The following is a 57,671-nucleotide window of genomic DNA, read 5'->3' on the forward strand; positions in this document are numbered from 1 at the left end:
CAAATCCTCTCATAACAGTGGATTATACACATGATGCTGTATTATTGAACCTAGAAATGATTCGCGACTGGTATATAAGAGCTATGTTTGGTTATGGCAAAATTAATTTAGCCATGATCTCCTTTTGAGAGGAGATCACATGTACCGTGTTATTGCCAATATTGGTAGTGGCTCAAACCAATATTTTATCAAATGTTACGCCCAAATTCATTGCGATTAATAAAAATCCCTATAACAATGCCATGCATTTTATTTGACTTAGAAAAACAAATTGTTCTTCTCCTAGGCGGTTAATTTGAGTCCTTAAGGCTAAGTGTTTTCTTTCAATCTTTTGAGTATTTCCTTTTTCTACTAAGTGATTTTCAACTGGAATATGTTGGCTGTAAGCTCTATTGCTATAATTCAATATAAATGATTTTTTACAGAGTAGACTCTTACACAGATAGCGTTGCTTTCCTTCTGACAACCTATTTTTTTCACTTGATCGCTATTGCACTGAGTGCACAATACATTAACTGTAGCTAAAACTTACTTTTCGAAAACCATCATTATAAGTATCAACTATCATACAACAAAAGCAGTCATTATTTTACTTACTATGTCTGTGCAATATTTAGTCAAAAACAGGTTTGAGTCACAATCTATTGTTTTTTTACGCCTAGCTTTTTTGTTTGATTTATTTATGGATCTCAAGTATGTTATTTACTCTTCGTCGAAGAAGGGGCGGAAATAATTGCTACAATGACAATTGTACCTTCCTTTAATAACCCTTGCTTTTTAATTTGACTTTTTAAGTCTGATATAATGCTTGAATTATCTATCACTGTGCTTTTTTTTAACTGTTATGAGTTCAGCTTACAATCATGAATAGGCTCAGCTTTGAATCACTACCGAATATTATTTCCTGTCTGAAAATATAAAAAGGATTTAACCAAGTGAAAGCATTACCCCTTATTTTCATGTTTTCTGGACAAGGCAGTCAGTATTATCATATGGGGAAAGAACTATTTGAAGGGAACTCGTTTTTTAGAAACTCTTTACAAGAGTTAGATGAAATAGCACAAGTTCACTTGGGGTATTCTGTTATTCAAGAAATGTATAATACAAATCGAAGTGCAGCAGACGCTTTTAATCAGACCCGTTTTACTCATCCTGCTATTTATATGTTTGAAGTGGCCCAGGCAAAAATGCTTATAAACTTAGGAATATGCCCCGATTATGTCATGGGTACAAGTATGGGAACTTTTGCAGCTGCGTCTTTAGCTGGCTGTCTTGATGAAGAGAAAATGCTTTTAGCTGTGATAAAGCAAAGTGAGTTAATTGCTGCTCAATGTGAACCAGGCTTTATGGTAGCGATCCTTGAAAACCCTATACTATTTCAGCGTGAAGCTCAACTTTATAGTCAAAGCGTATTAGCTTCTACTAACTTTGATGGTCATTTTGTTGTTTCTACAAATGTAGCAGGGCTTTCAACTATAGAACATTTTTTAAAACAGCAACAAATTAGTTATCAAGTGCTTGCTGTATCCCATGCCTTTCATTCACAGTGGATAGACTCTGCTCAGGAAAGCTATTTAGACTTTCTAAAAAGCCAAGAATTTCAAATAATGAATATACCTCTGATTTGTTGTATGAAGGCGGAAATGGTTTCCTATATTTCAGAAGTATATTTTTGGAAAGTTATTCGTGAACCAATTGAGTTTCGAAGGACAGCTGAGCTTTTTGAATCAACAGGTTCATATCACTATCTAGACCTGGGGCCTTCAGGTACCTTAGCGACTCTTTTAAAATATATCTTACCAGAAAACTCTCAGTCAAAAGTTACTGCAATGATGACACCTTATGGTTTTAATAGCAATGGGTTAGAACAGCTAATAAAAGAACATCAGCCTATTGAGTCAATAGTATGAGCTATAATTATAAATTGGAGTATTAAGGACACTTTAAACAAATTTAGCGATAGCAGGGAAATCCCAATGAGTAAAATACAGCTATCGCTGGAAATGATGTTTTGGTGATATCTTTGGTTAAGATGTTACTACATTATTATTCTCTTCTTTTTGACGTTGTATGTCTGCTTGCAAAGCCTCAAGAATTTTTTGGAAGGGTGCTGAATCTTTCCTAGATTTAACTTCGTCAAATAACGCTTCAGCTAAATCAGTTGCTTGACGTTTTAGTCGAGACATAATGATATGAAGCATTTGTTGACACTTGAAACCAGGAGGAGCCTCTTGATAGGGAATCTCATGTAGAATTTTTTCTTCAAAAGAGAGTGCTTGTTCCATATTTCCTAACTGACTGCAACACTCAACCAATGACTTTAAGGAGGTTATTGCTGGAAGCCAGGCTTGGTATTGATAATAAGCTTTGTAAGCTTGGTTGCTTACGGCAATGCATTGTTCCCAACACTGGTATTTTTGATAGTAAGCTTCAAGAAAATAAATTACTTGCTGAAACAAAGCTAATTGCTGTTGGTCAGCTGTTTTATTGTGTTTTTCAAACCATTGTCGCCAGTATTTTTCACTTGTATTAATGGGACTATCATCATGACGAGAAGCTTGATAACTAGGATGACGCAGTGCTTTAGTTGCTATGTAAAGCCAGCATAGCTTTGCTTCATCACTTATACTGGGGTCGTCACTTACTAATGGTGAAGAACGACTAAGTAGATCAATTAACCAGTCAACGATCTCCTGCTCTAATTGAACAGGCTGCAAAAGCTGTTCAAAGGGTTTTATTACTGACATAAACCCTTGGTAATCTTTAGAAAACCATAAACGCTCAAAATGTTTTACCCAAAGACGCCGGTTTATTAACAAGTGGTTAAGCAATAGTTCATTGGTTTGTTGGCTTAGGTGAGTTGAAATAATACGAATACCTTCGCAGATGACTTGGCTGATGATTTTTTGTAGCACCTGCGAGTCGGTGTTTAAATTGCTTAAAGATGGTTGTTTACTTAATAAGAAAGTGAGTGAATATTTATCTATCACTCGCCCATAGGCAACCGGTGTAATAAAACCTGCTTTTTCCCAGTTATTTAATAATTCCTTGAACTCAAGCCCTGTTGTGCCAACCGTTTCCATTAATTCGGCTGCGGGTGAAAAAGCCGCTTTTTGGTCGCAAGCGACCATTATCATCTCAAGCAAAATACCCTCTATATTGGCACATAAAACCAGCATTTTTTGCGAAGGTTCCGATAGTGTTTCCCATTGCCATTGAAAAAAAGCATCTACTAGATTGGGGGAGGAGACCTTAGTATTTTTTATACTGGGGATTTTATTCTGGAGTAAATTTTTCAGTTTTACTATAGAGGTATTGGCCAGTAAAGGGATCATTTTTTTAATTAAGAATGGATTATTTTGGCAAGTTGCTAAAAGAGCTGGCCATTGATCGTTTATCTCTTTGCCTACAAGTTTATTTTCTTTTAAGTTAAAAGCGGCCAGTATCATTTGATCAAGCTGGGTTATGGGAGATATAGTTGTATTAACAAACGTTGGGAGGTAAGACGGTTCAAGGAGGGTGCCAGAAATAATAACAAGGTGACTATCTGCTAATAAGGTATTGATAAACGTTGTCAGTGCTAAGTTATTTTCTATAGCCAAACCATCAAATACAAAACAGCAACATAGTGATTTTAATTTCTCTAATACAGCTGTGTCACAACCAACAATAGGACCAACCATTGTTAATATCGTTGCAGGTGTATACGTTTGTTCAGTGAAGTCAAAATAAAAGGCATAATCAATTTTTTGGGTATAAGTTAAATATAAACAAAACCGATGAACAAGATAGGTTTTACCTGAACCCGCTGGCCCGGTTATGCTTAGCGCTCGTTGTTGCAGATGCCAGGCTCGAATTAAAGATAACAGCTGGCCATCACTGGTATAGGGTTGTTTTGATGAGATCCATTCAGACTTAAAACCTAGTAGTTTCTGGCTGGCTAGCGGTAAAATTGTGGCACTGTCAGGCTGGGATAGGGTTTGGCCAGACTTAAAAAAAGTAACATTTTGTCCGCCAAAGTGAATAATCAATGACCAGTATTGAAAAGGGCGAGGTTCAGAGATGAGTACCGAAGTATCCACTATCTTTTGCAGTGATTTGCGGGTTTCTACGACAGCTTGGTTAATATTTAAGCCGGTAGTTAACATCTGGTAAAAGGTGCTAAAGCACTGGGCACTTAACCAAGAGGGAACACTATCTCGCAAGCCGATCACATTACCTAAACCTTGTTGATGGGCAGTTTTGCTTATATAAGTTAATGCAGTTTGTGTACAGGTTATGTCGCCTCGTATATCAACACCTAGAACAGCAATGTTATTTGCCACTAACTGGCTGACTAATTTTTCAACCTTTATCCCACTCTCTTTGCTGCTAGATCCTGTGCCAAAGCAATAATTTCCTTGTTCAATAAACATGGGACTATCAATATGTACGATGTGGAAACCAGTGTCGGGTGTTGGGCTGGTTAGGCTCAGCTGGTCCCATTGTTGAATAGGAAAAATTTCATAGTGAATAGCCCCTTGTGTGTCAGACAACGTTAAGCTAGTGTTAAAAGCATGATGAGCATAGCTATCATCATCATACACAAGATGAAGTATACGCAGTGGTTTATTTTCAGCTGTTGGTTTTGTTGCTGCTTCAGTTGGTTTATCAGAGACAAGGCTTGACAATGTATTTGTTGTGGAGGGGGTATATTCCAATTGATAGTGCAAGTCTGGGAGATCTTTGACACTGCTAGTGTCAGTAAACTGTCTGATAAAACTCTTTGTTACAGCAGCTAAAAAATAGGGTATTTCTGGAAAAATAATAGCTTCCCAGAGTTCATTAAAGAATTGGCGACGAGATGACTCAATGCGAACATGTAAGTTCTCACATTTATAAGCGTCTATTTTTGCAATGAAGCGGTAGATCTCATCTTGCTCTCCCAGGCATTGATCACCTATGTACTGCCCGTAATTTATCAACTTTTCCACAACACCTCTGTCATGAGGAGATTTTGTCATTAACTGAGGATAGTCTTTAAAATACCAATTTAAGGTATCGTGAAAAGCTTGGGGGATAGGGGAGCTGTAGTCTTCTATTATATAGCTGTCGCTCCAGCCTTCGGTTTCCAATATTAATTGAATTGAGCAGGTGTCTGCATCTTTTAAAGAACGGTCAATAATTCTCAACTGCATTATGCTGGGTCCTTTATTTTTATAGATTTCAATAAAGAGGATGTTAGTGAATATTGGAAGCATACAAGCCTACCACAAAAGCCGTATAAAAAGGCACTATTGAATAATGATGGTTTTGCTGCTTACACTGGTCGGGTGTAATTATACCCTTTATAGATTGAATGTTTTATAATTGATAAGAGCTATGCCGACATTATTAATTAAAACTAGAAAATCCAAAGAGAGTTTATTGCTAATATGACGAGCATTTTTAAAGGTGGCTGCCATTGCGGTCAGTTACGTTACACTTGTCAAAATGAGCCGCTATCGCAATTCTTCTGTCATTGTTTAGACTGCCAAAAAAGCACAGGCAGCCCCGTTGCGGCAGGTTTTTTAGTCACTAAAGCTGCCACTGTGGTTGAAGGTGAGAGGCGAAATTATACTGTGCTTGCTGATTCAGGTAAAAAAATGACTAGATTGTTTTGCCCTGAGTGTGGTACACATGTGCTCGAAGAGTCTGAAGGCCTTATGGGGCTCTGGATTATTAAGGCCGGTAGCTTGGATGACGCTAGTATTTTCCAGCCAGTACGCCATTACTGGACTGACAGTCAGCAGAAATGGCTAAAAATAAATGATGACTTAGAGCGTGTCGGCACCCAGCCTGCGTTTACCGATTTGGGTCTTGACTTGCCTAACAGTTAAACCTAAAAAAATGTACTGACACGCTCTTTAACTGCTTGCTGATAAAATGTTTTTTCATGCATGGCCAACTCTTGTTTTATTATCTCCGGCAGCTTTTGCCGGATGGGTGTCACCAAGTGTTCTTTTAATGTTACTAGAGCAACCCGGGGCTTTTCGGCCAGTTGCTTTGCAGTTTCCAAAGCGTGGGTTAATACGTCATTTCTTGGGTAAACAGGAAACGGAATGCCCCGTTGTTTTAACGTTTCACCTCGATAAGTTTGAGCATTGAGGAGCATTTCGTGACCTAAACTGACACCGAGTTTTTTAGGGACGATATAGGTGGCTCCCATACCTGGCGTAAATCCATATTTCATAAAATTGGTGGTATAAATACTTTCACGACTTAAAATAATAAAATCACTAAATAAACCCATCACAAAGCCTCCTCCTATCCCGTGCCCCTGCATGGCAGATATCACTGGAATCGGACAATCGAGGGTTAAGCTGTAAATATTAGTATCAGTGAACTGTCCCTGGCCATTGGCTAAAGCCAATAGGCCATCTTTAGTTGCTCCCGCTGAAAAATAAGATCCATAACCAGTTAAAATCACAACTTTATAGCTGTTGCTGGCTTTGATGTGGTCAAAAGCACGGATTAAACCAGTGACTAATGCATCAGAAAATGTATTTTTATGTGCTGTATCCTGCATCGTTAGCTGGACGATACCAGGCTCCAGTGTTTGAAACTTAATAACATCTTGCATGATTCAGGCTTCCCATGGAAATTGGCCCGTATTCACATAGCGGTTAATTTTGCTCAGATTGTTGGGATCAGAGAAAACTACCTGGTTAGCTGCTAACGCATTAGGTTTGGCTGCCGCTAGTGAAACATCAAGTTTATTGAGGTAATTTTTATAACGACCGATGGCGGTTTTACTCAGTCGCCGCAATCGCAGTAAATGTTGATTTAATAATGCCTGGCTATCTTCGGCATAGGCATCAACCAAGCCCCATCGATAGGCTTCTTCACTGCTTATCGGTTTTGTCATTAATGTCATTGCATGGGCTTTTTGATATCCAATGCGACGGATTAAAAAGGGCAATACACAAGCAGGCATTAAGCCAAATAATAATTCCGGTAGGCTAAATTCTGCTTTGCTATCAGCCAGAACTAGATCGCAGGCTGCCACAAAACCAACCCCACCGGCATTGGCTTTGCCTCGTACATGAGCCACTGTAACAAAAGGCCCCGTGGTTAATTGGTACCATAGATCATAAAGTGGCTCTGGCCCAGATTGTATTTCTGAGGGGGTATTTGCTAATGCTTGCAAGTCGGCACCAAAGCAAAAAATATCCGATAGTCCTTCAATAATCAGAATTTTCGCTGTGCTGTGACAACTGAGTAGTGCTTGTCTGAACTCTTCTATCAGCAGGTCATTTAAGGTGTTTTTCGCTTCAGGTCGATATAGCTGTATAAAACACAAGTCGTCTTTAGTGCTTATGTTTAACGTTTGATAGCCTGTGGATTGGTTGCTTGATTTTTCACCCATACCGCTATACCCACTCATATTCTCGGTGATATTCGTTGATGGCTTTGAGATAGAGTTGATTGGGTTGACGTGCGCCTGCAACCAGCTGGGTATCTAACGTAATATTACGTGTGCCAAATTTAACAGCGCGTCCACCCTCGACAATCGCTTCATACTCATCCATTGTTAGCTGGTAGCGGTGATTGAGTTGATCTGTCAGGCCCATATCAGCAAGTCGTGCTCGACCCTCCTGAGTGACAACCCCACTATAAAATTCTGAGCAGCAGCCAGAGCCATACGAAAAACAGCCAATTCGCTGAGGACTGTTAAATTCACCGTTGAGAATCACACCTACCAGTGAGAGCTGAGCAGTGGCCCCCATAATATTACCCACTCGTTGGCAAAGGGTTAAACCTGGCATTACACGTCGCTCGAAGTCTTCTCGAATCACCTCGGGGCTAGCGTTTGTAAATTTACGCATCATACTTCGATGGGCTCCCTGAATCATTCCACCAAATGGGGTGTGAAAAGCCAGATAGCCAAATGTGCTGTCGTAATGGGTCTCTGGAACTCTTTTTTGATATTCCAAAAAACTGTTTTCACAGCAATCTAAATAAGAGAGTAAAGACAGATCCGCATCACCGGCTTCACTGTCTGGTACTGGGCGGCAGGTATCCATGACTTCATAGCCGTAATAACCATTAGCACCGATATCGATTTGAAAAACGTAAGGCGTTTCGCTAACTAGCATAGCCACAGCACCTGCTCCACTGCTTGGCTCTGCAAACGACCAGTCTTCGGTTAACGCTTCGCCCCCTTCGGCGACTAAAAAGCGGGCGATATCTGTGGCAATCACTAGGACTTTGGCTCCGGGTGATGCTTGGGAGAGAATAAAATTAACGGCCACTTGCAGCCCGGCAGTGCCTGAGTAACAAGCATTTTTTAATTCAAATAAACGACAGTTACGATTGAGTCCCAGGTATTGATGAAAATAAGTACTCATGGATTTGCCAAAGTCAAAAGCGGATTCGGTACAGGTGATCACCATCTCTATGCGTGCTTTTTCTTCAGGACTTAACTGATCAATAATGGGCTTAGCTGCATTAATACCGAAACTAACTGGGTCTTCGTAGGGCAAAGCAACGGTCTTTTCTTTCATTAACAAGTTGTCAAAGCGCTGGGTATCCAGTTGTCGATGTTCGGCTAACTGTCGTACATCTAAAAAAGCACTACCACAAAATGCATTGATGGCCTCGATACCGACGTTCATTAGCGTGTTTCTCCCTCTATTACTGTAGTATTTGTTGTGATGGGGGTGATCTCATCCAAGGAGAAATAACCGTTATATCCTTCCATATACGTCACTGCACGATGACCAAATAAAACAATGGCTGGGGTGCGAGTTGTTAGCGTTTGTTCATAGCCAACGGCATGCACTTGGCTACCGACCGGGTGGCTGCTGTTCCAGTCGGCAACGCGTTGTTGTACTGCTTTAAGGGTTTTCTCCCAGTCTGGCTGCTCAATTTGCTTTGTTGTAGATGGTGCCTGACGAGGCACTTTATTAAACTCAGTCTGAATTTTTTGGGTGAGCTTCGTTAATACATTGCCCACACCTAATTCTTCGAACACCGTTTCCCCTTGCCTTAATAAATAGTTAATGTTCTCTACCCAGTTAACAGAGTGGGTCAGTTGTTCGATTAAGTTATTGGCTATGTCATCTAGTTGATAGGGTTCGGCATATACATTGGAAATGACTGGAATCTGTAACTGGGAAAACTGAATAGTGTTAATAAAATCTGCAAAGGCAGTTTTTATCGGTGCCATATAACGGGAATGAAAAGCGCCACTGGTTTTGAGGGGAACAAACAATCCACCTGCTTGTTCAAATACGGCTTTAGCTTTAACAAGGTCATCCTGTAAACCCGCAATGACGGTTTGTGTAGGCGCGTTATAATTGGCAATATCCACACCACTTAAATTATTTATTTGCAACTGTTGCTGAACTGCTTCTGCATCCATTCCAAGCACGGCGGCCATTGCGCCTTTCGGCGCTTGGCTCATTAATTTGCCCCGTTCTGTTACTAGTCGGAGACCTTCTTCAAAACTAAATGCCCCTGCCGCTTGCAGCGCATTGTATTCTCCCAAACTATGGCCTACCAGATAATCAGGCTGTCGGCCTGTTTGCTTTAGTTTATGCTGGTAAGCAAGCGCATTAACCACATAGAGCGCTGGTTGGGTATATTGGGTTTGCTGCAACTGATTGTCGTGATTTTCTAGACACAGTGTCTTGATGGAGTAGCCTAGAATTGACGAGGCTTGAGCATCTGCTTCTGGAAACTCATCAAACAGGCTGGCGCCCATACCTTTCACTTGCGAACCCTGCCCAGGAAAGAGATACGTTGTCATTGTCGTATATTCCTTATTGAGCCGTCACCTCAGTGGTGCTTTGGCTATTAGTCGTGTGCAAAAACAAGAGCACTATTAATGCCTCCAAAGCCGAATGCATTGCTCAGGGCGTGAGAGATAGTGGCCGTTTCAGCAACCGCTGAAGCAAAATGTGCATGGCTATCAATTGGGTTGTTCAGGTGCTTGTTGGGATGAACAAAACCATGCTGCATCTGCAAAATCGTCGCAATTGCTTCAATGACGCCAGCTGCGTACAGACAATGGCCGGTCAGCCCTTTAGTAGCATTAAGCCAGATGCGGTTGACATGATCTGCAAAAACGGTGTTTATCGCGGCGATTTCAGTGTCATCGCCTAAAGCAGAAGAGGTGCCGTGGGTGTTGATGTAATCGATATCTGCAGCGGTTATGCTAGCGTTTTCAAGGGCTAATGCCATGGTTCGAGCCTCACCCGTTACGCTAGGGTTTGCACTGCGATTACCATCCAGGGTTAATGCGGTACCGATTACACTAGCCAGAGGAGTTGCTTGACGTTTCTGCAAGGTGTCAGCGCATTCAAGGATAATACAGCCTGCGCCTTGGCCATAGATAAAACCTTCATGGTCCTTGTCAAAAGGACGGCAACTTTCACCAGGTGGTAGCCGTTTACCGCCTATGGCGCCCATGTTGTTCCATGCATGTAATTCCAAAGGGGATAGATCGGCCATTGCCCCTACCACAATGCAGCGCTCCACCACACCACTTTCAATCATTTGTTTCGCTTGGATTAGGCCAACATTGCCTGAAGCGGAAGCACCTCCCACGGTAAAGCCGCAGCCTTGAATCTGGAGGATTTCACTTAGTGTGCCGAGCAAATTTGTATCCAGGCAATGTAAACCGAAGCTGGCGGGTAAATACTCCAAATCAGCTCCATAGCGTTGGCTTTGCTCATAGCAATAGCCGCTGGTGAGATTTTGCCCGGCGATAATCAAGCCAGTGCGTTGATTATCAAATTCTATATCTTCCAGCCCTGCTTGTTGCCAAGCAGACAAGGCGCTGTAAACTGCTGTTTGTAGCACTTGGGGAGCCCTATGGACTGCCTTGCAGGCGCGTGCGATCAACGTATCGGGTAAGGCTAATGCTTGGAGCCGGTCTTCGATAGGAAAGTTGGTGATGAGAGCAGCTTCCTGTAATGGTAAATCCTCGGTACTGGTTAAAGCGCGAATACCGCTGCGGCCGGACTTTAAGGCATCGGTAAAAGCGTCAAGGGTATCACCCAGCGCACAGACAATTCCCATACCGCTAACACATATTTTATTGAGCTGTCCTCCTTTTTTTATACTGGACAACATTACTCAACCACTTCCTTAGTCTGATGTTCGGCATATAGTAAATCCACCAGTTCACCGATGGTTTTAAGGCCGGCAAACTTCACTAGTGGTATTTTTAAGGATAAATCTGCCAGACACATGACCACAACATCTGCTCGGTCAATGGAGTTGGCACCAATATCTCGCATACTGATTTCTGGTCTGATATCTGCTTCTGTGACGTTGACTAATATCTCTAAAATATTGTTTTGCACTAGGTTAAAGACGTCAGTTTTTTTCATAATATTTTCTCGTTATTTTTGTGTATACCTTGTACGAACCACTTTTAGGAATATTTTTTCAGTGACGGGCTACCATTTGCCTAAATCGATTTGATAATACTTCAGCAGTGCCATGCATTATTTTTTCGGCTATTTCAGCTACATGTCGTTTTTGCCAGTGCTCAAGTTCAGTGCCTTTTACCCACTGGTTAAAAGCCCCCAGTGCAGGCCCTGTATGAACTTGATAATCCACTTTTTGTTCGTCGCTGCCTTGCATCGCCAAACGATTACTGTGAATAAAGTACCATTTAAAAACTAAAGCCATTTTATGTTTGGGAAAACGTTCTGCCTGTTCAATTTCTTGAGGATTCGCTTTGAGGTAATAGGCTTTGGTTTCTGCCCAAACATCAGCAAAACTTCTTTTGAAGAATTTTTCTTGTAACAAATGCTGGGTTTTGCCATCTAGTGATTCTAAAGCGTCATATTGTTGATAGAGTGAATAAAGCTTGTTGGCGCGAGCAGGAAAAAAAACGCCTTTTTTTAAGACTTGTACTTTGGCACCTAGCTCAAACATATCGCCGGCTGGTGCATAATCGGTGTCTTGCACATTGATAGCTTGCAATAAGTTTTTGACGGCGTCGCTGGTATCTGCTTCTACAGTACATTGGTTGATCGAGCCAGTCAGAATAAAATCTGCTCCCAAAATAAAAGCGGCAGCTGCCGCTTGTGGTGTGCCGATACCTCCTGCTGCGCCAATGCGAATAGGAGTTCGATAGCGGTATTTTGCCATCATCTGGTCACGAAGGAATTGCATGGCTGGCATAAGGGTATAGGCAATACCTTGATCTGTATGGCCGCCAGAGTCTGCCTCCACACAAATATCATCTGAGATAGGCACATATTGACTTAATTCGGCCTGTGTGTGGGTAATCTGTTGTGAGGCAACCAATTGTTGCACAATCGCCTGGGGAGCAGGCTGCATAAATGCTTCTGCTACTTCTGGACGTGATACCTTCGCTAAAATGCGATGTTGTGTTTCGACTTGTCCTGCTTTATTACGGTGGAGTCCATTTAAACGAAAACGTACTAGCCCTGGTGATATTCGCATATACGCGGCGGCTTCAATATGGCGGATCTTATGCTGTAAATAAAGGTTCACCAGCAACATTTCATAATCGGGAAGGGTAGGGTTGTAAAGTAAATTTAAGCCATAAGCTTGATTATCGGTTAACGAAGACTGAATCTTGTTTATTGATGATTCGATTTGGGCGAGCTTCATTCCTCCAGTACCCAAATAACCTAGTAACCCAGCCTTTCCCATCGCGATTACAAGGTCGGCTGAGCCAATTCCTTTGTACATTGACCCGGCTAAGTAGGCATAACGAATGCCATAATCTGATTTAAACTGGCTGCTACCCAAAGTACCTGCAGTGATAGCAAGTGGCTTTGATGTAGAAAAATCACCTAATACTGAGTTTGAATCGAACACACGCTAGCCTTATATGGCGTATTTTCTATGACACGGCTTCAGGTTTTACAGATTCTAATACCTGAGCTGCCCGATCTAGGGAATCTTCTTTTCGCAGGATTTTAGCCATTGATTGACACCTACTGAGTATGTGTTGATCTTTGCTGATCTTATCTACTGCATGCAGAATTCTTTTGCCAGTCAAAGTGTGCCGTTCCATCATTAGGCCAAAGCCTTTTTTTTGCACAGATTCAGCAAAGTAATACTGATCCCCAAGAAAAGGTATGGATAACATTGGAATACCAAAATACAGGGACTCATGAAAAGAGTTTGGTCCACCATGGGAAATAAAAAGTTTTATATTGGCATGTTGTAGCACTTGCTGTTGAGGTACATATTTGAGGACAAGAATATTTTCTGAAACATGAGTGACTGTGGAAAAATCCATAGAGAAATTAACAATCAAAGCTCGCCAAGGGCAATGACGAAATGCTTCAATACAGATTTTAATTTCTGCTTCGGAATAAACCAAGGTGCCAAAGTTGATATAAATAAAAGGCCCTTTTTGCATCCAGGCTTCCAAATTATCATCTTTTTCCATGCCGATTTCGGGAGAAATCATTGAGCCGATACAGTGTGAGCTTGAGGGTATCCGTACCCCCTTAATTACCTCGGGTACTGTCGGAATAAGATAAATAGGTTCTATCGCTTGATCTGTATTGTCGTGAGTAATTCCCAATCGCTTCTTGATTTGTTTTTGGCTTGTTTTCTTTAGTTTGAATACGCGCGCTAAAGACAATGATGAGGTAAGATATAAGCGCAAAGCCAGCAAAGGTCGGATAACTAAATCCACTTTTGTGCCAAGACAAAATGAAGCGACAAATGCTGTTGGAATGCCTTGTTCATCGGCTAATGCTTTACCCAAATTACACCAGTGATCATCCAGTACAATTAGATCCCAAGAATGCTCCTGGCTTCTGATACGTTTCGCCGCTGCAACCAATAGATTTGTAATATAGTGCTGCCAGTTTTCCCCAACGAAGTCAGAAGGATTTTTAAACGATTGCTGAATGTATTCGTAATTGCTTCGCCAGGTGAAGTCTTTATACATAGTGAAATAAAGAGACTCATGTTCCTCAGGCGTTGGCCCTGCACTGACAAAACGAATGGAGTCAGGTATCCATTGCCTGGCTTCTTCATAACTCACAAATTCGATGTAATGGCCACGCGACGATAATTCAGCAGCGATTGCGATATTGCGTGTTGCATGTCCTCTGCGAGGAGGGCAACAGAACAAAACGTTCATTATTATTTTCACTCCTGAAAACTGTCGAAAGAAAAAGTCAACTCGATTGACTTCAAAAGATATGCCATTAATTGAGTGGCAATAGAGCACTAAATCACATAGATTTAATTCTATCTAATGTGAATACGACGATACAGGTTTATTCGCATTCTATCGATACTAAATTATTAAGTTAAAAAATACAAATCTATCTGCAACCTTAGTACTCAGGGAGACAGCTTTAATACGGGAAGAATGTATTTGCTAACTAACGCTGTATATATGATATTGAAAGGATAAGTTGTTATAAAAACTTTAGGTTATAGTGGCTTGTTTTATGTATAAAAACAGGTTCACCATTGATAATAATTGATGAGATTTGATTTTTAATACTGATTTTAAGATAAAAATTACATTATGCTCTGTCGTTTTTGGATAAGTGTTCTTGAGATGATTGAGTTAAGTTCAAATCAGTTATTTCTTGTTTTAGTTAATATTTGTAGTGTTTTTTACGAAAAAATTAGTCAGTGCTGATAAAAGCTAATGACTAATTAAGTTATTAGCCCCATAGCCTTAAGAACACACTCTAAGTAAGTGTAAAGAACACAATATAGCTACTTTTTAGAAATAAGTGAATGCTTAATTGCGGTAGACTAAAAGGTGTTCACATAACATTAGTAATATAGAGACGGTAAAAGTAAAAACGTTACTTTATAGAAGTCCGCATTCGATGGAGTTAAGCAGCCCCTTGTCTGGAGTGACTGCTCACCATTTATAATGGCCTGATAATCTCTAAAAGCTCAATTGAACGGTTTCTTGTCGTTTTTTCTTATTGGTATAGTTTGGTTTTTCTGTATTTTCCAAAAATAGTTTATTCGGCAGATGTAGTATGTTATTAGCTCTTGTTTGCGCTCGGTTTTCCCTAGACCAGGCTACACTCATCAACTGCCTTTTTATCTTCAAACCACGTACTAAATCCGCCTTTTTTAAGCACCCCTGGATTGTCGATTTATTAGATAAAACGGCCAAAGCAATGAACAGAGCCCACAACATTATTGACGCACAGATAGAAAGTCAGTTGCTTACAAGGTGGAATGATACCGATGCTAAGTATCCAAAGGATAAATGTTTCCATGAACTGTTTGAAGAACAAGCGCAAAAAACACCTGATGCTATCGCGGTCGTTTATGAAGGGGGTAGTTTAACTTATAAAGCACTTAGCCGAAAAAGCACGCTATTGGCCAAATATTTACAACAGCAGGGAGTAAAGCCGGATAGTCTGGTTGCTATTTATCTAGAACGCTCACTAAATATGATGGTCGGGTTATTAGCTATTTTGAAAGCTGGTGGTGCTTATGTGCCCCTGGACCCAGAATACCCTACAGAACGTTTATCTTACATTGTTAAAAATAGTCAGGCATTACGCATATTGACTCAAGCTAAGCTGATGAATAAAGCTAGCCAATGGATAGGGAAAACTGAAAAAGTCATCTTGATTGATCAAGATTGGAAAGTCATTAAAAAAGCGGCAAAAGCGCAAACACTACTGAAAAAAAAGGTTAAACCTCATCATCTAGCTTATGTGATCTACACCTCTGGGAGCACGGGTAACCCCAAGGGGGTGATGGTTGAGCATCGAGCATTGGTTAACTTTCTTGTGGCCATGGGGCAGCGGCCTGGTCTTCACTCGGGTGATCGGTTGCTGGCGGTCACCACCACTTCGTTTGATATTGCTGGACTGGAGCTGTATCTGCCTTTACTTAACGGCGCTCAATGTTACATCTGTCCCTCAGAAACAGCAAAAAATGCTAAGGCACTGAAAAAAACGATTCAATGTATCAAGCCAACCATTATGCAGGCGACGCCCACTACTTGGAGTATGCTGTTTCATGCTGGCTGGAAAAATAAAGAAAAAGTGAAAATTCTCTGTGGCGGTGAAGCACTGCCTCAATCGTTGCGAGCATATTTTGTTAAGTCACGCAGTGAAGCTTGGAATATGTATGGGCCAACAGAAACCACTATTTGGTCCACCACTCAGCTGATTGCCAAAACCGGTGCTATCTCGATTGGGCGTCCAATTGCCAATACCCGCATTTATATTTTGGATGAGCAGGGCAAACAAGTAGCAATAGGCAGTGCTGGTGAACTTTGTATTGCGGGTGACGGGTTGGCGAGAGGTTATTTACAGCAACCAGAGCTAACTGCTGAAAAATTTATCGACCACCCATTTAAAAAGGGAAAAAAGCTTTATAAAACGGGAGATTTTGCCCGCTGGCAGGCTGAAGGTACTTTGGAATTTTTGGAGCGGATTGATCAGCAGATCAAAATGCGTGGTTTTCGCATCGAAATAGGAGAAATAGAAGACAGGTTGAATCGTCATCCCGATATTCAGCAGAGCGTTGTGATCGCGAAGGGGGAAGGAGATAAAAAACAGCTTATAGCTTATGTTGTGCAAAGAGTCGAAAAGGATAAAACAGCGAAACCCCAAGTAATTAATAAAAAAATTATTCGTTATTTACGCCGCTATTTGCCAGACTATATGATCCCGGCCTTTTTTATCCCTCTGGATAATATACCACTGACTCTCAATGGAAAAATTGATCGTAAGGCTTTAATTGAACGGCAGGTGGTCATTACCAGGGGCCATTATATCCGTTCTCCCCAGTCTCTTTTAGAAAAGCGCGTGCTGTTGATTTGGCAAAATGTGTTGGGTATTCAACAAATCAGCACGGAAGATGTATTTTTTGATGTTGGTGGTAATTCCGCATTAGCGGTTGTGGTCGCTCAGAAAATGAAAACTGAGGTTGATCAGCGCTTTAATGTAGCGCAGCTTCTCAAGCATAAAACCATCAAGGCGATTTGCCAGCAGCTCAGACAAGACAGTGCTCAAGCACAAATAAAAGAGCTGCCACCTAATGATGCCCCGATCAAGGCCCTGAACACTCAAAATAAAGCGAGTGAAACGGGCGATAATGTTGCTGCTACCGCTGGCAATGAGCCGATGGCTATTGTCGGTATGTCCGGTCAGTTTCCACAGGCCAAAGCGCTTGACGAGTTTTGGCAGAACATAGTGCAAGGCAGAAATACCATTACGGAAATTCCTCCCGACCGATGGGACTGGCAGGCGGTATACGGAGATCCAGTCACAGAAGCCAATAAAACACGAATTAAATGGGGAGGGTTTCTCGACGGCATTGGCCTATTTGACCCGCTTTTTTTTGATATTTCCCCTCGTGAGGCCGTCTTGATGGACCCTCAACAGCGGCTACTACTCACTCATACCTGGCTGGCACTGGAAGACGCTAATATTGTTCCCAGCAAATTTGCTGAAACACCAACAGGTGTTTTTATGGCGGCGGGTAGATGTGAGTATCAAAGGGAGACTACCCCAGAAGATACGCCTTATATGATCACCTGTGCAATGCCTTCCATTATTCCCAATCGCATTTCCTACACCCTGAATTTGCAAGGGCCGAGTGAAGTCATTGAAACCACTTGTTCTTCATCGCTCGTGGCCCTTCATCGTGCGGTCCAGTCGATCCAACGAGGTGAATGCCTCCAGGCGGTTATCGGTGGGGTGAACCTGCTGCTTTCTCCTCAAGGGTTTATTGGCTATGAAGCCATGGGACTGTTAAGTGATGAGCGTAAGGTACGCCCCTTTCAAGATGGTGCACAGGGCTATGTTCGCTCTGAAGGCGTCGCTGTGATCGTTATAAAACCGCTTAAGCAAGCTAAAGCTGATAGTGATCGTATTTATGCACTCGTCAGGGGGACTGGTGTTGCCCATGGTGGGAAAGGGGCGTCATTGACCGCTCCCCATGATGTTGGCATTAAAGCAGCTATGCTACAAGCCTACCGGACGGCAGGTATCGACCCACGTACGGTTTCTTATATAGAAGCCCATGGTACAGCCTCGGTGTTGGGTGACAGCGTTGAAATTGAAGCGCTCAAATCTGGATACCGAGCCCTAGCGGAACTGCAAACATATAAGGGCCAGTCTAACGCGCCTTGCTATTTGAGCAGCTTGAAGTCGACCATGGGTCATAGCGAAGTGGTTTCCGGTATGGCGGCGATTATAAAAGCTGTGTCTGCGATACGTCATCAGACTATCCCTGGTATTCCTGGTTTTAGAGCTCTCCACGAGCAATTATCACTTGCCGAGAGTCCTTTTAAGATTATACGTGACAGCATCCGTTGGGAGCCTTTACTGGGCTCGAAAGGCCAGTCGCTACCGCGGCGAGCTGGGATCAATAGCTATGGGTTTGGTGTTAATGCCCATGTGCTTTTAGAAGAGTATCAGGAAGCCCCTGAGGCTGAACCTGTGGTGTTGCATAAAGGCCCTGTCTTAATTGTGCTCTCAGCAAAAAATGAACAACGACTCAGGGCCTATGCAGAAAAAGTTCAACACTACCTAGCGTTAACCTCAACAGAAAAAGCGTTCGATATAGCTAATTTTGCATATACGCTCCAAGTGGGCCGTGAAGCCATGCAAGAGCGTTGGGCGATGGTGGCTTCTTCACCTCAAGCGTTGTCTCAAGGCTTAACTGACTTTATCCAGAATCGACAAAATGAATGCTGTTTTAGAGGGGCGAGTATAACGAGGGTCCCTACTGGAGGTACTCAGGTTCAACAGGCATTGATTGAAAAAAATCTGTACCAGCTTGCGGAGTTATGGGTGAGTGGTGCAGTGGTGCCTTGGGAGGCACTGCATAAAGGACTTCCTGTGAAAAAAATCCCATTACCTACTTATCCTTTCTTAGAAAAAAACTATTGGCAGCAAGATATCGTGAATGTAATTGATAATGGATCAGACCAGCCTCAAAAAATAAAAAAGAAACCCAAAAAAACTAAAAAACAGAAAAAAGTAAAAGACTGCAAACAACCTAAGCAAATTAAGCGAGTGTGTATTGTCGGTGCAGGGCCGGCTGGCCTTGTGATGGCTAAGTCTTTACTAGAAGAAGGCCATGAACCGGTGATCTATGAGCGCCAGGGTAATTTAGGTGGTGTCTGGAATTTACAGAAAAATAAAACAGCTGGTGTATATAAAAATACACGCTTTCAAAACTCAAGCTACACCAGTTTTTTTTCTGATTTTTATCCACAATTTTCGAACAGTATTTTCCTCAAAGCTGATGAGGTTAGCGATTATCTGCATCAATACGCTAAGCGATTTCAATTAAACCGGTTAATCCACTACTACACCAAGGTTAATCGGGTGAAACCACAAGGCAAGCAATGGGTGGTTGACAGTGAGTATCAAGGGAAGTCACGTCAAGAAGTCTTTGATGGTGTTGCTTTGTGTCACGGTCGCTTCCAAATACCGTTACGTCCTAGTATTGAGGGGCTGGATCAGTTTCAAGGCGAGGTGATCCATGCAGGGGAGTATTTTGATAACCGTTTATTTGCAGGCAAACGGGTACTGGTGATTGGTAACGGTGTTAGCGGTATGGATATCGCTGGAGAGGCTAGTGAAAATGCGGCTGAAGTTTATTGGAGCCTGCGTTCCCTGCGATTTGTACTGCCTAGAATGGTAGGTTTTATTCCCAACGACTTTGTTTCACCGGCCAATATGTTAATTTCGGGTAGCACGCGCAATCTCAGAAATATTCAACGGCTTAAAGAAGCTGACCCCGATTATTATGCCTTGTATAAAAAAAGTGGCTTGTTTCCCAGCGCTGATGACTTCAAGCGGCGGCCCTTTATTCACGTAAACGACGATACCATTGCCCGCGTAGCTCAAGGGAAAATACAGACCATTTTTAATGGGATAAAGCGCTTTGATGGGAGTGACTGTGTTTTGAGTGGCACAGAAAAGCGCATCAAAAATCTGGATGTGATTGTACTTTGTACCGGTTATCGAGTGAAGTCTGCCTTGGACTATGTGGAAGGCTTGTCCCCGCAACAAGATTTAGCAATGGGTCTGTTTCACCGTGAAAATCCGAGTCTGGTGAATTCGGGTGGTTTGCAGGAAATCGGTACTACAGGCACGTTGCCTTTTCTGGAGATGAGCGCGCGCTGGTATGCCCAAATTATGTCTGGCAATTATCAGCTTAGTGCGGAAGAGCGAGCTTATCAGGTCAATACTAACGATATTGTAATAGCCCCCTTGGCCAGTGTGCTGTTTGGCTTAAAGCTAGGACTACTGCCAAGACCAGATAAAGAATTCAAAGCCTTTTGGCACTTTATAAATATGCCTAGCTTTCCGATGATTTATCGCTTGCGCGGTCCGCATGCCGATCCCAATGCGGAATATATGCTTAATCAGTGTAAACAGCGCGCATTTATTCACACTGACCAGCAGGACCCTGAAATTGAAAAAATCAAGCATCGGTTATTAGCTGGTTTGGGTAATGCTGTGCTGCGGGATTTATTATCTCGTGAAGAAATTACCGAAGTAGAATACCAGCAGGCTCAGCAGTTTCAGCATGATCCGCTACTGCTGAACTGGGATGTTCAATATATAAAAGCTGAGAAAGACACTTCAGGTGAAAAGGCTAAAACTACAGTTGAAACTGAAACCAAGCTTTCAAGCACTAAAGCACTAAAACAGCAAAAATCAAAATCAGAAAAAAATGTCGCGGCTTTGTCCAGAAATACATCCAGAGAAGTATTTCGCCAACACCTAGTAACCCTGATGGCTGAAACCTTGAAGCTGGATGTCAGTGAAATAAATCCTGACAACAATCTCAGCCAGTATGGTTTTAATTCCATGACCTTAATGGTGTTCTCAAACAAAATTGCGGCAACCTATCAAGGACTTCGGTTGGACTCATCTGTTTTTATGGAGCATGTGACCCTACAGGGTATTAGTGATTATTTATACGATAAATATTGTGAGTCTCAACGTACGGAAGCTGAACAGAAAGATCATTTTGCATTGGCAGTAAATGAAATTCAGCCTGAAAAACCACACTTTCAACCATCCAGCATCAACAACAGTCAGCGATCTGACTTAAGCGATGAAGCTGATATTGCCATCATTGGTGTTGGCGGAAAATTACCTGGCGCTAATAGCCTAGCTGAATTTTGGCAAAATTTAGTTGCTGATAAATCTTGTGTGTCTGAAATTCCAAAAGACCGCTGGAACTGGAAAAGCTACTACGGTGACTTGGGAGAAACGAATAAAACAGATTGTTATCACGGTGCGTTTATTGATGACGTAGGGTGTTTTGACCCGTTACATTTTCATATCTCGCCGCGGGAAGCAGAACTGATCGATCCGCAACAACGGCTGTTGCTAGAAGCCACTTGGGAAACCCTCGAACAGAGTGGCTATACGAAAGATGACTTATATGATCAAAAAGTTGGGGTATTTATTGGCGTAGAGCGTCAGGATTATGCGCAGCGAATCAAAGCCACCGACTGTCCTATTGATGGGCATCTAAATACCGGTAATGCCCATGCGATGATTGCCAATCGAATCGCCCATTTTTTTGGTTGGAAAGGTCCGGTGGCAGCCATTGATGCTGCCTGTTGCAGCTCTTTTGTTGCTATTCAAAATGCGGCTAACAGCTTGTATAACCAGCAAGCGGATCTTGCGCTGGCAGGTGGAGTGAACCTGTTGTTAACGCCAGACGTTTTTATTTACAACCGTAAACTGGGGCTGTTTACCGGTGAGAATCATATAAAGCCTTTTGATCAGGCCGCTTCAGGCCATTTTTTTGGTGATGCGTTGGGGCTTGTGTTGTTAAAGCGGCTATCGGCGGCACAGAGAGACGGCGACACTATTTATGGTGTGATTAAAGGACTTTCGGTAAGGCACGGTGGTCAGGGAGTGATGTTAACTGCGCCGAATGCTGTATCCCATAAAGAAGTGATCCAGGAGGCACTTCAGCAGGCTCGCTTACAAGCAAGCGATATCGACTATATCGAAGCCCAGGGAACAGGCAATGCCATGGCCGATATCGTTGAGTTGAAAGCTTACCATGCGCTTTTTGCCGACACGGCCAAGCAACCGGTCAAAATCGGTTCTATCAAGGGACATACTGGACATTTCTCCGGGGCATCGGGTGTGGTTTCGTTAATAAAAGCGGTTTTGTCATTGAAAAATAATCGCTTAATAAAAGTCGCCCATTTTAACCAGCTAAATTGGCACTCATCTGACGAGCCTTTTGCCTGTCAGGTGTTAGCTGAGACCATTGACTGGCAGCCAAAACAAGAAAAAGGACTTGTTACTCCTAGAAGAGTAGGCATTCATAACTTTGGCTTTGGCGGGGTAACAGGCCATCTGGTGTTGGAGGAATATGTCGCACCGAGCAATAGCAATGTTAGGGCACTGGTAGATACGCCTGAGCTGATTTTATTATCTGCACGGACACAGCCACAACTGGTGCAGTCAGCCCAACGCTTGTTGCATTATATCGACGCAAAAACTTATCAATATTACGGATTATCTGATATCCACCTGCGAGATATCGCCTATACCCTCCAGCGGGGAAGGCAAGCGCTAGAAAAGCGTGTGGCATTCCAAGTAAGTAACATTGATCAACTGCGAGAACAACTACAGGCCTTTATTGTTGGTGAAGATAGTCCTTATAGTTACGGTGGACATAAAGAGCCGGATCGGCAACTAGTTAATTTTGTGCTCGATAAGGATATACAACGAGTCATTGATCACTGGATTGATGAAAGGCAACTTGAAAAGATTGCTGCACTGTGGGTACAAGGTATTGCCATTGATTGGCAGCGTTTATATACCCATCAGGAACAACCGCAAAAAATAGCCTTGCCCACTTACCCCTTTGTTAAACAACGCTACTGGATTCCTGGTGAGGAGTCTGTGGACTCAGAGACGCAGCACTCACAACAAGTATCTACGAGCATTAATCGATTATCGCCGTTGGTACATGAAAATACGTCCGATTTTACTGAGCAGCGATACAGCTCGACGTTTTCTGGCGATGAGTTTTTCCTTGCTGATTGTTTAGTCGGTGAACACAAGGTTTTACCCTGGGCTGCTACGTTGGAAATGGTGCGAGTCGCTATCAATCAGGCAACAGCTGGTAACCGTGATGAGCAGGGCAAGGCCATCCAAATTCAGAATGTGATATTAGCGAACCCAATTCTGGCCCAGCATGCGACACAACAAGTGCATATTGGACTCTTTCCGCAAGACGGCAACGCGATTCACTTTGAAATTTACTCAACCACAGCCAATCAACAGGATGAGACGATCGTGCACATTCAAGGTGTGGCCAGCTGGTGTGACATGCCAGCGCTATCGCCTCTGGACTTAACTGCTTTGAAAACAGCTTGTCGTCAACAGCAGCTTGATGGAAATACCTGCTATCAGGCGCTCAAAGCCCGAGGTGTAGACTATGGCCCGGGTTATCAAGCGGTTGAAAATCTGTTTGTTGGCAATCAACAGGTGCTAGCTAAATTATCTTTGCCCGCAACACTAATGGCCTCGCAACCTCTCTATGAGTTACACCCAAGCCTGATAGATGCTGCATTGCAGGCTGTAGTAGGGCTGCTATGGGAAGGCAAAAAAGTAATACCGCATCCATCTTTGCCTGCCGGGCTTCATACCGTTTCTATCTGGGGAAGATGCTCAACTTCGTTGTGGGTATGGGTTCGTATTGTCGGTGTTAATAAAGAGCAGTTTGACCTAGTCCTTTGTGATGACGACGGGGTAGTCGTTCTTTCAATTGATGGCCTCAGTTACCAGCAGCAAACCGAAGCCTTTGAGCTACCGGCTACAGCAGAGCAAAGGATTCCTGAAGAAGTTAAGGGCATGATCCCTACCTTGAATAAAACCGGCAGCATGACAAAAGCGCTGGCTGATTACTCAATTGCTTTTGCGGAATATGCGGGTCAATGCCAAGGAGAAGTCCTGGATATCGGCTGTGCTTATGGAGTGGCGACACAAGCGGCCATTGAGCGGGGAGGTCGAGTATTAGCCGTTGATATGGAACAGGGACACTTAGATATTTTGCAAGCCAACCTGAGTGACCTGCATAAACAAAGTGTACGAACCCAACGAGGTGTATTACCGGCAGTTGATTTTGCTCAATCCACTTTTTCAGCGATTCATGCTGGGCGTATTTTGCACTTTTTAACGCCTGATGCGTTGCAGCAATCGCTGCGGAAGATGTACCAGTGGCTTCGGCCTGGTGGAAAGTTATTTATTGTGACAGATACGCCGTACTTTCCCCATTGGGCATCCAGGGTGATGGAATATGAAGCGCGCAAGGCGAACGGTGACTTGTGGCCAGGTTATATAAATGATCTCAGTGATTTTTTCCATGCTCGTAAAACTGATGGTTTAACAGATGGGTTTGATGCCGGGGCACAGGCTGAAGAGGCGCTCGGGGGGGTAGAGGCCATCAACTTACTCGATCCCGATATCTTGGTGCGTGAATGTAGCGCTGCAGGCTTTGATATAGAAGACGTAGGCTTTGAAAGCCTAGCGATATCAGTCGGTGGCGTGAAGCTGAAAGGGGGCATGGAGCACGCCGGTATTATTGCGGTGAAACCCCAACAAACCATCCAGGTTCAACAAACAAGCCAGGCCCAACAGACAACCCAGGTAACAGGCACATCGGCATTTATTGAGAAATACGAAATGGAAGCGCTGTCATGAATTTTTCTCAAGATAAGCTAGGCATTATTCAAACAAAAATCGGGTTGATGTTAGCAGAAGAGTTGCATTTGCCAGCTGATGTTATCGACCCGGAAAAAAACTTTGTCGAATTAGGTCTCACCTCTTCGATCGGTATGATTTGGGTTAGCAGGATTAATCAAGTCTTTGGCCTGTCCATACCGGCGGTCAGGCTCTACAGCTACCCAACACTACAGACGTTTTCTGCTTACTTGCTGAAAGCTTGCCAAGCACTAGGGCAGGAAACAAGCCAGCAAGTACCTGCTCAAGAACGTCAAGCAACCAGAAAAAGTATTGCCCCCACATTGCCAGTCAAACAGTCAGTGCAATTGTCGCTAATGAATCCCCATCGAAATACGGCGTCTATACGGTCTCGATATAAAGCTCAAGGTAACCGAACTCGGTTTACTGGAGCTAAATCAAACCAGCAACGCTTTAGCGCAACTCACAAGGAATGCGGTAGCGAAAAGGAAACAAGCAATACAACAGCAAAGCCAGCAATTGCCATTGTTGGGATGTCAGGCAAATTTCCCAAGGCAAATAATGTTATGGCTTTTTGGAATGTGATCAAAAATAAAGTCGATTGCATTAGCGAAGTGCCGAATGATCGTTGGCCGATGGGGTACTACTACGACAAAAACCCTCATTCGCCCGGAAAATCCTATTCAAAATGGATGGGGTTATTGGACGAAGCTGAATATTTTGATCCGCTGTTTTTTAATATATCTCCGGCTGAAGCGCCGTTTATCGACCCACAGCAGCGGCTGTTTTTAGAAGCAGCTTGGGGCTGCCTTGAGGATGCGGGATATGCCGCTGATAGCTTATCAGACAGCCGCTGTGGTGTTTTTGTCGGGTGTGGTCACTATGGTTATTTGGGTTGTGGGCATCCTGACTATCAGGGTGATGGGCAGCAAGCCACTGCAATGACTAATGCCTTTTCCTTTACCGGGGGTAGCCCTTCAATACTTGCTGCCCGGGTGTCGTATTTTCTCAATTTAAAAGGCCCTTGTTTAGTAATCGATACAGCCTGCTCGGCATCCTTAGTGGCTATTGCACAGGCTTGTAATAGTCTCGTGCTGGGGGATAGTGATGTTGCTCTGGCGGGTGGTGTTTCCGCGATTATGAACCCTTCTATCCATATTATGGCAAGCCGGGCTGGGATGCTCTCGAAAGAAGGGCGCTGTTTTACGCTGGACCAACGGGCCAATGGCTTTGTGCCTGGAGAAGGGGTCGGTGTAGTGGCGTTAAAACGCCTGGAGGACGCAGAGAAAGACAATGATGCAATTTATGGCGTTATTCAGGGGTGGGGTGTTAATCAAGATGGTAAAACTAACGGTATTACCGCGCCAAACCCTGCGGCGCAAAGTGAGCTAATTAAGTCCGTTTATTCTCAAACCGGCATCAACCCTGAAGATATTCAGTTAATCGAAATGCATGGTACTGGCACCCAGCTTGGGGATCCGGTTGAAGTTGAAGCACTAGTCGAGGCTTTTCAATCTTTCACTGATAAGTCCCACTACTGTGCTTTAGGTGCAGTGAAAAGCAATATAGGGCATTTGCTGGCGGCAGCGGGAGTGGCGGGGGTTATTAAGGTGCTGTTGGCGATAAAGCATCGTCAGTTGCCTCCAACCCTTCACTTTGAAAAAGCCAATCCTCATATTCAGCTAAGCAATAGCCCTTTTTATGTCAATACGGCCTGTCAGCCATGGGAGGTTGAAGCCAGCAAAGCAAGAACGGCTGCGGTTAGCTCGTTCAGCTTTTGTGGGACCAATGCCCATTTGGTCATAGCGGAACATCATGCTCTAAGGTCTACGCGGCCAGTATCTCAGCATCAGCCTAAGCCTGTGGCAGTGGTGTTATCGGCTAAACATCCTGACCAGCTACAGGTAGCAGTGGCAAACCTATTAGCATTTATTCGCAATACGCCAATCAGTCAAACAGAACAGGTGACTTTATTAAAGGAGCTGGCTTACACCCTACAAGTCGGCCGAGTGGCAATGAAGGTCCGCTTGGGAATCATTGCTACCTCAATGGAGGCGCTGGAAGATAGGTTGCAGCACTGTTTAGATAATAACTATTTGCTATCGGAAAATGGCTTAACACAGCCTCGTTCCCAGCAGATTTATGTCAGTCATCTCAAAGGCAACCAACCAAAACCGGCTAATCAGCCTTCTCCAAGGGCTCAGACTGGCGAGGTTGACAAACTGCTAGCGCTTTGGGTAGAGGGCAGTGAGGTTGACTGGAATCAGCTTTACCCTGATCAAAAACCTCGACGTATCCATTTACCAACTTACCCGTTTGCTAGGCAACGCTATCGGTTAGCTACTGCAGCCACCAGCAAAGCAACTGAAGACTGTGCGGCTGAACCTAGCGCATTGTTATTAGACAAAGACTGGCAGCCTCAAGAGTTAGTGGCGACGTTGTCGGGAGCGGAAAAGCAACCGTTGCCGTTAAATGACCATATCCTGGTGTTGATTACCCCCTCGTTGAATGATCTTACCAAGGCGATTAAAGCTGTTTTTCCCAATAGTCAAATCCTAACCGCCGAGGCTTTAACCGGCCATCAGCCTGAAAATAGCTCGCAGGTTATAGACTGGGGCTTGATCAGTGGCTGCCTAGACCTCACAGGTCTGGATCCCAACTATAACGACGAAGACTTTGATTGGCTGACCTATTTGCAGGCCATGATTGAGCAATCAGATGCTGAGAAGCTTCGCTGTATTCAACTGACGCAGGGCTTGGAAAATTTTAACCTGGCAACCAAGCCCACGTTATCAGGTGCTAAGCGAGTAGGCTTGTATCGAATGTTGCAAAATGAGTATCACAAAGTGATTTCTCGTCATATCGACATCGATCAGTACTTCTCCCTTGAAGCTAACCAGCTAATCCACTGTATATACAACGAATGGTTGCAAGATCAAATCGAACCGGAAGTTTGTTATCGCCAAGGGAGACGTTTTAAAGCAGGTTTTAAAGCGTCGCCACTCGAAAACACATCAGCCTATCAAAGTAATCACTTTGACCGACATTTGCTGTTTGCAGGTAATGATGTGGTGTGGATTACTGGTGGTACGCGTGGCTTAGGTATGCTGTGCGCTAAACACTGGTTAAAGGCTTATGGAGCACGCAACTTTGTGTTGATGGGGCAAGCTGCTTTACCCGCACGGGAATCTTGGCCGGCATTGGTCGGGTCATCAGACAGTGATCCTGTTTTGCAGCAAAAAATACGGGATATTCAGTACTTAGAAAGCCAGGGAGCAACGGTAAAAGTGCTGGCAACGCCGCTATCTGATATAGCGGCTATCCGGACTGATTTACTGGCAGTTAAACGGGAATTAGGCCCAATCAAGGGGGTGATTCACTGTGCAGGACAGGCTGACTTCACAACGCCAGCCTTTATTCGCAAGCAAACGGAAAGTATAGAGCGATTGTGTGAGCCCAAAATAAAAGGGCTAGCCGTTTTGCACGAAGTGCTAAAGGACGAACCGCTGAAGTACTTTGTACTATTTTCCTCCGTCTCAGCCACTATACCGACCCTAGCCGTTGGTCATAGTGATTATGCCTTAGCGAATGCGTATATGGATTATTTTGCGCAATATCAGCAAGGACAAGGCTACTCCTTCTATCAGAGTATCCAGTGGCCGAACTGGAAGCAAACGGGGATGGGGGAAGTGACCAATCCGGTATATCAAAGCAGTGGACTATTGAGCCATACCAATCAACAAGGCTTAAAACTGTTAGATCACGTGTTAGCCCATGGCCACAACTCGGTATTGATGCCGGCAATGATCGATGGTGCCCGTTTTAATCTGTCATCATTATTTTATCGGCAAGCTGAAACAGTAAAACCATTACCAATTGATCCAACGCTAGATCAAAGCAGTGATAAAGTGCATAACCGGGGTAAGAGTGGGTTAGAGACTGATACAGCTTTACAATCGCAGTCATTATCTATAACGGATCAAACAATCACCTGGCTAACCGCCCTGCTTGGCAAGGAGCTGGCATTAACCCCAGATTTTTTGGAGCCTGACAAACCCATTCAGGAATATGGTGTTGATTCCATTGTATTGGCTCAACTTGTCAACCGCATGGATAGGGATTTGCCTGGTTTAAACATTGATCCAAGCTTGGTGCTTGCTTACCCAACCATTGAATCACTTAGCCAGTATTTAGCTAGCTCGCATGAAGAAAAGCTTGCCCAGCAGTTTTCAGTAAGCAACCAAACCAAGCCCACTGCAGATTTGGAACAGGATCAAGCTTCCTTACCTAATATAGCTCCAACGCAGTTTTCAGCAGAAAAGCCACAAGTAAAACAACAAGCAACAGTTGCTAAGACTTCAATAAGAAAAATTGCTGTGATTGGAATGGGTTGCCATTTTCCTGATGCGGATAACCTCGACCAATATTGGCAAAACTTAGCAACGGGTCACGACAGTATTGGTGAAGTCCCGCTGTCTCGCTGGAACACAGATAGCTATTATCACCCTGACACCTTCCAGCATCAGAAAAGCATCAGTAAGTGGGGAGGGTTTTTAGCCGATATAGAAGCTTTTGATCCAGATTACTTCGGCATTGATGAATCCTTAGCGGCTCAGATAGATCCCTTGGAAAGGCAGTGGCTAGAAGTTAGCGCAGAGGCGCTGGCTGATGCAGGCTATGAAAAAGCTGATCTCTGGGGGAAGCCCGTTGGTGTCTATGTTGGGTCCAGGACGAGTAATTTTGCCAGTAAACTCGATACATTGGCAAAAGACGTTCTGGTAGGGGTGGGGCAAAATTTTATCGCTGCCCATCTAGCCCATATTTACAATTTCACTGGTCCCAACCTGGTTGTAGATGCCGCTTGTGCTAGCGCTTTAACCGCCATTCATTTGGCGGTACAAAGCCTCAGACAGGGTGAGTCAGAAATCGCCCTCGCCGGTGGTGTCGATATCCTGCTGGATGAACAGCCTTTTATTACCTTAAGTCGAGCACAGGTTTTATCCCCCGATGGGCGTTGTAAAACCTTTGATGAAAAGGCCAATGGCATAGGCATCGGTGAAGGCTGTGGGGTACTGGTATTAAAGCCTTTGGAAGCTGCTATTGAGGATAACAATAAAATCTATGGGGTGATTGAAGGTTCAGCGGTTAATAACGATGGCAACACCATGGGGGTCACTACACCAAACCCCACCGCTCAGCAAAAATTAATTGAGTCGGCTATTGCTGATGCACAGATTCAAGCCCGGTCGATCAGCTATGTAGAAACCCACGGAACAGGCACCTTGATTGGTGACCCCATTGAGCTGAAAGCACTCACGGCTATTTTTGATAAAGCGCAAACAGAAAAGCAGGTATGCGGTGTCGGTAGTGTTAAAAGCAATATTGGGCATTTACTGAGTGCGGCGGGTGTAGCCAGTGTAATCAAAGTGCTATTGTCGATGGTCCATCGAAAAATCCCACCTACCTTACATTGTCAAAACCCTAATCCTCGGTTCGACTTTGATAACTCACCATTGTATCCAGTACTCCAGCTCAAAGACTGGAAGGCTGCGTCGCTCCGAGCCGGGATTAGCTCGTTTGGTTTAGGTGGCAATAATGCTCACTTAATTATCAGTGATGAAGGCATCCCTGCTAACCGACTGGCTGATACCCAGCCACGCAAAGCGCCTGTAATTTTTCAGCGCAAAAGGTATTGGCCAGACCCTCAGCGAAGCAAAAAACAGTCTCGGTTTGTAGATAAAAAAAACCAGACAGTAGAAAAAAAATCAGCAGTTCAATATTTACAGAATATTCAGTCTGAAAATGCAAAAAAAATTATTCACACGGATGAAACCGTAGCACAAAAAAAACAATTTATGCGCTTTTTCGAATTGGTGAAATAACGACGTTATGAGAAAAAAAGCTCAATATCAGTTTATTCTGGAAAATGATAATTTTATTGTCCGTGATCACCGCGTACATGATGTACGTATTTTACCAGGCGTGACTTTTTTAGATGTTATTTATCGATTCGGCCAGCAGTTATTCGGCCACTGTAATTTTGAATTACAGGCTATTTTATTCAAAGCGCCAATTGCAACGACTGAGTCATGGGATAAAAAAGTACGAGTCATTTTTACCCCTCAGTTGACGGATAGCCAATGGCAGGTGACCATTCAAAGTCAGCCGATTAAGCCTGGGCAGGCACATGATGAGGATTGGGATGAAAATGCCGAGTGTCAATTAACACTGGTAAAATCCCATCAGCAGAAAACTACCTCAATAAATGATGACAAAGCCCTAGCCATTGACCCGCAAGCATTTATTAAACAAGCCACTGATCAGTGGTCGATGGAGGGGATTTATCAGTTGGCTCGTCAGGTAGGTGTTGAACATCGCACGTTTATGAAGACAGCAGGTGTGGTGTATCGGCAGGGTGACGAGGAACTAATGCATCTTAAACTGAATGCGCTGGCAGAAGAATTCCGGGAGAATTTTTATGCCCACCCGGCCTTTTTAGATGGGGCAACCTTTGCAGGCTCCTCTGGAAAGCTTGCCGGCCACGATGCTGGGGTTTTTTATGGGCAGATGCCTTATATTCCTATTTCAATTCAACGGTTCCGTGCCTATAGTGCGCTGCCCTCTGAGATTTATGTGTATTCACGGGGTACTACTGACCCGCATCCAGCTCGCCAGCCACACCAACAGCCTGATGTTATCTCCAACGATATTACCCTTTTTAATCAGCAAGGTTTGGTTCTCGCTGAATTTCATCACCTGTCATTAAAGCGTATTCGTAGTCCTGAATTAATTCAACGATTGATGTCCAGTGCCGCTAGTTCTCAAGCGCCAGAGTCGATAAAGTGGAATTCACCCGTGAAACCGGTGGCTAAACCTGAGGGCGTGGGTGCTGACAATCAAACCCAACAACAGGTTGTGGATACTGACTTGCTGAAAGCGCAAACACAGCGGTATTTGCAAAAAGCTATCGGTAAAGTCTTGGCCAAACCCAGTGACCAGGTGGGTATAAACACTGGGTTTTATAGTCTGGGGTTAGATTCGACCCAGCTATTGTATTTGGTTAAACAGTTGGAGCAAGGGCTGGCTGCGTCGCTATACCCAACGTTGTTATTTGAATACACGACCATCCACGCCTTATCGGACTACTTGATAGAAAGGTATAGCCATGCCCTGGCTAATCTCTTCCAACGACCAGATGCTGATCATTCACCAGTTGAAGTAAGTGGACAAAACAAAGCGTCATTAGATGAGCCAAGGGAAGTACCAGAGAACTCATTACTGGAAGACAAGACGTGGTGTTTTGCCCCGAAATGGCAAGTGCAATCCTTAGCAAAGACGACTGTAGCGAACCCGATAGCGCAGCGGATTATCCTCTGCCACCCTTCATCATCAGTCTTGGAAAACTTATCTGCTTCCTTTGGCGATGGGGTGGTCATCGTCCAGCCGGTTGTCCATGAGAGTATCGCTACAGATTTTCGTCACCAGTTTGACCTTACCTTACAGCAGATACAAGGCTACTTGCAGGGGCCGGTCACTACTCCGTTGGCGTTGCAAGTACTGGGTGATTTTCGGGGTGATAACTGTTATAGCCGAGCTTTAGCTGGATTATTAAGAACTGCCCAGCAAGAGAACCCCCTTATTCATGGCCAGATTATTGGCATTGATGATCTGGATGAGTACCCCATAGAAGTGTTGGCGAGCCTGTTAAAGCAAGAAGCCTATGGTTACGACCGCCACAGAATACAGGTCCACTATCGCGGTAAGTCTGCTAAGCAACGTTATATTGAGCGGTTGGTGCCAGTATCACTTGGGCAATCTGCTGAGCGTTCCCCGCTACAAGCATCACAGCAGCCACTCCAAGCGGCTGAACCTGTGGTTTATCGGGAGCAGGGCGTTTATCTGATTACCGGTGGGCTGGGTGGTTTGGGCTATCACTTGGCGCAAGCCTTAGCACAAACGGCCAGAGTCAGATTGGTGTTAGTAGGACGGTCGGTACTCAATCAGTCAGGCCAAGCAAAGCTTGAGCAACTGAGGCAGCGAGGCTCTGAGGTCACTTATATATCGACAGATATCAGCCAAAGCGAAGCAGTACAAGCATTAGTGAGCCAAATAAAGCAAGACTATGGTCAGCTCAACGGCATTTTTCACAGCGCTGGTGTTATTCGAGACTCGGTTCTGTTAAAGAAAAAACCACAAGAAATTGATGATGTTTTTGGCTCCAAAGTCCATGGCTTGTGTTATTTAGATCAGGCGACCCAAACCGAACCCCTGGATTTTTTCCTGTTATATTCCTCTATTTCGGCAGTGACAGGCAATTTAGGGCAAGCTGATTATGCCAGTGCAAATGGGTTTATGGATATATTCGCCCAAGTGCGTAATCAGCGAGTGAAAGCAGGGCAGCGCAGTGGCCAGACAATCACCATTAACTGGCCCTTGTGGCAAGAGGGAGGGATGAGTCTGCCAGATGAGTTGGTGAGTATGATCAAAGCAGCTTCCGGGATGACGCTATTACCGACTTCAGCAGGTTTGGCTGTATTAACTAAAGCGTTGTATCAGACACCGACTCAGTGGGTCATTTGCCAAGGAAATGAAAGCCAGATCCGACAGCATTTAGGGCTAGTTGCCGACAAGGTAATGATCACCTCAAGGGGGGAGCAAGCCGATATCGCCATTGTGGGATTAGCTGGCTCTTATCCAATGGCTCAAGATATAGCCGAATTTAGCCGCAATTTACGAGCAGGGCGCGACTGCATTACCGCGATTCCTAAAGACCGGTGGGACTCTACGGCATTTTCCTATCAAGTGGAGGATTATTATCAATGGGGCGGCTTTATCGGCGATATCGATAAATTCGACCCGCTATTTTTTAATATTTCCCCTCGGCAAGCAGAAATTATGGATCCTCAAGCCCGACTTTTTTTACAAACGGCTTGGGCGGCATGTGAAGATGCGGGGGTGTATTTTGATCGTAATGCTCATGGTAGCAACCCCGTAGGTGTTTTTGTCGGTGCCTTTTGGAGCCACTATGAGTTATACAGCCAGGGTGCTTCTCAGGGTGGGCAGCCGATGGCTTTTGGCAATAGCCTGGCTTCCATTGCCAACATGGTGTCTTACAGCTTGAATTTACATGGGCCATCCATTGCCCTGGATACCATGTGTTCGTCAGCACTGACTTCGATTCATCTTGCTTGTGAAAGTATCCGCCGTCAGGAATGCCAGTATGCCATTGCTGGTGGTGTGAATGTGGTGACACACCCACATAAGTACCTGTTTTTAAAGGAGATGGAATTCTTATCCAGCGATGGGCGTTGCCGGAGTTTTGGTGATGGTGGTGACGGCTATGTCCCTGGTGAAGGGGTTGGTGCTGTTTTGCTGACAAGCCTAGAAAATGCAGAGGCAGCCGGGCATTCCATTTATGGGGTTATCAAAGGCTCCAGCATCAACCATGTTGGTAAAACCTCTGGGGCTATGGTACCCAGCCCGCACGCCCAAGCGGAATTGATCAGCGCTGCATTAACTCAAACGGGTGTTGATCCTCGTACGATAAGTTATGTCGAAGCCCATGGCACAGGTACCCGCTTGGGAGATCCCATCGAAGTTCAGGGACTACAGACAGCTTTTAAACAATGGACCTCAGAGACACAGTACTGTGCTTTGGGTTCATCCAAATCTAATATTGGCCATCTAGAGGCAGCAGCAGGAGTAGCAGGGCTGACAAAGATATTATTACAGCTCAAATATCAGGAGATTTTTCCAACGCTGCATGCTGAGACCCTTAATCGACATATTCTGTTGGAGGAGTCACCTTTTTATCTTCCGAAGGCCCTACAGCCTTGGCCAAGGCCAGAAATTATCGATGAAGATGGTGAAACCAGCATTTACCCAAGGCGCTCTGGGGTGAGTGCATTTGGGGCTAACGGCAGTAATGCCCATCTAATTATTGAAGAATATATCCCATTACCTGCTGAGGAGCAGGAAAAGCCCCTGTTTGCCAGGCAAGGCTCCTACCTGATTGTGCTTTCAGCGCAGCACCAAACCCAGCTGAGGGCAGTCATTGTTAATTTGCTGCAAGCGCTGACTGAAGTCGATGATCATAGAGCACCTGATATTGGTGATATTGCTTATACCTTACAGGTCGGCCGTGAAGCGATGGATGAGCGGCTAGGGCTACTAGTGCGCTCGACAGAAGAGTTGAAGCGTCAACTGACTGCCTATCTTCAAGACGCTGAAAGCGTCAATGGCTTTTACCGTGGTACAGCCAAGCCTCACAATGACATGCTTGCATTGTTTGCCACTGATGAAGATCTACAAGCAGCGATGGCTGACTGGATCGCTAAAGGTAAGTACGAAAAACTGCTATCACTTTGGGTTAATGGCTTGCGAGTGGATTGGCACAGGCTTTATGGGGCTGTCAAACCACGCCGGGTCAGCCTGCCTACTTATCCTATTGTGAAAGAGCGCTATTGGGTAGAAACCAACATACCCGATAAGGATAAGAGCGCTACAGTTCAGCGGGCTGCTTACTTTATGAGGAAAAATTGGACAGTATCTCCGGTGCCAATGCTGGCACTAGCTGGGAGTAGTCCTGCCCCTCTTCAAGAAAATAAGCACTCGGCCATTATTATTTATAACCAGGCAACAACAAAGCTGGCAGAAGCTTTAGCGAAGCAGTTTCATCAGGCACTACCGTTGGCTGTGACGGCCATTGACGATGAAATGGCTAGCATTGAACAGTTTATTTCCCATTGTACAACTTGGCTTGATCTCTCTGGGGTGTTTCAAGATGAATTGCCCCAAGCTCCTGGCTCTTTCGACTGGATACGCCCACTGCAAGCTTTATTAGAACACAAACGTACTGGTGGAATCTGCTTGCTACAGGTCACCCAGGGGCTTGAGTCTTGTCAAAATGCCAGTACCAGTCCAGCAGGGGCGCAAGCAGCAGGCTTATACCGTATGTTGCAAGCCGAATATCCAGCTATCACTAGCAAACACCTGGATCTTGATCCCAAGTTACAAACGGTTTCCGAGCTAGTGTCGATTATCTTGCAGGAAATCGCTCTTGAGGGCCGTGAAATAGCCGTTTGCTATCGAGGTCAGCAGCGGTTTGTGCCGGCCCTGGAAGTGCAACCGCTGTTGGCTGTGAAGGCGCCAAAAAACCGGTTTAGCCCTGATCAAGTGCTACTGATAACAGGAGGAACTCAAGGACTTGGCTTGCTTTGCGCACGCCATTTGGTTGCCCACTATGGTGTCAAACAACTGGTTTTGACGGGGCGTGAAGTGATTCCTCCAAAAGGGGAGTGGAATAGGCTTGCGGACTTTTCTGCGTCTTTGCAGCAAAAAATCCAGGCGATTCAAGGGTTAGAAGACCAGGGAGTGACTGTCCGCGTGCTGTCCTTAGCGCTGGTTAATCAGGAAGCGGTAGTGGCTGAAATTAAAGCCATTGAAACCACGATGGGGCCAATTGCTGGTTTGATTCACGCGGCAGGGACAGCAGATGCACATAACCCAGCGTTTATCCGTAAGTCAGTGGACAGTATGTCAACGGTGCTGTCGCCTAAAGTGCAGGGTACGCTCAATCTCTTACAGTCACTGAATCCCAGTAATCTAGCGTTTGCCTTGTTATTCTCATCTATTTCGGCAGAAATTCCTTCCCTGGCGGCCGGGCAGAGTGACTATGCAATGGCCAACGCCTTTATGGACTATATTGCACAAGCTAACCATCAGGGGTTGCCAGTGGTCAGTATCCAGTGGCCAAGCTGGAAGGATACTGGCATGGGAGAGGTTAAGAGTCAGGCGTATCAAAATACCGGGTTGTTGAGCATCACCGATCAAGAAGGGCTGGCATTTCTGGATAATATTCTGGCTCAGCTCAAGACACCGCTAATCGGGTCAGTTATTGCACCGGTCATCGTGAATTCTGTTGAATTTAAGGCAGAAGCTCTGTTGACGTTACCGAATGGGCAGCATAGCCCGATAAAGCCTTCCCCAGCAAAAAATACCCAGAAAAACACGGTTCAAATAACTACTAGCTGCCACCATCCGGCGGCTAACCCATTATTGACTGATTCAGCCAAGCCACGTTTATATGCCTACTTGCAGGGATTAGTTGAGGCCGAAGCGAAGTTGAAACCGGGGCAACTGGATGTTGACACCCCTTTTGCCAATTACGGCATAGACTCCATCATATTGACGCAAATACTGCGAAAGCTCCAGCAGGCACTAGCCCTTGAGTTGGAGCCTTCGATTCTTCTGGAGTATTCAACCCTAGCGGCTTTTGGTGACTGGTTAATCCGAAGCTATCCTGTTGAAATAGCTGGGATAGAAGGGGGGTTGCCAGCAAAACCAGACCCAGAGGTTTTATCAACCAGTAGTGCAGGGACAGCCACGGTTGCCGATAAGCGGAATGAAAGCACCCAGGAAGAGCTTCAAGCGCAACCGCAAGCAGAGAGTTCACAGGCAGCGGCGTTATCCCCAAAAGCCCCCATTGCAGTGATTGGTATGGCTTGTCGTTTTCCCGGTGCTGAGGATGTGGAGGCTTATTGGCAGTTATTGGCGCAGGGGCAATCAGCCCTGCAAAAAATTCCCAAAAGCCATTGGGGTAGGCAAACCGATTATTACGCGGGCTTGTTAAACGATGTTTATGGCTTTGACCCTGAATTTTTCCAACTGCCGGTAGCAGATGTACAACACATGGACCCTCAGGCACTTGTGTTGCTGGAGGAAAGCCTGAAAGCATTTTATCACGCCGGGTATACCCATCAGTCTATGAGTGGCTCCAATATGGGGGTTTACATCGGTGGGCGGGCTCCGGTACCGGCAGCTGTTGAGTGCTTGGATAAAGCGCGCAATCCAATGATGATTGCCGGTCAAAATTACTTAGCGGCCAACCTGGCTCAGTTTTTTAATTTACAGGGGCCTGCTTTAGTGGTTGATACCGCTTGTTCTTCTGCTTTGGTCGCGATGAAAATGGCGACTGACGCTTTACAGGCTGGAGCGACTGAGATGGCCTTAGTGGGGGGGGTGAGCTTACTCACTAGCCCTACTGCTCATGAGATGTTCACTAGACGTAACCTGTTACAAGAAAATGGCGAGTTTCATATTCTCGACCAAAGAGCTAATGGGGTAGTTCTGGGAGAGGGGGCTGGCGTTGTTTTGTTGAAGCCACTTTCTCAAGCGGAACAAGATGGCGATCGTATTTACGCGGTGATTGACGGGCTTGCAGTCAACAATGATGGTAGAACTGCTGGGCCAGCGACACCCAATATTGAAGCACAAAGAGCTGTGATGCAGGCGGCTTTGCAACAAAGTGGCTGTCAGCCAACACAAGTGCAGTACCTGGATGTGAATGGCTCTGGGTCGCAGGTGACGGATATTCTTGAAATGAAAGCGGTAGCTTCCATCTACCGAGCCGACTCTTCCTCTTCTACTGCTTTGTCTTCTTCACCGTTGTATTTGGGTTCTATGAAACCGAATATTGGTCACCCCTTATGTGCCGAAGGCATGGCCAGTTTTATAAAAACAGTGTTGATGGTGCATCACCAGTGCTTAGTGCCGTTTCTCTCTGGTCAGGAGCCACTGGAACACTTTTCATTAGCCGCTGCTCAGTGTCAGCTACCCAGAGAACAGCAGTCAATGCCGCTGGCTTACGCGGCAATCAATTGCTTTGCTGATGGGGGAACCAATGCTCATGTGATTCTTAAACACTATGAGACCCATAAAGCTGATCCAGTCCGCTCCCCATTAGCATTACCGACGCTGAATCGGCGTGATGTCCGAAGCTTGCAACAGGGCCAGAATCCGGCGCTGGCAGCCGCTCCCCTGCAGATGAAAACACTACAACATGGGTTTGCTCGCTCGAAAAGCTGGTCACAGCAGCTAACGGTAGATCATCCTGTACTTGGTAACCACCGTATCTATGGGCAGGCTGTGCTGCCTGGGCTGGCTTGGATTGACTTCCTATATCAGTGGTTTGCCGAAGAAGAACTGACTTATAACACCCTAGAGCTGCGGCATCTGTCAATCTATCGGCCACTGGTAGTTACTGAGATGGCCCCTGCCCAGCTGACAGTTGAAGCCCTACCGCAAGAAGCTGGGTATTGGCAGTTAACGGTAAGAGACCAGCGGGCCTCTGCCACCTCAGAGGCGATTTACATCACAGCTGAGATTCACCCAGTGACGCCGCATGCTTTTGTTGAGGCTGCCACTTTGCCACCAATGGCGCATTCAGCAAATAGTCCTGGGGCTGCTCAATACTTAGAGGATAACAAGAATAACGGGCAGCTAGCCGAGATTTATCAGCATTATCATCGGGAGCAGCTCAGTCATTCGGCCATCATGAAGCCGAGCGGGCATTTTTATTTGGATTCAGAGTCGCTTTGGGTATATGTCACTGAAAATAATCAAGGGCAGATAAGTCCAGCTGAATACCTGTTTCACCCAGCGCTGATCGATGGCAGTGCACTTGGGCTTGGCTGGTTGGGAGCCAGCTTGGTGAAGGAAGAGACTGGTAAGGGCATCCAGCCAACAGCATCATACTTGTTCTTACCGCTTTACTATGAGTCTTTTTATGCCTCTGAGCCGTTGAAAGACAAATGTTACGCCAGAGTTCAGCGCGCTAGCTTAGTTGCTAAAGGTGAGCTGATTACTTTTACGGTGGAGTTTTTCACAGTTACTGGCAAGAAAATAGCTGAACTGAACAACCTCAGTACTAAGCGGGTGAGAAATGCGGAGTTTTTGGGTCAAAGCCAGCAGCCATCAGCTCAGCCTGCTTATTCAGAGGCACTCTCTGTCGCGATAGGAGCAACAACAGTGGCTTCAAGGGAGGGCGTGGATTTAGCTATTGAGGAAACAGCTGATACTGCTACTTCGATGAAGTCTTTTTTAACCTCAGTAGTCGCTGCTCATTTAGGGGTTGATCCCCGCACTGTGGACCTTAAAGCGGGTTATTATGAGCTGGGTTTGGATTCTGCCTTGCTGCTGGAGGTGGTGAAATCAATCGCATCAGGATTAGCGCTCAATTTATCCCCAACATTACTTTTTGAATATACGACCATTGATAGTTTAGCTAAGCATTTGATGGCAACTTATGGAGACTCCAGACTTGTAGCCTCACCAGTCGCCCCTGAAGCTGCTTTGAAGAAACAGGTCACTGATCAATCGGTTGCTGTAATAGGTATGGCGGGTCGTTATCCCAAAGCGGAAAACCTCAACGCATTTTGGGAAAACCTTAAAGCCGGGAAAGACTGCATTACCGAGATTCCTGCTGAGCGATGGAATTCAAACCGGTTTGATCAAATGAAGTCGCCTTCAGGCAAAAACCTATCTAAGTGGGGTGGGTTTATCGATGATGTGGATTGCTTTGATGCTGAGTTTTTCAGAGTTTCACCACGTGAGGCGAAATTCATGGATCCCCAGGAGCGCTTATTCTTAGAAGTTTGCTGGGAGGCTATGGAAGATGCGGGCTATACACCGGAAAACATGGTGGTAAACCAGGTAGACAGTTCGGACGATCAGCCGCGTTGCCCCGTAGGGGTGTTTGCTGGGGTTATGCATAAAGACTACACCTTGTTGCAAAATGAGGCGGCGTATGAAGGCCAGCAAATACCTTTGTCGTTAAATATGGCGCAAATTGCCAATCGTGTTTCTTATTTTTGCAATTTCCATGGCCCCTCCATCACGATTGATACTGCTTGCTCATCATCGCTAACAGCGGTGCATCTGGCCATTGAGCAGATCCACCAAGGAAAAATCCAGCTGGCGCTGGCTGGTGGCGTTAACCTTTCCTTACACCCGGGGAAATACCAAACCTATGGTATGATGGATATGCACGCCAGTGATGGCTATTGCCATACCTTTGGTGAAGGCGGTGATGGCTATGTGTCAGCGGAAGGTGTGGGTGCGGTTTTATTAAAGCCGTTAGCTCAGGCACTTGCTGATAAAGACAGTATTTATGCGGTGATCAAAGGCAGCAGCATTAATCATGTTGGCAAAGTCAGTGGGATGACGGTGCCTAGCCCGGTTGCACAGGGTGAGATGATTGCAGAGTGCTTGAAAAACACAGGTGTGGACCCGGAAACGATTACTTATATTGAAGCCCATGGTACTGGCACTTCGCTGGGTGATCCGATTGAAATTCAAGGGCTAAACAGAGCCTTTAAAGCGTCGACAGCTAAAATCCAGTATTGTGCACTGGGCTCGGTTAAATCCAATATGGGGCATGCAGAAGCAGCTGCTGGTATTTGTGGTTTAACCAAAGCTATTTTACAGCTACATCATAAAACCCGAGTGAAAACCCTTCATGCGGAGGCGATAAACCCCTACTTGGACTTGGCATCGTCGCCTTTTTATATTCAACAGACGACAGAAACCTGGCAGCTGGATAGTAGCGCAACAGCCTCAGTTCGACGAGCAGGGGTCAGCTCATTTGGAGCCTCAGGTTCTAACGCGCATCTGATTCTCGAAGAAGCGCCATCTAGCATAGCGGCTACGGAAATTAAGCGCCCAAGGGCAGTGCCAGTGTTGGTGCCGCTGTCGGCAAGTAATAATGATCGTTTGCGGGCATATGCTGACAGGCTGCTGGGTTTTCTGGAAGCCCACCCTTCAGTTGATTTAGTTTCACTGGCTTATACTCTGCAAACAGGGCGGGTTAGTCTGGAACAGCGCTTGATTGTTCTGGCAAGCAATGTCGATGAATTACAAGCTAGCTTAACAGCGTTCCTGGATAGCCCTTCCGCTTCAATAGCCAACAGGCTGTGGCAGGGGCGTGCTCAATCAAAAGGCACAGGTTCAGCATCACTTGAGGTTGATGCCAGTACGAAAGGGGAGGGGGGACTAGATAGAATTAGGCAGTGGGCTGCCCAAGGCACTCTAAAAGACCAGCTTGAACAAGTAGCCCAAGCTTGGGTGCAAGGGTACCACTTGGACTGGCACGCTTTATATGAAGAGCTACCTCAGCGCTTGCACTTGCCTACGTATCCTTTTGCTAAAAAACGGCACTGGATTGATGTGCCGGGACAAAAGCACAACACCCGTCAGATGATTGATAAGAAGTCATCTGCCAACCAGCCTTCTAAACAACCAGGAACCGCGCAAACGTCATCGGTGATTTCAGTTGTCCAGCATCCTTTAACAAATACCAACATGTCACGAAATACGTTTTCAGCCCCACTCAATAAGCCGAACAATATTACATTAGCGCCTTTGGTAGGCAGTGACTCATTGTCAAACCGCCGCAGTGCCAATAACGAGCAATCAACCGCTATGTCAGAGAATCGGTTGGCAGCACGGGCTTCGGGAATGACTGCGGCGACAAAAAAAGAAGTATCAAAGCTGACAGCGTCAGGCGCTGGTTTTGCCGAGGTACCTGCTAAACCGGCTTTTTCAGTGGACTCAATCCAATCAACCTTAATAGCCAGTTTGGCTAGAGCGCTGTTTACTCAGCCTGAAGATATCACTATCGATAAACCGTTTGTGGATATGGGGCTGGATTCTATTGTCGGGGTTGAGTGGATCCAGAGCATCAATAAAACCTACGCGATTAACCTGCCGGCCACCAAAGTTTATGACTATCCCACCATCAGTGAATTTTCCCATTTTCTTCAGCAGGAACTCACTCGACAAGAGTACCAGCCTGCACCTGATCAAAATGTGCAGCTGACGGTGAGTGATGCGCACAAACATCATCGTGAAACAGTCGTTGCTGGTGTTACGGAAGCCGTTTCAGTGCTTGATGGGAAAGCCAAGCATGCATACTCGTTGGCAATGTTACAGCAGTCTCTAAAGGAAAGCTTGGCAACAGCACTGTTTATGCAGCCTGATGATATTGCCATTGATAAACCGTTTGTGGATATGGGGTTGGACTCTATTGTCGGGGTCGAGTGGATTCAAAGTATCAATAAAACCTATGAAACTAACCTACCGGCTACCAAGGTTTACGACTATCCCACAATGAGTGAGTTTGCTACTTTTCTCCAGCAACTATTGTCGCAAAGTGAACCTAGACAACAAAGCTGTGCTCAGGAGGTGACACCTAGTCTTCCAACCTCTCAACCAAAGCTCGCTCAACCAGAAATAGCCGCTGAACCTACTTTGGATAGTGGCTCTGAGGCTTTGTCACTGCATAACGTGGTTGATGTTAATTACCGAGCGCCTTCTGCAAGTGATGAGAAGTTGCCTGAGCACTTTGGTAGTTCACTATTTCAACAGCGCTATGGCTGTCAACTCAGCTACTTTACTGGTTCCATGTACCGAGCTATTGCATCGGAAGCTTTGGTGGTGGCGATGGGACAGGCGGGTTTATTGAGCTTTTTTGGTAGTGCTGGGCTATCGCTTGATGCCTTGGAGCAGAGTATTCAGCGAATCCAAGCCCAGCTAGGGGAAACTAAACCTTATGGTATGTGCTTAATTGCGAACCTCAATGATCCGCAAAAAGAGCTCGATCAAGCTGAAACTTTTATCCGTTATCAAATTCCAGTGATTGAGGCCGCTGCATTTTCCACTATTACTCCCGCGTTGGTGTATTGCCGTGTGAAGGGCCTTACCCAAACCCAGGAAGGGCGTCTTATTTTGCCGCGACGAATCATTGGCAAATGCTCCCGTTTGGAAGTAGCCCGGTTGTTTTTGTCCCGGCCGCCAATGCTGATTGTCAATGAACTCGTCGCTAAGGGGATGATTACCGAAGAAGAGGCTCATCTATCCCAAAAAATACCCATGGTGGATGACCTTGCGGTGGAAGCGGATTCCGGCGGGCATACTGACCAAGGCGTGGCTTTTTCTCTGCTCCCGTCGGTGATGGCATTAAAAGCCTCGATGACCCAAGAGCATCATTACCCCGAGCCGATCATGGTTGGCTGTGGCGGTGGCATCGGTACCCCGCAAGCAGTTGCTGCTGCATTTGCGTTGGGTGCCGATTTTATTTTCACTGGCTCTATTAACCAGTGTACTGTGGAAAGTGGTGCTCACCCGGCTGTTAAGGCAATCCTGTCCAGCATCAGTGTACATGACACTACCACAGCACCTGCCGGAGATATGTTTGAAATTGGCGCAATGACTCAGGTTGTCAAAAAAGGCACTCAATTTCCTCAGCGGGCCAGTCGGCTCTATCAAATTTTTCATCAATATTCGTCCATTGAGGCTATTCCCCAGAGCGTTCAGCGCGACATCGAACAGCACTATTTTAAACGGTCTTTCGCAGAGGTTTGGGATAAAGTCTGTGTCTATAAAGCGCGGAAAAATCCTGAGCAATTACTGGAAGCTCAAGCAAACCCTCGGATAAAAATGAAGTTGATTTTTCAGTGGTATTTTCATTACACCAATCAAGTGACTTTAGCAGGCACGACCACTGAGCAAGATAACTTTCAAATTCATTCTGGTCCGGCCTTAGGAGCATTCAATCAGTGGGTTAAAGGCACAGAGCTGGAAAATTGGCAAAACCGACCGGTAGTTACTATCAGCCAATTATTGATGACAAAAGCCTGCGAGTATATTCAACACAAGTCGCTGTTTACTACCAGTGCTAAGACAGAAAATGGCATCTCTCGTACATCGCCGCAAACAGAAGCAATCCACTCGACACCTTATCAATCGCAAGACTTTTTTGCTGAGCAGGCAATTGCCATTATTGGTATGTCTGGCCAGTTTCCCCAGGCTAAAAACCTGGATCAGTTTTGGGAGAATATTGCTGAAGCTAAACAATGTGTTTCGGAGATACCAGCGGCACGCTGGCAGATCGATCAGTACTTTGATACTGACAAAGATGCCCCAGGAAAAACCTACAGCCGCTGGCTGGGGGTATTGGAGGACATAGATGTATTTGACCCGCTGTTCTTTAATATTTCGCCGGCAGAAGCGAAATCGATGGACCCGCAGCAACGGTTATTTTTACAGAATGCTTGGCATTGCATCGAAAATGCGGGATTGAACCCGGCGACTTTATCGGATAGTGCTTGTGGGGTTTTTGTAGGTTGCAGTGGCAGTGATTACAGTCAGGCCCTAAATGCACAGGGACTAATGGGGGTCAGCTCTTCCATTTTATCTGCACGGATTGCTTATTTGTTGAATTTAAAAGGGCCGTGCTCAGCTATCGACACCGCTTGCTCTTCTTCGCTGGTCGCCATTGCAGAAGCGTGTAACAGTCTCGTGCTGGGAACCAGTGACCTCGCTATAGCCGGTGGAGTTTGTATTTTAACTGGGCCTTCTATGCATATTATGACCAGCAAAGCAGGCATGCTGTCAGAGCAGGGTCGTTGTTTTACCTTTGACGATCGGGCAGATGGGTTTGTCCCTGGAGAAGGGGTAGGCGTCATCTTATTAAAACGCCTTCACGAAGCGGTGCGAGATAGGGATGTAATTCATGGTGTGATCAAAGGCTGGGGTGTGAATCAGGATGGGCGCACCAACGGGATGACAGCGCCGAGTGTCAATTCTCAAATTGCCTTGGAAAAAGGGGTCTATGACCGGTTTGGGATTAACCCTGAAACCATTTCTCTCGTGGAGGCTCATGGAACAGGCACTAAGCTTGGTGACCCCATCGAAGTGGAGGCGCTGATTAGCTCTTTTAGTGCCTATACCCAGAAAACCCAATACTGTGCGTTAGGTTCAGTGAAAAGCAACATTGGCCACCTGTTACCAGCTGCAGGCGTTTCTGGGGTGATCAAAGCTGTGCTGGCGCTACAGAAAAAAATGTTGCCGCCCAATGCCCAGTTCAGCACATTAAACCGGCATATTACTTTGGACAATAGCCCCTTTTATATCAACACCGCATTGCGTCCTTGGCACACAGCACCGGGAATACCCCGTTGTGCCGCGGTCAGCTCCTTTGGCTTTAGCGGCACCAATGCCCATTTGGTGATTCAGGAATACGCCCCTGAGCTGACAGAAGTTGAAACAGCAGGCTCAAAAAACCAGGGCAAAACCGTTAACGTCACAGAGCCCGTGTTAGTTACTCTTTCGGCAAAAAATCGTGACAGATTAAGTGGTTATGCAGCTAACTTGATCAGTTTTCTTAAGTGTTCAGACGCTTCCCTCAATCTTGCAGACCTTGCTTACACTTATCAAACCGGGCGTGAAGCGATGGATGAGCGTATTGCGCTGCTAGTTGATGATAAATCGGTTTTGATTCAATTATTAGAGGTCTACTGTGAGCATCGGTTGGCTAGTGATAACAGTAATCAAGGCATTTTGTATCAGGGGGCGGTAGATAAAACACCAGGTTTATTCACTGAGCTTCTTGATGATGAAGATGGTCAAGCGCTAGTTGATCAATGGATGAAACAAAAAAACCTTAGCAAGCTTGCCAAGCTTTGGGTAAAGGGACTGGATATTGATTGGCAGCTGCTTTACGACAACCGTCGCCCCAGCCGTATTGTTGCGCCGAACTATCCCTTTGCTCAGCAACGCTATTGGCTTGAAACGCAGGGGAGCACCACTGCATCATCAGTGATAGCTGAACAATCGCCATTGAAAAGAGCATCGATCTATTTGCGACCCAGCTGGTGTAGAGACGATTCACAGGCTTATTCTCGACCACTAGCCTCGCAGGACAGTTTGTCTTCAGCCAACATCGACCATCGTCTCCTGTTACTGCATAACCACGACCAGAAAGTGATGGCTGAACGACTGCAGCGGGAATTTACTCATGGGTTGCTGGTACAAGCAGATAGCATCCAGCTGTCGTCTTTGGGGGATTTGTCTGGCTATGATGGGCTGATTGACTTAACTGGCCTTTGTTTACAACCCACTCAGCGATTACCGGAAAAACTCCAACTCCTACAAGCCCTGATCGACCAGCGCCGAGGGCAAAGCTTAAGATTACTGTATCTAGGAATTAAAGATGCCCCGACAGTAGAGGAGCCTCTCTACTGTATGTTACAGAGTGAATATCGCACGGTTACCGCGCGGTGTTTAGTCGTTGCTGCAACTGATGTGGCAGTAGGCGAGGAAGCGTTGATGCAACAGGTTATGGCTGAGTATCAGCAAGAGGCATTACCAAGTCTTTGTCACTATCAACAGCAGCAGCGCTTGATACCTGTCCTGGAGCAAATGACCCCGAATCCTGGCACATTTAACATTCCAGCTGACCGAGTCGTCTGGATAACGGGTGGTACCCGTGGCATTGGTTTGCTCTGTGCGCAGCATATGGTCGCTCACTATGGGGTTAAAAAGCTGGTATTACATGGAAAAGCACCATTACCTGGTCGTGGCACTTGGGAGCGATATGTTGCAGACCCAGCTTATGGTGATAGCAGTACGCAGCAAAAAATCGAGGCGATCTTAGCACTTGAAGCACAGGGTATTCAGGTCGAAATACAGCATACGCCGTTGACTGACACAGCCCAATTACAGCAAGCGCTAGCCATGGTTAACCAAACGCTTGGTCAGGTGGCGGTTGTCTTGCACTGCGCAGGTCTTATGGATCAAGAGACCCCGGCTTTCATTCACAAAACGTGGGACAATATTGAAGCGGTTTTAGCACCCAAAGTGCAGGGCCTAATCCACCTGCATGAGGTGATGAAAACGCAGCCACTCCAGCGCTTTGTGCTATTTTCATCGGTGTCTGCCATTATGCCTCGCTTGGCAGTAGGGCAGCTTGATTACGCCATGGCTAATGGTTTTATGGATAACTGGTCACGCCACCAGCATCAAGCCGGGAATACCTATTACTTGAGTTTACAGTGGCCGAGTTGGAAAGAAACCGGCATGGGCGAGGTGCGAACCCAAGTCTATCGAGACACCGGTTTACTTTCCCACACCAATGCAGAAGGCTTGGCATTGCTTGATGGTGCGTTAACGCAAAGTGATCCGGTACTACTGCCTGCAGTGGTAAATCCAGCGATTTTCAATGCCGCTGTCTGTCTTCAGCATTCAATGCACCAGCAAGCATCGGCAGGGCTAATGCCTACCCCCCTGAAGTCTGAACAGGAAAAGACTACTGAGGAAGTACTTCGTCAACCGGCATTTGATACGGTGGCTGTATGGGTACAACAACTAGTCAGCCAACTGATTAATCTGGACCTGGACAAGCTGGATAGAGACAAGCCTTTTCAGGCGCTAGGTATTGACTCGATTTTGATTGCACAACTGATCCGGCAAATGGATAAGGATATGGTCGGTGAAAAGTTGGACCCCTCAATCGTGCTTGAAAACCCAACGGTTAACCAGTTAGCCGGCTACCTGATTCAACATCATGGCAGTGGATTAAAATCCGTGATTGGACACCCCTCGACCGAGCTAGGTGGTGAAACACCGCTAGCAGAGGTGCAAACTAATAGCACTCACACCAAGCCAGTGCCGCTTGCTGAGTTGGAAAACACATCGCAAGCAAGCCAGAAAGCGGTGTCTATGTATACGCAAGGTGATAGTGCGTTGCTGGCTAATAAAATAGCGGTGGTTGGTATGGCATGCCATTTCCCTGATGCACCTACTACCCATGACTACTGGGAAAACCTGTTAGTGGGCAGGGACAGTATGACGGATGTGCCGGTTAACCGCTGGGATCCAGAAAAGCTGTATCTGCCAGGAGAGTTTGTCAAAGGCTTCAGTATCAGCCGCTGGGGTGCTTTTTTGGACAAGATTGAATATTTTGACCCCGACTACTTTGGTATCAGTCGTTCACTGGCTCCGCAAGTTGACCCCTTGGCACGACAATGGTTAGAAGTAAGCGCTGAAGCCCTGGCTGACAGTGGTTATACCAAGGAGGCGCTCTGGGGTGAAAATGTGGGTGTTTTTGTTGGCTCTCGGATGAGCAACTTTGCCCATAAGTTTGCCCCCAATCAATTTGATAAAAATGCAATTGTTGGCTTAGGCCAGAATTTTATTGCTGCCCATCTTGCCCATATTTATAACTTCAAAGGCCCCAATATGGTGGTCGATACGGCTTGTGCGAGTAGTCTGACAGCTATTCATCTAGCAGTAAAAAGCTTGCGGGAGGGTGAATCGACAGTTGCGTTGGCTGGGGGGGTAGATATTTTACTGGATGAATCTCCGTATATTTTGCTGAGTGCAGCGCAAGCCCTATCCCCTGATGGCCGCTGTAAGACCTTTGATGAAAGCGCCAATGGAATAGGACTGGGTGAGGGCTGTGGTGTATTAATCCTGAAACGGTTGTCCCAGGCTATTGCCGATGGCAACAAAATTTACGGAGTCATTGAGGGCTCCGCGGTGAATAATGATGGCGCCACTATGGGAGTGACTACGCCAAACCCGGAGGCACAAGAAGCGTTAATTGAAGCCGCGATTGCCGATGCCGGCATTGCACCGCAGAGCATTAGTTATGTCGAGGCACATGGTACAGGTACTCTGATTGGCGATCCTATTGAGCTAAAGGGGTTATCCCATGTGTTCAGGAAGGCAACTGATCAGAAACAATTCTGTAGCGTTGGTAGCGTCAAAAGTAATCTGGGGCATCTGCTCAGTGCTGCAGGCGTAGCCGGTATCATCAAAATTTTATTGTCGATTGTGCATAAGCAGTTACCACAAACCTTACATTGCCACACGCCAAACTCCCGTTTCCAGTTTGCCCAATCGCCTTTATACCCTGTACTTGAAAACCAGGTCTGGGCAGGCCCACTTCGGCGAGCAGGAATTAGCGCTTTTGGCCTAGGAGGCAATAACGCTCACATTGTACTCAGTGCCGAAGGTATTCCCGATGCCTTGTTGGCAACTCTAACACCGAAATCAGCCATGCCTGAGTTTCAACGCAACTATTACTGGCCCACCAAACCAGCGACGCCAGTGGAAAAGAAAAAAAGCAAGTCACTGTTGGATTTTATCGAAGCTTAATGATTTTTATACACAAAATGTAGGGTTTTTAAGGGGCTCGCTGGCAACTGCTAAGCCAGCGATGATAACCCCTAAAACCATTCATGACGGTATCAGGTTTTGTGTTGATTAGGTTTCGACTTTTATTAAGGGCGCTTATGTCAATGCCAGAGTCATTTACTATAGAAAATCGCATTACCCACAATAATTGGATTGTTCGTGACCACCGTGTTCATGGGGTACGGATCGTACCAGGGGTTACTTTTTTGGATATTATTCACCGTTTGGTGAAAGAGGAGTTGGCACTGGACCACATAACACTGAAAAATGTGTTATTTCACCAGCCGCTAGCTACCAGTGAACGCTTTGACCGAGTATTTTTCACCCGCTTTACCCCAGCAGCAAACAATGCTTGGCAAGTTGATATTTCTAGTCAAAAAATAAAAGGCGAAACTGTTGTATCTCCAACCCGGGAAAAACACCTCAGTTGTATCTTAGTCCCGGTATTATCGGATGACGTTGCCGAACCGCCATTTGCTATTCAAGCGTTTATCGATAACGCTGATGCTCAGTGGGATATGGATGATGTTTACGGTTTAGCACGCTCGGTTGATATTTCTCACCGGGCGTTTATGAAAACTCAGGGGCGAATATATCAAAAAGGCAATGAAGAACTCATGGCCTTGCATTTGGGTGACTTGGCGGAAAGTGTTCGGGAAAAATTTATTGCTCACCCAGCATTTTTAGATGGCTCGACTTTGTCGGGGGCTTCTTTTTTACTCTCAGGTAAAAATACTGGTTTATTTGAGGATGGTACTCCTTATATTCCGTTTACGATCAAACGCTTCTATTTAACGAAAAACCTGCCAGCAACTATTTATGTATACACTTGTGAGCGCAGCACCCACCCTGAAGGCCAGCAGGGCAGTGTTGATTTGCTGGAGCGTGATATTACCCTCTATAACCAGCAGGGTGAACGGTTGGCACATTTTGCAGGATTAACCTTAAAAAGAATCCGCCAACCAGCCTTTATTGAACGCCTGGTTGATGAAAGCAAAGCAATCCATCCTGCAGCGCCTGTGTCTGAAGCGAGCCCTGCTAGCACGGTAGATGTAGCCAAGCCGGCGACACGCACGCCGACTGCTGAGCTAGCCGTGCAGGTTTCATCAGGGTTAACTACTCCGCGCTCGTTGCTCAGTGTAATAGAAGGCTACCTAAAGGACTGTATTGCAACAATACTGAAAAAAACGGTATCTGAGCTGGATAGCGAAGTAGGCTTTTATGATCTGGGCCTGGACTCTACTCAATTACTGGAGCTGACCCATCAGCTGGAGCAGTTTTGTCGTCGAGAGTTTTATCCTACCTTATTGTTTGAATACCAAACCATCAAAGCCTTAGCGGACTACTTGGCTGAAAATGATCCGCACAGCTTTGAACCCCTGCGCTCATCGACAACAGCAGATACTTCAGCTAATCCTACGGTGCCCCCAGGACCTGAAAAGTCGAAGCGCCAGCAAACTGTTTCGGTGCGGCCTGATCAGCCTGAGGCGGGTGATAGCGTGCAGGAGCCTATTGCGATTATTGGTTTGGCAGGCCGTTATCCTGAGGCAGATGATTTAGCGGCATTTTGGCAGGTGGTGGAAGAGGGTAAAAACTGTATCCGTGAGATACCTGCAGACCGCTGGAATATCGACGACTGGTACGCTGATCGCCAAGCGTTTAACCCAGATGCCCCTCATACGATAAGCCGCTGGGGTGGGTTTATACCGGATGCGGATAAATTCGATCCGCTGTTTTTTGCGATTTCACCACGAGAGGCTGAGGTACTAGATCCACAACTAAGACTACTATTGCAAACAGCCTGGCATACCTTGGAAGATGCTGGCTATCAGCCCCGTAAACTCAAGCAGCAGCGACTGGGTGTCTATGTGGGGGTGATGAATGATGATTACACTTGGGTCACTGCAGAATACCTTGCCCATACTGGTAAATATGAAGGGGTGGGCAGTTATGCTAATGAGCTGGCTAATCGTATTTCCTACTATTTAGATGCAAGCGGGCCCAGCCTGGCTGTAGAGACGGCTTGCTCCAGCTCATTGACGGCGATTCATTTGGCAAGGCAGGCTTTGCTAACTGGGGAATGTGACGTTGCCCTGGCTGGCGGGGTTAACGTTAATGCGCATCGCAGCAAATACTTTATGCTCAGTCAGATGGGCATTGTGTCACCAGACCCGGTAGAACGAACCTTTGATGAGCAAGCCAATGGCTATATTCCGGGAGAAGGTGTTGGCTTGGTGATGATGAAGCATTTAAGCCAGGCACAGGCTGATGGTGACCATATTTATGGGGTGATAAAAGGCTCGGCGATCAATCATTCAGGCCAGGGCGCAGGTCGCTATATTCCCAATTTACATGCCTTAAGCGCTGTATCGCAAAGCGCTTTGGCTCAGGCAGGTTTACCGGCTAGTGCCATCGACTACATCGAAACCCACGGTACTGGCACTAAACTGGGTGACCCTATTGAAGTACAGGCACTGACAAAGCTATTTGGTACTCAACATCCATCAGGCCAGTGTGCACTGGGCTCAAAAGCCAATATTGGTCACCTTGAATCAGCTTCCGGCATATGCTCATTAACCAAGGTGCTGCTGGCGATGCAGCAACATAAAATTCCAGTGTGTGCCAATGTCGAGCAAGAAAATGCAGCTTTAAGGCTTAGCCATACCCCTTTCTATATACCGAAAACTAGTCAAGCGTGGAACAAACCTACATCGGAAAAAGTCGCAGGGGTGCACGCTTTTGGCGTCGGTGGCAGCAATAGTTTTATGGTAATTCAAGGGGTTGATACCCAGGAAACAGTATGGCAATCCGAGCCGGTCTTATTTGTGCTGTCAGCAAAGACACAGCCTGCTTTGCAACGCTATATCCAGCAATTTGTTGATTATCTTCAGCAAGCGCCTGCAGCGATTCATCTGGGCAACCTAGCTTACACTTTGCAGGTTGGGCGTGAGGAGATGCCTTGGCGCTTAGCCTTTGTGACGAGGAACAAAGAGGCATTAGTTAACCAGCTGATGCAGCATCTAGATGCAAAAAACCAGCAAGCAAAACAGGTGGGGGATGGCTATTACGGCGAGGTTGAAAAACAGGAGCCCTATCGGGACTTGCTGCAAGATGACATCGGTCAAGCCTTCGTCCAAACACTGATTGAACATAAACAGCTCGATAAATTAGCGGCGTTATGGATTAAAGGTGTCCCAATAGACTGGGCACGGTTGTACTCAGAGCCAATGCGGCGGATGAGTTTACCTGTATATCCTTTCGCCAGACAGCGCTGCTGGTTAGGCGATCATTCACCTTTTTTGCCTACTGAAACCCATAGCCATCGCCTCCTTCACCCATTGGTTCATAGCAATGTATCAACTTTTGACGAGCAGTGCTTCCAGTCATGCTTTTCAGGTAATGAGTTTTTCTTCCAAGATCATCGGGTGCAAGGAACAAAAGTACTGCCTGGGGTTGCCTACTTAGAAATGGCCCGTGTGGCGGCGATCCAGGCTGGTTTACCTGACATTCACTCACTACGCGATATCATTTGGTCCCAGCCGCTGACGGTGGCAAATACAGACCTTAGGGTGCGAATCACCTTAACCCCTGAGCCTCAGGGCGCTGCATTTGTGGTCACATCAGGTGATGGTGAGGTTCACTGTCAGGGTCGTGTCATCTCAGGCTCTGGTAGGGCTGATAGTGCAGAATCAAGCCCGACGACCATGGCCAAGGTGAATATTGAGGCGATTAAAAATCGCTGTCAGCAATTTCAATCACCAGCAGCCATTTACGAGGCATTTCGGCGCAGCGGTCTGGATTACGGGCCAGGTTTTCAGGGTATACAATCGCTACATTTCAGCGAAACAGAAGCTATTGCTAAGGTTGCTTTAGCTGAGCACGGCGAACACTTTGGGTTGCATCCAGGCTTACTGGATGCTGCCTTACAGGCCAGTATTGGTTTGCTAGCCAATGGGCTAGATAACAAGCTGAATAACAGTACCTCGGGGCTTTATATTCCGTTTGCCCTGAAGCAAGTAGCGCTGTTTGATCATTTGCCTAGCACCCTTTACAGCCATGTGACTTATAGTCTGAACACCAGCAGCTCGGCAACTGATCATTCCGGCAGGGCGCTGACTGATGGTATCGTGAAATTGACGATCCAGTTGTTAGATGAGCAGGGCCAGGTTTGTTTACGGTTAACTGAATTGATTGGCAAACAAACTATTCTCAAGCCTGTTGCTCAACAAGTTGCTCGTGATGTGACTAGTCATAAGCTGATTGACAATAACCAAAACAACAGTGAAGTGGCCAAGCGAGAAGTTGCGGATAGCGACGTGCTATATGCAGTGACTAGCTGGCAAGACAGTAGTCTGGCTACCGACCAACAGCAAAACAGCTCCTATTCACCTACCTTTCAGCACATTCCACTTTCAGTATCTGACAGTATTGGCCCGTCAGACATTACGACTCTCTTTAAAACACAGCTGCAGTGCATCCAAACACTGCTCCGCAATCAAGTAACAGACCGGCAGTTGCTGTTGTTTACTGTCGCTGAAGATATTCCAGAATATGCTTATGCTCCCTTGGTTGCCTTATTAAAGACAGCACGACTGGAAAACCCCAAGATCCAGGGGAGAGTGATGACAATATCTGCCTTGGCCCAGCCGAAACTGCAACAAATATTGGTGCAAGAAGCGAGAGCGATTCAGGCACAGCCCGATGAGGCTGTACAGGTGCGTTATTTGGAGGAGGGGCGGCGGCAGGTTAAAGCGCTGGGTGAGGTGGCTCCTCAAGCGGCATCTCACCCAGAAAACCTCCCTATCCGAGCTGGTGGGGTTTACTTGATTACTGGGGGGGCTGGTGGGCTAGGCCGACTATTTACTGATTGGTTCCACCAGGTTGAAGACACACAAGTGATTTTAATGGGGCGTGCTAAAACGCCTAAAGCTTCACTTCAGGGTGAGTATTGCTGTTGTGATATGGGCGATGCAGCAGAGGTGAAAGCTACTTTAGCAGCCATTGTGGAAAAATACGGCAGAATCGACGGTATTCTCCATAGTGCGGGTGTTATCCGAGACAGCGTTATCTTCAACAAAACCACTGAGGAAGTCGACGCGGTCATGGCACCGAAAGTCCAGGGGGCTTGGTATTTACATCAAAGCTTACAGGCACTTAACCTGAAACCGGATTTTGTCGTCTTTTTCTCATCAATTACCGGTGTCATTGGTAATCCAGGGCAGGCGGATTACGCTGGTGCCAATGCCTTTTTAGATGCCTTTGCCCACTACCACCACTACCATGCTATCCAGTGGCCACTGTGGGCAGAAGGTGGGATGCGGATAGACCAATCAGCCGAAACAAGGCTGTTTCAACAAACCGGTATGAAACCTTTAGTTACCCAGGCCGGTACGCATGCCCTGAGCCAGTTGTTGCTGGGTACAGCAAACTCCCTGTTGGTCTGCCAGGGTAACTCGACGAAAATCCGGCAAACGTTTCAGTGGCAACCAGCTGCTAATGAGCAGCCGCTATCAGAGCTATTGTCGGAGGAAGCGTTACCGGCTTCGGAAGAGTCAAGGGTAGTGTCTCAGCAACAAGCTCAGTCTGAACAGCTACTCACACAACATCAGGTTGAGCAACAGCTTATTGCAGTTTGCGTCGAGCTATTGAAGGTTAAACCCGACGACCTCGATGTTGATATCGAATTTAGTGACTACGGTGTGGATTCTATTTTAATGATGCGTATGCTCGATAAGCTAGAGCAGACCTATGGCACCACCTTGTCACCAAACAGTATTGCCTTATATGGGACGATCAGTGCACTGGCAGGCTATTTGATTGAAGAGGGGATTGCGACAACAACAGAGCCTGTTAATGTGGCTCACCCGTCCGACTTGCCTACTAAATCATCTCCATCTGAGCGACAGCAAACCCCGCCACAATGGCATCAGCAGGCAACAACAAGGCGACGAGAGCATCTGGGTAAATCGGCGACAAAATCAGGGCATAAAATAGCTATTATCGGTACCGCGTGCCGTCTCCCCAAATCATCAAGCTTGGAGCAGTTTTGGCATAACCTGGCAATGGGCAATGACCTGATCGCAAGCCATACCGAACGTTGGAATAGTGATAGCATTTTAAGCAACAACAAAGACGACCCCGAAAAAACCTATACCACACATGCCGGCTACCTTGATGATGTTGCTGGCTTTGACGCTGAATTTTTCAAAATAACAGCAGATGAAGCGATAACCTTGGATCCACAACAGCGGATCATGCTGGAACTCACCCAAGAGCTATTTGAACGGGCGGGATTCACACCTCAAGCGCTTTCAGGTAGTTGCACTGGCGTTTTTATTGGCGCTAAGGATAACCACTATGCTCGCAATGGTTACCAGTTTGTGCCTGATAGTGCCCGTCAGCACATCGTAGTCAGTAATATCAGCAATATGATTGCTGCCAGGGTAGCCGATTTTTATAACTTGAAAGGCCAAGCCAGCGCTATTGATACGGCGTGTTCCTCTTCATTAGTGGCTGTCCATGAGGCTTGCCAGCGGATTCAGTCTGGAGAAATCGAGATGGCCGTCGCGGGTGGGATTTATATTATGGTTGACTCTTTTGCCCATGTTGCTTTCAGCCGGGCAAAAGTGTTAGCCGAAGATGGCAAAAGCTACGTTTTTGATCAACGCGCCAAGGGATTTGTCTTGGGTGAAGGGGCAGGGCTGGTACTGCTTAAGGATTACGACCAGGCACTTAGCGACGGCGATCAAATTCTGGGGACCATTTTGGGCTCGGCGGTGAATAATGATGGCCGAACCATGGGGCTGACGGTACCTAGCCAGCAAGGGCAAAAAGACGTTATTCAGGCAGCATTGGATAAAAGCCAGGTGAGCCCAGAATCCATCACTTATCTGGAAGCTCATGGTACTGGCACGTTGTTAGGGGACCCGATCGAAATTAAAGCGGTAACGGAGGTGTATCGACAGTACACCCAGGAGATAGGTTACTGTGCCACTGGTTCGGTAAAGTCTAACCTGGGCCATACTATGACTGCAGCGGGTATTACTGGGCTGATTAAAATAATATTGTCCATGCAACACCGTCAAATACCGGCTACGTTGCACTGCGAACAACCCCACCCTCGTTTTGGTTTTGAGGTATCACCCTTTTATCCCAACTTAGCGCTAACGCCTTGGGAAGGAAAAAACGGGGTGAGGCGTGCGGCCATTTCATCCTTTGGCTTTGGTGGCACCAATTGCCATATGATTTTGGAAGAAGCGCCAAGTCATCAAACAGTGACCCGTCAGCCTTTACCATTGACACCGTTTCAGCGAAAGCACTATTGGTTAGGCGATCGTGTCGAAACTACTTCAGTGCAGTCAGTAGCAATACCTGATACGGCGGTGAAAAAAGAAGCTCCCTTGGCTCAGACAAGTGCGAGTGACAGCGGGGAGTTGGTTGAAGCCATTCAAGTGTTGTTGCAAGCTGCCTTGGCACCGTTATTAAACGTGGAAAAGCATCAGGTCCCTTTGGATAAAAATTTCATGGAAATGGGGCTGGAATCCAATGCCATGATTGAGACTGTTAAAGACTTGGAGCAGAATTTCGGCATAGCGCTTTTTCCAACGCTGTTTTTTGAATACGAAAATATACCGGCACTGAGTGCCTATTTTAGTGAAGTACATCAGGCGCCGTTTTTAGCTTATTTAGCCAGAGAAAAAGCTCACTCCGGTCAACAGCGAGTGAAGTATGTAGAGCCAACTGCACCACCGCAAGCCCTCGAAAAGCCTGAAGCGAACCAACAAGCGATGCCGTTAGCATCAGTGGTTGAGCCAACAACGTCTGATATAGCGATTATTGCTCTCTCCGGGCGCTATCCCCAGGCAAACAATATCGAGGAATATTGGCACAATTTACGTGAAGGCAAAGATTGTATTACTGAAATTCCCAAGGAGCGTTGGGATCACAGCCAGTATTTTGATAAAGATAAAAACAAAGCAGATACAAGTTATAGCAAGTGGGGTGGTTTTATTGACGGGGTGGATCAGTTTGATCCGCTGTTTTTTAATATTTCTCCCAGTGAAGCCAAGTTGCTCAACCCCAATGAGCGGCTCTTTTTGGAAACCACTTGGAATCTCCTAGAAACGGCTGGGTATACCAAATCCATGCTGCAAGAGCGGCATCAGGGCCATATCGGCGTGT

15 protein-coding genes and 1 pseudogene (1 of these 16 running past the window's edge) are annotated in these 57,671 nt (G+C 45.9%); 6 read left to right on the plus strand and 10 right to left on the minus strand.

Translation table 11 applies throughout. From position 1 onward, the window contains the following. Positions 1-188 precede the first annotated feature (188 nt). A pseudogene (locus ORQ98_RS29595) lies at positions 189-507 on the minus strand (IS1 family transposase). A gap of 428 nt (positions 508-935) precedes the next feature. Between ORQ98_RS29595 and ORQ98_RS11310 the strand changes: the two are divergent. Further along, entirely contained in the window at positions 936-1,910 is a 975-nt protein-coding gene (locus ORQ98_RS11310; RefSeq protein ID WP_274688917.1) for an acyltransferase domain-containing protein, read from the plus strand. A gap of 117 nt (positions 1,911-2,027) precedes the next feature. Here the strand turns inward: ORQ98_RS11310 and ORQ98_RS11315 are convergent, their stop codons facing one another. Continuing rightward, a complete protein-coding gene (locus tag ORQ98_RS11315; RefSeq protein ID WP_274688918.1) occupies positions 2,028-5,177 on the minus strand; it encodes a hypothetical protein in 3,150 nt (1,049 codons plus the stop codon). A gap of 237 nt (positions 5,178-5,414) precedes the next feature. Here ORQ98_RS11315 and ORQ98_RS11320 point away from each other — a divergent pair, with 237 nt between their 5' ends. Next, complete coding sequence (locus ORQ98_RS11320) at positions 5,415-5,858, plus strand: GFA family protein (protein ID WP_274688919.1); 444 nt, start codon at positions 5,415-5,417, stop codon at positions 5,856-5,858. Between the two features lie 2 nt (positions 5,859-5,860). Here the strand turns inward: ORQ98_RS11320 and ORQ98_RS11325 are convergent, their stop codons facing one another. From ORQ98_RS11325 to ORQ98_RS11360, 8 genes are read right to left on the minus strand one after another with little or no spacing between them, the layout of a single operon-like run. Further along, on the minus strand, positions 5,861-6,601 hold the full coding sequence (locus ORQ98_RS11325) for a polyketide synthase (RefSeq protein WP_274688920.1): 741 nt from the start codon (positions 6,599-6,601) through the stop codon (positions 5,861-5,863). A 3-nt stretch (positions 6,602-6,604) separates the two neighbouring features. Then, entirely contained in the window at positions 6,605-7,387 is a 783-nt protein-coding gene (locus ORQ98_RS11330; protein ID WP_274688921.1) for an enoyl-CoA hydratase/isomerase, read from the minus strand. 4 nt (positions 7,388-7,391) lie between these two features. After that, the gene (locus ORQ98_RS11335) at positions 7,392-8,636 is read right to left on the minus strand and encodes a hydroxymethylglutaryl-CoA synthase family protein (protein WP_274688922.1); all 1,245 of its coding nucleotides are present in this window, start codon (positions 8,634-8,636) and stop codon (positions 7,392-7,394) included. After that, a complete protein-coding gene (gene fabD / locus ORQ98_RS11340) occupies positions 8,636-9,772 on the minus strand; it encodes an ACP S-malonyltransferase (RefSeq protein ID WP_274688923.1) in 1,137 nt (378 codons plus the stop codon). Before fabD ends, ORQ98_RS11335 begins: the two co-directional genes overlap by 1 nt. A 47-nt stretch (positions 9,773-9,819) precedes the next feature. Beyond that, positions 9,820-11,100, minus strand: coding sequence for a beta-ketoacyl synthase N-terminal-like domain-containing protein (locus ORQ98_RS11345; protein WP_274688924.1), 1,281 nt, complete (start codon positions 11,098-11,100; stop codon positions 9,820-9,822). Next, positions 11,100-11,360, minus strand: coding sequence for an acyl carrier protein (locus ORQ98_RS11350; protein ID WP_274688925.1), 261 nt, complete (start codon positions 11,358-11,360; stop codon positions 11,100-11,102). Before ORQ98_RS11350 ends, ORQ98_RS11345 begins: the two co-directional genes overlap by 1 nt. 58 nt (positions 11,361-11,418) lie before the next feature. Beyond that, positions 11,419-12,828 (minus strand): PfaD family polyunsaturated fatty acid/polyketide biosynthesis protein, encoded by a 1,410-nt coding sequence (locus ORQ98_RS11355; protein WP_274688926.1) that lies wholly within the window; start codon positions 12,826-12,828, stop codon positions 11,419-11,421. A gap of 25 nt (positions 12,829-12,853) precedes the next feature. Beyond that, positions 12,854-14,113, minus strand: coding sequence for a glycosyltransferase (locus ORQ98_RS11360; protein ID WP_274688927.1), 1,260 nt, complete (start codon positions 14,111-14,113; stop codon positions 12,854-12,856). Between the two features lie 868 nt (positions 14,114-14,981). Here ORQ98_RS11360 and ORQ98_RS11365 point away from each other — a divergent pair. The 4 genes from ORQ98_RS11365 to ORQ98_RS11380 form a co-directional block, all read left to right on the plus strand. Next, complete coding sequence (locus ORQ98_RS11365) at positions 14,982-24,674, plus strand: amino acid adenylation domain-containing protein (RefSeq protein WP_274688928.1); 9,693 nt, start codon at positions 14,982-14,984, stop codon at positions 24,672-24,674. Next, positions 24,671-30,556, plus strand: a complete 5,886-nt coding sequence (locus ORQ98_RS11370) for a beta-ketoacyl synthase N-terminal-like domain-containing protein (RefSeq protein WP_274688929.1) — start codon at positions 24,671-24,673, stop codon at positions 30,554-30,556. Before ORQ98_RS11365 ends, ORQ98_RS11370 begins: the two co-directional genes overlap by 4 nt. A 7-nt stretch (positions 30,557-30,563) precedes the next feature. Then, positions 30,564-49,451, plus strand: coding sequence for a PfaD family polyunsaturated fatty acid/polyketide biosynthesis protein (locus tag ORQ98_RS11375; protein WP_274688930.1), 18,888 nt, complete (start codon positions 30,564-30,566; stop codon positions 49,449-49,451). A gap of 83 nt (positions 49,452-49,534) precedes the next feature. Continuing rightward, positions 49,535-57,671: the 5' portion of an amino acid adenylation domain-containing protein gene (locus tag ORQ98_RS11380; RefSeq protein WP_342455197.1), read on the plus strand. The gene runs 5,966 nt beyond the window's last position; only the first 8,137 of its 14,103 coding nucleotides appear in the window; it begins with the start codon at positions 49,535-49,537; its stop codon lies beyond the right edge, outside the window.

This window comes from Spartinivicinus poritis, assembly GCF_028858535.1.
Classification (GTDB): Bacteria; Pseudomonadota; Gammaproteobacteria; order Pseudomonadales; family Zooshikellaceae; genus Spartinivicinus; species Spartinivicinus poritis.

Coding starts and splice junctions, on each gene's coding strand:
- ORQ98_RS11330 (WP_274688921.1), bottom strand. CDS start 7,387: ATGGGTGAAAAATCAAGCAACCAATCCACAGGCTATCAAACGTTAAAC.
- ORQ98_RS11315 (WP_274688918.1), bottom strand. CDS start 5,177: ATGCAGTTGAGAATTATTGACCGTTCTTTAAAAGATGCAGACACCTGC.
- fabD (WP_274688923.1), bottom strand. CDS start 9,772: ATGACAACGTATCTCTTTCCTGGGCAGGGTTCGCAAGTGAAAGGTATG.
- ORQ98_RS11335 (WP_274688922.1), bottom strand. CDS start 8,636: ATGAACGTCGGTATCGAGGCCATCAATGCATTTTGTGGTAGTGCTTTT.
- ORQ98_RS11350 (WP_274688925.1), bottom strand. CDS start 11,360: ATGAAAAAAACTGACGTCTTTAACCTAGTGCAAAACAATATTTTAGAG.
- ORQ98_RS11320 (WP_274688919.1), top strand. CDS start 5,415: ATGACGAGCATTTTTAAAGGTGGCTGCCATTGCGGTCAGTTACGTTAC.
- ORQ98_RS11375 (WP_274688930.1), top strand. CDS start 30,564: ATGAGAAAAAAAGCTCAATATCAGTTTATTCTGGAAAATGATAATTTT.
- ORQ98_RS11360 (WP_274688927.1), bottom strand. CDS start 14,113: ATGAACGTTTTGTTCTGTTGCCCTCCTCGCAGAGGACATGCAACACGC.
- ORQ98_RS11365 (WP_274688928.1), top strand. CDS start 14,982: ATGTTATTAGCTCTTGTTTGCGCTCGGTTTTCCCTAGACCAGGCTACA.
- ORQ98_RS11345 (WP_274688924.1), bottom strand. CDS start 11,100: ATGTTGTCCAGTATAAAAAAAGGAGGACAGCTCAATAAAATATGTGTT.
- ORQ98_RS11325 (WP_274688920.1), bottom strand. CDS start 6,601: ATGCAAGATGTTATTAAGTTTCAAACACTGGAGCCTGGTATCGTCCAG.
- ORQ98_RS11370 (WP_274688929.1), top strand. CDS start 24,671: ATGAATTTTTCTCAAGATAAGCTAGGCATTATTCAAACAAAAATCGGG.